Below are 57314 nucleotides of genomic sequence, written 5' to 3'. Positions count from 1 at the left end.
TGCGCGGCGGTGAGGTGCTATCCGGTATCGATACTGCATTCGCGCGCCGTGGCACCAGCGACTTTCATAATCTAGCCCGCGGCCCTGGGAATCTCGGAAAAGCTCTGGGAGCAACGCTGGAAGATAACCACCTGCCAGTGCAGCTTTCTGGCCGCGACTCTGCACCGGAATGGGTGCGCGGCCCGCGCATTGGTATTTCCAAAAACCAGGAAGCGGCCCTGCGGTTTTGGATTCCCTTTGATAAGACTGTCTCCGGACGCCGCGGCTATCCCAAAAAATAATTAATAGCGGCCGCCATAGCGCTCGTCTGCTTCGATGGCTTTGATGATGCGCTCATTAATTTGGGTCATTTGATGGATCTGCGCACGGGTCAGGTTATCGATAACGGATCGGCGAGCCTGCTTGGCGTGACCTGGGGCGGTTTCTACTACCTTGTCCCAGCCACTATCGGTAAGGTGCGCCATCGTCGTCCTCCCATCATTGGGACAAGGACGCCGCACGACCCACCCCTGGCGCTCTAGGCGGGTGACAACTTGGCTCAGGCGGGACAGAGAGCCATTTGCGGTAATCGCAAGATCCCGCATGCGCATCTCATGGTTCTCGGCCTCTGATAGCCGCGAGAGCACCGTATATTCAAAGAAGCTTAGCTTGGCATCATCGCGCAGCTGCGCGTCCAGAATATTGGTGAGCCGGACATTCACGCTCATCAGGGACATGAATGCTGCTAGTTCATCCTCTTCCAGCCAAAAGTCGTCCCGCTCGGTCATGAGGATTATTTTAGCAACCGGACTTCAATTCTAAAATAATCCCTAAATAGCCGGAGTCCCATCCCGGTTATCCGAGCCTGACCTGATCCGCCTAGTGGCTGGTGGGTGCCAAACGTGCTGGGTCCAATTCAATCCGGCGCAGCAACTGCGCGTTGAATGCCACCACGATGGTCGATAGCGACATCAATACCGCGCCGGCCGCCGGGGAGAGCACGACACCGATGGGTGCGAGTACGCCTGCCGCCAAGGGCACGGCAATAATGTTGTAACCAGATGCCCAAATAAGGTTTTGGATCATCTTGCGGTAGCTAGCGCGCGACAAGCTGATCATTGAAAGCACCGACCGTGGGTCATCGCTGGCGAGCACCACCTCGGCGGATTCCATGGCGACATCGGTGCCGGCGCCGATCGCGATGCCGACTTCCGCGCGGGCCAAAGCTGGGGCATCGTTGACGCCATCGCCAACCATGGCCACGGCCAGGCCGCGCTTCTGTAATTCGGTGACCTTGGAGTCCTTGTCCTGCGGCAGGACTTCGGCAAAAACCTCGTCAATACCCAATTCTTCGCCAACGGCCTCGGCGACCTGCGTGGCATCGCCAGTGATCATCGCGACCTTGACGCCCTGCTCTTGGAGGGCGTGTACGGCCGCGCGGGATTCGGGGCGGATCTTATCTTCGACCGCCAGGGCGCCAATGATCTGACCATCGCGCACGACGTGTAGGACACCTGCACCGCGCTGGGACCACTCTTCAACCTGCGCATCGAATACCCCAGGGGTGGCAAGCTCTAGCTCGCGCAGCATATTCGGTCCACCGACGAGGACCTCTGCCCCATCGACGGTGGCCTTGATTCCCCGGCCGGCAGCAGCACTAAAATCGGTGCTGTGCAGCTGCTCCTGATATGCTTCCGCGTGGTCTTCGGCTGCCTTGACGATGGCGCGGGCCAACGGGTGTTCACTATCGGCTTCGGCCGCGGCGGCCACTGCTAGCAGCTGCCCTTCACTGATGTCCTCAACGGTTGCGACACCGGTGACCGCGTGCGCACCTTCGGTCAGGGTGCCCGTCTTATCGAAGAGGACAGCGTCGATAGTGCGCATGCGCTCCAACGCCATACGTTCCTTGATGAGTACCCCAGACTGTGCGGCCTGCTCGGTAGAGATCGCAATGACCAGTGGGATAGCCAAACCGAGGGCGTGGGGACAAGCGATGACGAGCACGGTCACGGTGCGCACCACGGCGTCGCTTGGGCTCCCGATAATGGACCAGACCACCGCGGTAATAAGGGCTGCGCTCAGCGCGAACCAGAAGAGCCACGCTGCGGCGCGATCGGCGAGGGCTTGGGCACGGGAGGAGGATTCCTGCGCCTCAGCGACCATGCTTTGGATACCACCCAGGGCCGTATCCCCTCCGATGGCTTCTACCTGGACGCGGACGGTGTTATCGGTGGCCACCGTACCGGCGACCACGCGCTCACCTTTATCGCGGAAAACGGGGCGGGATTCACCGGTGATCATGGATTCATCGAATTCGGCTGAGCCTTCAACAATGGTGCCATCGGCAGGCGCCCGGGCCCCAGCGCGAACCAGTACTATGTCATCCACCGCCAGCTCAGAGACTGGCACGGTGTGGGTCTGGCCATCAATGATCTTCTCGGCCTCGTCAGGCAAAAGTTCTGCTAAGGCGTCCAAAGCGGAGGAGGCCGCGCCGAGTGCACGCATCTCCAACCAGTGGCCCAGCAGCATAATGACGACCAAGAGGGCCAGCTCCCACCAGAAATCTAGGTCGAATCCTCCAATCCCCAAGGTGGTGACCCATGAGGCGACGAACGCCACGGTAATGGCCATGGCGATGAGCAACATCATCCCGGGCTGGCGGGATTTCAGTTCCGACCAGCCGCCTTGCAGGAACGGCGTGCCGCCATAGATGAAGATGATGGTGCCAAGCACCGGGGGAATCCAGGATGAACCAGTGAATTCGGGTACGCCGTAGCCGAGCAATTCTGCGACCATAGGGCTGAAGATGACGACCGGTACCGATAGCAGCAGCGACCACCAGAAGCGGCTGCGGAACATCGCCGCGTGATCGCCGTGTCCGTGCCCATGGCCGTGGCCATGACCTTGATGGTCACCGTGAGAGTGCCCTTCGTGGCCGCCATGATCTGTGTGTTGCGTATGATCCGCTCCCGCGGCCTGGTGAGCACCGGAATGCTCACTGTGTTGGTGGGAAGTACTCATGAAGTTCCTTTCTTCTCCTCCCTGCACCAAGAGGAGTTCTAGCGTCGGTGGAACACAGTGATGGTTACTCTCCCCACCATATACCCCGGGGAGGTATATTTACAGAACGGAAGGAGCCATTCTCGTATAAGAGGCGAAGTGGAGCTGCCGAGATGGCCACCCAGCTTAAACGGGCCTAGCCCCCGGAAAGTGGACACGGCGCGGTCAGCCCGACCCCATCAGCTCGGTTATTCTTCAACGTCATTGCAGATGAACTCGACAGAGAAACGGTCCCGGCATTTAGCGATAAACCGGATCATAACGGAGGCTTTGGGCCCAGTTCTGGGAAGTTTCCTGCACGATGGGCCTCCTGCGCCCATTGCCAGGCTGTGTGCCATGAAACGCCGAGCTTCGGGGCTACTGCCTAACATGCTCTTCCAGCAAGATGCGATCTTCCACAAGTGGGACACTTCAGGTTTCACCTACCGTTTTCGCCTACTCAAAGTGGAAGAAAGAGGCAAAGAAACGACATATGGGGCACTCCATTTTAGTTGGAGTGCCCCATGTTGGCTTTAAAGAGGAACTTTAGTCCTCATCACCCGAAAACTTCTTTCTCATTGTCCAATCTATCCAGAACCAAATGCAGAACAAGATGAGACCGATCACCGTTCTAGGGACGACATCTAAGTCAAAAACGATTCCGAGAAATAGTCCCAGAAGGACCAATGAAGCAAAAAATACAGCCCACGATACTCGTGAATTATATTTTTTGGATTTTAGCTTCTGCATTCATGCCCTCCAACTGGATGCGGACGATCTCCCATGTATGGTGCAATCTTAAGCTGATAGCAGGTGTTGTGGTCGTATTCAGCGAATGCCTTTGCTGTTTTAACAATATCAAGCGCGTTGATGCCTGCTATCGGACAAACTCCCCCAAAAACCAGTTTGATAGGCGTGGGGAGCTTCGAGAGGGTACAAGAAGCAAAAAGTCCGGCTTCCTTAGGGAAGCCGGACTGATGCTGTGGAGCATAGGAGAATCGAACTCCTGACCTTCTGCTTGCAAAGCAGATGCTCTACCAATTGAGCTAATGCCCCATTGTTCCGTGGTGGGCCTAGCTGGAATCGAACCAGCGACCTCATCGTTATCAGCGATGCGCTCTAACCGACTGAGCTATAGGCCCTTTAGCGGAACGAGATGTAACTTTACATACCACCCCGGAAAGAACACAAATCGGCAGCTCAAAGAGGTTTTTAAAGGCGCTCTTCGTGGGCCTAATGAGTACGCTACTTCGCGCTTAAAACTAGAAAAATGCCGGCAACGTGTGCTGCCGGCATTGTCTCCCACTCACAGTGGTCTAGATGTCATCCAAGCTGACCTTTAGCCCGCCGAAGACATCCACGATGGCGTTATAGATGACGGCCATCAGCGGTGCGAGCAAGGTGAACAGGACGGCGAAAATAACGCCAATCAGCGCGCTGGCTGCGATCACCACGCCAAAGGTGACCTCAAAGCCGCCGCCGACGCCACCAACGAGGCTATTGACTGACTCCCATATGCCCACCTGGTGCAAACCGATGTACAGCAGGCACACGGCCAGCAACCACGCGATGAGTCCGACGAGTGACAGGGCCAGACCAACGCGAAACGCCGAGGTCGGCGAGATGTGGTGGATGGTTACGTCTCGTCGTTCCATGCCCTACTCCTCATCCTTGGAGGCATCGCTTACCTTGTGGTGCTCTTGCTGGACCTCATCGACGGTCTTTTCTCCCTTGGCCACAGCCTGCGCGTCTTCCTCACCATCTTCTTCAACATTGCGGTCGATGGCAAGCAATTCGACGTCATCGGCAAGGTCAACCAGGCGCACGCCCATCGTGGCGCGCGAGGATGGACGAATCTGGTTTACTTCGGTGCGAATAACCCCACCGGCGGAGGTAATGGCGAAGATTTCATCGTCCTTGTCAATGGAAATGGCACCAATGAGCTTGCCGCGCTTCGGGGTGTACTTGAAAGTCATGACACCCAAGCCACCGCGGCCCTGCGGGGTGTATTCCTCAATGGCGGTGCGCTTGCCATAGCCACCCGAGGTAGCAACGAGTAGGAACTCGCCGTCGTGGACGACGGACATCGCCAGCAGCTGGTCATCGCCGCGGAAGCGCATGCCCTTCACGCCGGCGGTAGCGCGGCCCATGGGGCGCAGCTGGTCGTCATCGGCAGTAAAGCGAATGGCTTGGCCCTGCTCAGAGGTCAGCAGGATGTCATCGCCCTCAGAAACGAGCTGGGCGCCGATGAGCGCATCGCCCTCGTTGAGGTTGATGGCGATAAGGCCTGCGGAACGAGCGGACTCGTAATCGGTCAGGCGCGACTTCTTCACGCGGCCCTGTTGGGTGGCCAGAACCAGGTATGGCGCATCCTCGTAGGACTGGATCTGAATGACCTGGGCGATCTTTTCCTCCGGCTGGAATTCCAGCAGGTTGGCCACGTGCTGACCGCGGGCGGCGCGGCCGCTCTCTGGCAGCTCGTAGGCCTTCAGGCGGTAGACGCGGCCAAAGTTGGTAAAGAACAGGATCCAGTCGTGCGTGGAGCAGACGAAGAAGTTCTTCACAATGTCATCTTGCTTGAGCTCCGCACCGCGCACGCCCTTGCCACCGCGCTTTTGTGACTTATAGGTATCGACCTTGGTGCGCTTGGCATAACCGGTGGCGGTGATGGTGACCACGACGTTTTCGCGGGCAATGAGGTCTTCATCGGTGACCTCGCCGGAGGCAGGCAGGATCTCGGTGCGGCGCTCGTCGCCGTACTTTTCGACGATCGCCTCCAGCTCATCGTGGACGATCTGGCGCTGGCGTTCCTCGTGGGCGAGGATGTGCTTGAGGTCTGCGATCTCTTCTTCGATTTCTGCCAATTCATCGACGATCTTTTGGCGCTCCAGGGCAGCCAGGCGGCGCAGCTGCATCGCCAGGATGGCATCGGCCTGGATATCGTCGACATCGAGAAGCTCCTTCAAGCCCTCGCGCGCCTCATCAACGGTGGGCGAACGGCGGATCAGGGCGATGACCTCATCCAACATATCCAGCGCCTTGACCAAGCCGCGCAAGATGTGCGCGCGCTTTTCGGCCTCATCCAGGCGGTACTGGGTGCGGCGAACGATGACCTCGATCTGGTGCGCAACATAATTGCTCAGCATCTGATCCAGGCGCAGGGTGCGCGGCACGCCATCGACAATGGAGAGCATATTCGCACCGAAGGAGGTCTGCAGCTGGGAGTGCTTGTATAGGTTATTGAGCACCACGCGGGCGACGGCATCGCGCTTCAGGGTCACAACAATGCGCATGCCCACGCGGTCAGAAGACTCATCTTCGATCTTGGAAATACCGGCGATCTTGCCGTTGGCCACGGACTCCGCGATATTGGAGATGAGGTTATCGGGGTTGACCTGGAACGGCAGCTCCGTGATCACGATGGTCTGCCGGGAACCGGACTCCTCGATGGAGGTGACACCGCGCATGCGGATGGAGCCGCGGCCGGTGGTATATGCATCCTTGATGCCCTGATCACCCACGATGAGGCCGGCGGTGGGGAAATCCGGGCCCTTCACGCGTTCCATGCAGGCCGCGAGCGCGGCATCCTCGTCTGCGTCTGGGTTTTCCAGCAGCCAGTAGATGGCCGAGGCCAACTCATTGAGGTTATGCGGCGGGATATTGGTGGCCATGCCCACGGCAATGCCGCCGGAACCATTCATCAAAAGGTTAGGTACGCGGGACGGCAGGACGTCCGGCTCGCTGGTCTTGCCATCGTAGTTGGGCGAGAAATCCACGGTATTTTCGCGGATATCGCGGACCATTTCCATGGCCAACGGGGTGAGCTTGCACTCGGTATAACGCATTGCGGCAGGGCCGTCGTTACCGCGGGAACCGAAGTTACCCTGGCCATCGACAAGCGGGTAGCGCATATTCCAGGACTGCGCCAAGCGCACCAAGGTGTCATAGATGGCCGAGTCACCGTGCGGGTGGAATTGACCCATGGTGTCAGAGACCGGGCGGGCAGACTTCACGTAGCCGCGCTCGGGGCGGTAGCCCGAATCGAACATGGCGTAGAGAATGCGGCGGTGCACCGGTTTTAGGCCATCGCGCACCTCAGGCAGCGCGCGGCCCACAATGACGGACATGGCGTAGTCGATATAGCTCGACTCCATCTCCTCATTAATGTCAATGGGAAAAATCCGATCAAAAAGATCGTCGTTATTGTCACTCATAAGGCCAAATTCTACCTTCTCCGGCCCTTATCGGCCTTATTTGCCGCGCCGGTGGTATCACTGTGGTATCACTGGAGCATGGCAATGACATTGCGGCTTACCGCAGAACAAGATCACGCGCTTACACTCTTGGCCTCCGCGCAAGGCACCTCCAAGCACGAGGCGGTGGTGCGTGCCATCGTGGCGGCAGCCTCGCGCACGCTTGCCGATGCCCACGTGCAAGCCACCGCCCGCGATCTCCTCCCCGGCCGCGCAGAACTAGAGGCCGAAATCCGCAGGGCACGGAAGACTCAGTCATGAGCCCCGAACAGCTGTACCTAGTGGCCCAAGAATTTTGCGCCCGCTTTAATCTCCGCATCATCAATTACTCCGCCTTGGTGGCCGCCGCGGCTGCCAGCACCGCGCGCCTAGAGGGTATCGCCATCCACGGCGATGAGCAGCAGGCAGCTCGAGCCATGGCGGAGGTTTTAGAAAAGGTGCCAGCGTTAAACGATGGAAATCAGACCTTTGCGCAGTACTGCGCCCGCGTCTATATGGCCACTAAATTCGCGTAAAGTATGGCACCATGGATCACCTTTCTACCTTGATGCATGGGTCCACCCGCACCGAGTTCATCGCCGACTGCGGGGATCTCGTTGAAAAAGTCGCCTCCTCCCAATCCGGCATTTCCGGCATGGCCATTAAAGGCGGATTGGCTGCCGCCAAAAAAGCCGATGCCAATGTCGTCCCCAAGGCGCTGGAGCGGATCTTGCCGGATGTCCTCGATGCCCTGGATCCACGGTGGCAGGACTTTGCGGAAAGCGGGAAGGAGGATTTCGGCGCCTTCCTCGAACCGCACCAGGAAGATGTCAGCGATGAGATTATGAACATCGCAGATAAGCACGTGGAAAAGGTGAACTCCGCCGCACTGCGCAAGCCCTATAATTCCCTGCGTGGTAAGGCCACCAAGATTTTAAGCCCAGAAGTTCCTGCATTCGGCCGCATAGTACAAAAGCACATGTAAATAAATAATTTCCACCGGTTTTCCTGCGGTTGAAGGTTATCTGGCCTGCGGAGTATAAGTGTGGAAGTGACTTATTCCCCGCATCATAAATCGTCGACATCAGAAGCAAACCGCACCGATTACCCCGCCGGCCAAGATCCCGCCCGCTGGCGGGTTCTTATTATTGTGCTGGTCACGGTGTTCATGTCACTAATTAGTGTGTCCATCGTGAACGTGGCACTGCCGTCGATTCAGTCTGGGCTTGGTGCCACGGATTCGGATGTGCAATGGGTGCTGTCTGGTTATGCGCTTACCTTCGGCGTGGTCCTCGTGGCCGCCGGGCGCGCCGGCGATCTCGTGGGGCGCGGGGGCATCTTCCTGCTCGGCATCGCCGTCTACACCATTAGCGCCGCCGTGGCGGGTTTCGCGCCGAATGCGCATTCTCTGAACATCGCCCGTTTTGTGCAGGGCGTTGGCGCCGGATTACTCAACCCCCAAGGCGTGGGAATGATTCAGCAATACTTCCGCGGGGAAGAACGCGGCCGGGCCTTTGGATACTTTGGTGCCACCGTGGGAATCGCCGTGGCCATCGGCCCGGTCTTGGGCGGCTTCCTCATTAAGCTCGGCGGCCCTGACCACGGGTGGCGGCTGACCATGCTGGTCAATGCCCCGATCGGCCTGCTGGCCATCATCTTGGGCCTCATGTGGTTCCCACGCCCGCTGTTTTCCCGCGTCCGCGACGCCGCGGGCAATAAGCTGGGCATCTTCAAGGCACTGGCCACCCTGGATCCCATCGGCGCGCTCATCCTCGGCGCCGCGGTCTGGTGCATCCTCTTCCCCTTCATGGACTCCACCGGGTCCTCTGCCGTGTGGTGGCTGCTTCTCGCGGGTGCCGTGCTCATTGGCGTGTGGGTGCTGTGGGAGCGCCACCACAAGGCCACCGGCCACCCGCCGATGGTGGATCTCAATATCTTTGCCACCTCGAGCTTCCGCAATGGCACCATCATCGCCACGTTGTGGTTTATGGGTATTACCAGCATCTGGGTGCTCGTTGCGTTGTACTTCCAAAACGGCCTGGGCTACTCCGCCCTGGCAGCCGGCTCGGTGGGCATTCCGTCCGCGCTCCTCAACTCCATTACCGCTACCATCGCGGGCCGCAAGATCTCGCGCTACGGGCGCATGGTGGTCATCATCGGCATGCTGACCACAATCTTTGGCCTCATCGCCACGGTGGCATTCGTCTGGGGAACCACGCACTGGGGAATGAGCGAATGGTGGCTCATCCTCTCCTTGGCATTCATCGGGCTTGGCCAAGGTGCCGTGGTCTCCCCTAACCAAACCCTGACCTTGGCGCAGGTACCAGACAACTACGCCGGTTCCTCCGGCGCAGTCCTACAAACCGGACAGCGCATCGGAACCGCCATCGGCCTGGCGGTCATTACCGCCATCGTCTTTGCCGTGCTCCAAAGCACCTCCGGTGACTGGCCCGTATCCATCATGACCGGCTTCGGCGTCATCATCGCCGTTTGCCTGGTGTCCTTGAGCTTTGGGTTTGCTGATCAGCACTCTTCCCGCAGCTAAATTTCCTCACCCCATAGTTAGAGCCCACCGTGGAATTATTCACGGTGGGCTCTATTGCTCTAGCCACTGCACACACAGGGCTAGGCCAGCGATTTAGATATCCAGGAAGCGGACATCCTTCGCGCGGCGGGTAATGAAGGAGCGGCGGGCGGCCACGTCATCTCCCATGAGGATGGAAAACAGCTCATCAGCGCGCTGTGCGTCTTCCAGGTCCACGCGGCGCAACAGGCGCGTGGAGGGATCCAGGGTGGTCTCCCAGAGCTCGGAGGCGTTCATCTCGCCCAAGCCCTTGTAGCGCTGGATGCCGTCATCCTTGTTGATCTTGCGGTTTTGCTCCAGGCCTTCCGCCAGCAGCTTATCGCGCTCATCATCAGAGAAGGCGTAGCCAGGCGTGCCCTTGGACCACTTCAGCTTGTAGAGCGGCGGGTTAGCCAAGTACACGTGGCCATCCTCAACCAGCTGTGGCATAAAGCGGAAGAGCAGGGTCAACAGCAGCGTGGCGATGTGCTGGCCGTCCACATCGGCATCCGCCATCAGCACGATCTTGTCGTACCGCAGCTTCTTGATATCGAATTCCTCGTGGATGCCGGTACCCAACGCGGTGATGATGGCCTGGACCTCAGCGTTCTTTAGGACCTTATCCATGCGGGCCTTCTCCACGTTCAGGATCTTGCCGCGCAGGGGCAAGATGGCCTGGAACATGGAGTCACGGCCGGCCTTCGCGGAACCGCCCGCAGAGTCACCCTCCACGATATAAAGCTCCGAACTCCGCGGATCCTTAGAGCGGCAATCCGCGAGCTTGCCGGGCAGTCCGCCCAAATCGGTGGCGGACTTGCGGCGCACCATCTCGCGCGCCTTGCGCGCTGCCATGCGGGCATGCGCCGAGGAGACGGCCTTATTGATAATGGCCTTTGCCTCTGCCGGGTTGGCATCAAACCAGTCGTTGACGTACTCGTTAACCGAGCGCTGCACAAAGCCCTTGATCTCGGAGTTGCCCAGCTTGGTCTTGGTCTGGCCCTCGAACTGTGGATCTCCCACCTTGACCGAAATGACGGCGGCCAAGCCTTCGCGGCAGTCATCACCGGAAAGGTTGCCGTCCTTGTCCTTAATGAGCTTGTGCTCCTTGGCATAGCGGTTCATCAAGGAGGTCAGAGCTGCGCGGAAGCCCTCTTCGTGCGTGCCGCCCTCGTGGGTATTGATGGTATTGGCAAAGGTGTGCACGGACTGCTTATAGCCCTGATTCCACTGCAAGGCCACCTCAACCTCGTGGTCCTCGCCTTTTGCCTCGAAGGACACGATGGTGGGGTGAATAGCGTTTTTGGACTTATTGAGGAATTTTACGTAGTCCGTCAGGCCCTCTGGGTAGTGGAAGGTAATCTTCTTGCGGCGCTTCTTATCGGCCTTGGTGACGTTCTTGGAGTCGTCTTCCTCGTTGAAGGTATCGCCGGCATCAGGAACATCATCAAAGGACGTCTCATCCGCGCTCGCCTCACCGGATTCCGCATCCGCGATTTCCTCGAGCTCGATCTGCTCTTGGGTCACGCGTTCATCAATAAGCTCGATGGTCAGGCCCTTGTTCAGGAAGGCCATCTCCTGCAGGCGGCGCGCAATGGTGTCGTAATCGAACTCGGTGGTTTCAAAGATCTCCGGGTCCGCCCAGAAGCGAATCTTGGTACCGGTACCGCGAGCGTTGCCGCCTTCTACAAGGTCATCCGGGATGGCGTTCTGGAAGTTTTGGTACCAGTGCTTGCCCTCACGCTTGATCTCCGCCTCCACGCGGGTGGACAGGGCGTTGACCACGGAAATGCCGACGCCGTGCAAGCCGCCGGAAACGGCATAAGAATCGGAGTCGAATTTACCGCCGGCGTGCAGCTGCGTCATGACCACCTGGACGGTCGGCGCACCGGAGGCGTGCATCTCCACCGGGATGCCGCGGCCATTATCGATGACCTCGACGCCGCCGTCTTCCAAAAGCTTGACGGTGACTTTGTCCGCGAAGCCTGCCATGGCCTCATCGACGGAGTTATCGACGATCTCCCAGATAAGGTGGTGCAAACCGCGCGATCCGGTAGAACCGATGTACATACCGGGGCGCTTGCGGACGGCCTCTAGACCTTCCAGGATCGTAATTGATCCAGCATCATATGCGTGTTCTTCAGCCACGGATTCGTGCTCTCCTTTTGGCTATAGCTAATTCTAAGACTTTCACTATTCTACACGCATACCCCCTACTGAATGACACCCCACACCGGCCAGAGGTAGCTATGTGGCGCGCTCTGTGGTTATTTATCTTTTAAAGGGCAGAGCTAACCTGCGCCTATCAGCCACTTATCAGCCGTAGGTATCTTGCGATCCCTGCGGTTTCACCCACTGCCGCCCCTCGTAATTGCGCTGCTGCCGCGGGCCATGGATCCGCAGCTCAGCGATGACATCGGGACCAAGCCGGTCCGCAATTTTGCGCAGGATTTCCCGCTGCAGGTAGCGCAATTCCGTGGCCCAGGTGGAATTATCGCAGGAAATGTAGACGATCTTGTCCTTGATTTTTTGCGGCTGCGTATGGGCGGCGATGCGCTCGCCCACCAGGTTTTCCCAATTTCCCATCACCCAGCCGTGCGCTAATTCATGCTCCCAGCCGCGATGGGAAATCTCCTTTTTAATCTGTGCGCCCAGGCTCGGCACATCGATCTTTCGCCGCGGCCTCCTGCCATCGGCGCCGGTAGGCCTGCCTACCTGGTAGCCGCGATAGTTCTGCTGTTGGGCATCCGCCAAGGAGGGCACCGGCATCTTCGGCACTGGGCGCGTAAGCTTTGGCGGGTTCTTCGAGGTAGAGCGCACCAACCGGAAGTATTGGGTGACGGGATCCGTGCGCTGCGTGCCGGTTTCCACTTCTTCCTCACTCATGCCTCTTCCTCGCTAGTCTCTCCTGCGGTGGCTTCCGTGTGCAGGGTGGAAATGCGCCCCTGGTCCGTATCTTCCACTCCTACCCGGTAACGCACGATGGGTTCCAGGTTGTCCGGTAAGTCCTCATCCACCGCGGCGGTAATTAGCACCTGTTCCGCCGTGGCGGCCAAGTGAACCAGCTGGGTGCGGCGTTTGGCATCGAGCTCGGCAAAGACATCATCCAAGATGAGGACCGGATCGGATCCCCCCTCCTCGCGCAAGAGCTCAAACTCCGCCAAGCGCAGGGCGATGGCATAAGACCAGGTTTCGCCGTGGCTGGCAAAACCCTTGGCCGGCTGATCCCCCAGGTGGAGCACGAGATCATCGCGGTGCGGGCCCACCAAAGAGATTCCGCGCTCGATCTCGCGCTGCCGGGCATTAGCCAGCTCGGTCAGCATCACGGCCTCCAGCACCTCGCGGTCAGAGGTATCAATGGTGGATTTATACTCCACGTGCGCAGGCCGCGACTCCGGTGCGAGGCCGGCATAGGCGGCGGGAATGTGGTCCAAGAGGGCATCGACAAGCGCAAGGCGCGCCGCAATGACCTGTGCGCCTAAGCGCGCGAGCTGGGCATCCCACGTATCCAGCGTCGATAGCGCCGAGGCGCCATCGCTATCGCCATAGCCGCGCCGCAAGCTTGCCGATGCCGACTTCAACAACGCATTGCGCTGCTTTAATACCTTGTCATAATCCGCCTTAACCCCAGCTAGGCGCGGGGTGCGCGAGGCGATGATGCTATCGAGATACGCGCGGCGCCCCGCGGGCTCACCGCGCACCAAGGCCAAATCCTCAGGGGAAAACAGCACCGTTTTCACCACGCCGAGCAACTCGCGCGGGCTGCGCAGCCTCGTGCGGTTAATCTGCGCCTGGTTTGCGGCATGGGGTTTTATCAGCAGGTGGGTGGTTAATTCGCGCCCCTGGTTCACGGCAGTAAGGGACACCCGCGCGCTCTGCGCGCCCTGGCGCACCAGCGGCGAATCATGGGAGACGCGGTGGGAAGACAGGTGGGCGGTATAGCCCACGGCTTCCACGATATTGGTCTTGCCAAAGCCATTGCGGCCCAAAAACAGAGTGATCCCCGGGCCCAGCTCAAGCTTTAGTTCGGGCCATGAGCGAAAATCCCGAACATCGAGATCCCGTATAAACATTAACCTGGCAGGCGAACCGGCATTAAGAGGTAGGTGAAGTTGGTCTGCGGCGTGGGGAAATTGCCATCCTCATCGGCTTCCGGCAGCTCTTCTGGCTCCGGGATCATGATGGCGGGGCGGGAAGGCTCCGTGAATCCGAAGACCACGCGGTCGGTGTTGATGACCGCTAGGCCGTCCTTCAGATAGCCCGGGTTGAAGGCGATCAAGAATTCATCGCGGCCGTGGAATGCGCACGGAAGGGTCTCGGTGGCATTACCGGCATCGGCGCCGGCGGACAGGGTGACCTGGCCATCGGCAAATTCCATGCGGATCTGCGCATTGCGATCCGTCAACAAGGAAACGCGGCGAATGGCTTCTTGCAGCGGCGCCACCTCAACCGAGGCAATATTCGTGTGCGACTTGGGAAGCAAAGGCTGGACGTTTGGGAAATCCGCATCCAGCATGCGCGTGGTGGTTTCGCGGTTATCCGCGTGCAGGCCAAAGAGGCCATCGGCGCCGATATTATCGCCGGAGCCCACCGCGATCTCGATGGGAATATTCAAGTGTGGATCCAGGCTGCGGCCGGTATCTTGCAAGGTCTTTGCCGGGACCAGGAGCTTAGCCTCAACGTCCTCAGCAGCCGGTTCCCACTCTAGGGTGCGCATGGCCAAGCGGAAGCGGTCCGTAGCCGTCATCTCAATATCTTTGCCGTGGATATCCATGTGTACGCCAGTGAGCATGGGCAGGGTGTCATCCTTGCCGGCGGCGGATGCCACCTGCTGGATGGCCTCTGCGAAGAGCTGCGGTTGGATCGTGCCGGTGACCTCAGGCAATACCGGCAATTGCGGGTAATCATCGAGCGGGATGAGTGGTAGCTCGAAGCGGGAGGAACCACAGGCAACCAAAGCCTTGGAATCTACCTGGGAGATCTCAACTTCCTTATTGGGCAAGGTAGCCACGATATCGGAAAGCAACTTACCGGCAACGGCGATCTGGCCGGGCTCATCCACCATGCCGGCGATGCGCACCCGGGTAGAAACCTCGTAATCAAAGCCGGTGAACTCTAAGCCGTTGTCATCAGCGGTGATAAGCATCGCGCGCAGCACTGGCTGGGTGACCTTGGAAGGCAGGCTGCGGGCAACCCACGCTACGGCGTTGGCAAGGTCATCTTTGGCAACGCGAAATGACACGGCTTCATCCATGGTGCGAAGAGCTCCTCTTTGGCGGGGTAGGGATGTGTAACTTTCAAAAGCTGGCTTCCAACTTACCGCATCCGGTGAACCTTGTAATTTTCCCTCCGCCCGTGCGAGCCAGCGCCGCGTGCTCGGCCCCGGGCACAATTCCACACATCCCCTTTCTACTTACAAGATCAGAGAAATAATTTAGTAGTAGTAATAAGCGCTGTGGGATCTGTGATCAACGGGGTAAATGACAAGTTCAGCGCGGCGATCCGGGGTGTGCCAATTCTTGTGATCTTGCTGTGATCAACCGGCTCGGAATGTGGATAAATTGGCGGGTCATCGTTTTATCCACAGCCTGTACTAGTTTTCCACGGATCTGCACACAGCACTGATCACAGGGGCGTCTGTGCTGGATAGGGCCTGTGGAATTTAAAACTGTGAGCAAAATCTACAAATTACATCCATGAAATTACACAGGTGTGGATAACTCTGTGGATAGCTGTTTATGCGGTCTTTGCAGGGACATAGGCGCTGGTAGGCGGCGGTGGAAGGTGGAGGGCATCGGCAAGCGCACCGCCTGCTTACAAAAATGGCGCCTTCCTGTTATTTAAGGAAGGCGCCACTGGGTGGTTTGTTTGATCTAGGCGCGACCGCGATTCTTGATGCGCTGGGTCAGGGACTGGATCTCGTCGTAGGTATTGCGCTTTTCCGTCATTTCTTTGCGGATCTTGCGATCGGCATAGATCACCGTGGTGTGGTCCTTGCCGCCGAATTGCTCGCCAATCTTGGGCAGCGATAGCTCGGTCAATTCGCGGCAGAGGTACATGGCCAGCTGGCGGGCATGGGCTACCGCGCGCTTCTTGCCGGCACCGCGCAGGGTTTCCACATCAATATCGAAGTATTCTGCGGTGACCTCCATGATGGAGGCCGCGGTAATTTGCCGGTCAGCAGAATCCGGCGCGAGATCGCGCAACGCAATTTCTGCCATTTCCACGTTGATCGGCTCATTGACCAGGGACGAGTAGGCGGATACGCGAATGAGCGCGCCCTCGAGTTCGCGGATGGAAGACTCGAAGCGCGAGGCGATGAGCTCCAGGACGGAGCGATCCACCTCAGTGCCATCGGCGGCGGCCTTCTTCATCAAAATGGCGATGCGGGTTTCCAGGTCAGGCGGTTGAATATCTGTAATCAACCCACCCTCAAAGCGGGTGCGCAGGCGGTCTTCCAGCGTGGTGAGCTGTTTTGGCGGGCGGTCCGAGGACAAAATGATCTGTTTATTGGCCTGGTGCAGCGCATTGAAGGTGTGGAAGAACTCCTCCTGCGTGGATTCCTTGCCCTCTAAGAACTGGATGTCATCCACCATCAAGATATCGAGGTTGCGGTAGCGCCGCTTGAAGGATTCCTGGCGGTCATCGCGCAAGGAATTAATATAATCATTCGTAAATTCTTCCGAGGACACGTACTTCACGCGCAGCCCCGGGTGCAGCACCTGTGCGTAGTTGCCGGCGGCATGCAAAAGGTGCGTTTTGCCCAGTCCAGAACCACCCCAAATAAATAGCGGGTTATAGGCGCGGGCGGGATTTTCCGCCACCGCCACCGCCGCGCCATTGGCAAAACGATTCGATGAACCGATGACGAAGCTTTCAAAAGTGTGCTTCGGGTTCAGCGAGGTCTCCCGGTTGGGATCGTGCGCCGGGGCCTCCCGCGGAATGCGCGCGGCATTCGCAGATCCGCCGAACTCTGGTTGCTGGCGGTTATCGTCCTGCTGGCTGGTGTAGTGCTCCGCCAATTCATCCAGGCTTGCCGGGGCATGGCTGGACCGCCAATTAGGCGGGGTCTGACCTGCGGTGGGGTTGTTATTTCCGCGGGCTGCCGCCGCATCCGTTTGCTGGGGGCGGGAGACGTAATTGTGCGCGGAGGAAGAATCGGTCTGCGCCGGTGGCATGTGCTGTGCCGGCGGGTTGGGTTGGGAGGAAGGGGCCTGCGTGCTTGCCGATGCCCCTCCTGGTGCCGGCTGCGAATTCGATGGGTCAGCGGGTGGTTGCGGCTCCTGCGGGGTGGCCAGGGTGACGGCGAAGGAACACGGGCGGCCGAGGTGGCGGGTAAGGGCCTTGGAGATGTATCCGCCGAGCTCATTTTCTACAACTTCTTTGGCGTTGACATTTTCCGCTGCGACAAGCGTGTAGCCTTCCACCATCATGATCGGGCGAACCAGCTGCAGGTAGAGCCGTTGCGTATGCGAAAAGCTCGGGACCTCAGAGTTGGGCTGCTCGGATTGCGCGAGCAGATCATCGACGATCGCGCGCCAGACAGCTTCTAGGTTCGCTTGTGGTTCAGTCACAACGGGCTACCTTCAATAATTCTCTCGGGGACGGGTGGACAGTAAATAACAAATTCCACGGTGGATTCCACCGCGGTTTTCACAGTGGTTTTATCGAGTTACCTCGATCTCCACAGAGTTATCCACAGGTGTGGAAGAAATAGTTATTCACAGCTTAGTGCATGGCTGTGGATAACTTGTGATAGGCCACTTTATGGTCGTGTACTGCGGAAACAGCAAAACTCTCAAGTGGTTATTTAGAGTTATCCACAACGGTGCACGTGCTGTGGAATTCGATTCCTTAGTTCTACCGCCGCAAAGGTGGGTGTGTCTAACGGAAGATTTATACTTAAAATGCAGGCGGCTATAGACCATTGCGGCGCGAAGGATTAGCCGCAGCATGAGCGCCAAAACTGGCCTTCTAGCTGCAGGAAAAAACACTTATGTAATTTCGGGTGTACCCGAGTGTCGATTTGTTTCCAGCGGTTTAAATCACGTAATCTGGCATGGTCTATTGCAACAGAGAGTTGCGCGTGAACAGGACAGCGTCACTTCGCATTGGCTGGGCTACCAGAGCTCGCCGAGCGTTTGGATAACAGTGACGCGTCAGGTTCATGGAATCCATTCATCAGTGGATGTGCTGCCGTTTTGTGGCGGCAGTATGTCCACGTACAACTTCAAGGAGAATTGACGTGGCAAAGGGTAAGCGCACGTTCCAGCCGAACAACCGTCGCCGTGCACGTAAGCACGGTTTCCGCACTCGCATGAGCACCCGCTCCGGTCGTGCAATTGTGGCCGCTCGCCGCAAGAAGGGCCGCGCAAAGCTGTCCGCATAAGTCATGCTGCCAGCCCACCACAAGCTCACATCGCCGCCGCAATTTCGGCGGACGATGAAGGGCAGTCGCCGGCAGGGCACTCGCACCGTCGTCGTGCATGCGCGCGATACCATGAGTGCGGATTCCAATGGCACCATGGGCAATCCGGCCGACATCGCGGCCACCGGGCCGCGATTCGGCCTCATTGTTTCTAAAGCCGTCGGGAATGCAGTGGTACGCCACCGCACCTCCCGGCGGCTTCGCCATGTGTGCATGACACTTATCCCCAAGCTCCCAGCGGGCGTGGATGTCGTGATTCGTGCGCTACCTGCAAGCGCGACTGCTACCAGTGAGCAATTAGAAAAAGATATTACTAAGGCGCTGCGCAAGCAATGGGATATTTAAATACCCGTGGGGAAGAAATTCCTGCAGCCTCTGGACTGGCCGCACCGTTGGTTAAAGCGGTTCGTTTCTACCAAAAACATGTCTCGGGCCTTAAGATGGTATCAACCTGTCGGTTCGAACCGACATGCAGTGCTTATGCCTTAGAGGCGTTGTCCAGACACGGCGCGTTTAAAGGTACGGCGATGGCAATGGCTAGGGTGTGCAAATGTGGGCCCTGGCATCCGGGCGGATTCGATCCAGTCCCGGTACCGGTCACCAACAACAACTGAGGATTAAACACTCGTGCTTAATTTCATTTACTGGCCAATTTCGGCCGTTTTATGGTTCTGGCACTGGCTGCTATCCCTCGTAATGGATCCCGCCTGGGGCATTACGTGGATTTTGGCCATCGTGCTGCTGACCTGGACGCTGAAGGCGCTCATGGTCAAGCCCACCGTGAGCCAGATCCGATCTTCACGCAAGATGCAGGAAATCCAGCCCAAGGTGCAGGAAATCCGCGCGAAGTACGGCAACGATCAGGCTCGAGCCGCGCAGGAAATGCAGAAGGTCTATAAGGAATCTGGCGTTCGCCCGATGGCCGGCTGCCTTCCGGTCTTGGTTCAGATTCCAATGTTCATTGGTCTTTTCCACGTGCTGCGCTCGTTCGACCGCACGGTTGCTGTAGCCGGCGGCATTGGACACCCCAGCGGCGAACCGATGTCCATTGAGGCCAACGCCAATACCGCGAACTACATCTTTAAACCGGAGCTCGTCCAGCAGTTCTTGGATGCCAAGATCTTTGGCGTTCCGCTGGTGACGAACCTGCGGCTGAACTCGCCCTTGGTGGAAGGCGTTACCACCACCACCCAGGCGGCGTTCATTATTGTGCCGATGATTGCCGTCATTGTGGTGCTGATGCACTTCAACGCGCGCATGAGCTTGAACCGCCAAGAAAAGCGCCGCGCCCAGGGTAAGACCTCGGCCCCGCAGGGTCAGAATGCGGAAATGATGCAACAGCAGATGGCCATGATGTCCAAGATGATGCTGTGGGTCATGCCCGCAATGCTGATCTTCTCCGGCTTCATCTGGCCCATCGGTTTGCTGTTCTACATGCTGTCCAACACCGTGTGGACCTTCTTCCAGACCCGCATCATCTACGGCAAGATGGACCGCGAAGAAGAAGAGGAAGAGGCCGCTAAGATTGAGGCCAAGCGCACTACCGCTCCAAAGCCTGGCGCTCGCAAGAAAGATAACCGCACCAAGAAACAGCGGAAGAACGACAACTAAACAGCTACTGAGGAGATTCTCATAGTGTCCGAGATGGACCCGTCTGCAGTATTTGGCTCTCGCCTGCCGCTCGCGCAGGAATACCACGATTCGCTCGCTACAGACGGGTCCACTCGTGGTTTTATCGGCCCGCGCGAGGTACCGCGGCTGTGGGAGCGCCACATCTTAAATTGCGCCGTCATTGAACAAGTCATTCCGGAAGGCGCCACGGTTATCGATGTCGGCTCTGGTGCCGGGCTGCCCGGCATCCCGCTGGCGATTGCTCGCCCCGATCTGCATATCACGCTCATTGAGCCGCTCTTAAAGCGCTATAACTACCTCAACGAGGTGACCGAAAAGCTGGGGTTAGATAACGTCACCGTGTTGCGAGGGCGCGCCGAAGAAGGCCCCATTAAAAAGGCAGTGGCCGGCGCGGATGTGGTGACCTCCCGTGCAGTAGCTCCCCTGGGAAAGCTGGCAAAGTGGTCTCTTCCCTTGGTGCGCAAAGGTGGGGAAATGATCGCGCTGAAAGGTTCTTCTGTGCACGAAGAGTTGGAGCGCGATGCCGCGGATATTAAGAAGGCCGGCGGCGGAAAGGCCGAGGTCACGACCGTTCACGGAACCACGATTATCCGTGTCCCGCGCGTGAACTAAAGTAGACGGCATGACTAATCCGCGCCTTATCACCATTGCTAACCAGAAGGGCGGCGTAGGTAAAACCACCTCCGCCGCCAACTTGGCCGCAGCCCTTGCTACTGAAGGCAAGAAGGTATTGGTCATTGACCTTGACCCCCAGGGAAACGCATCCACCGCCATGGGCGCGGAACATAGCTCAGGAACCGATTCCAGCTATGAATTGCTTTTGGGCGATTGCACTGCGGAAAAGGCCATGCAGGCTTCCCCACACAATTCCAACCTTTATTGCATCCCCGCGACTATCGATCTTGCCGGCGCGGAAATTGAGATGGTGTCTCTCGTGCGCCGCGAGTTTCGGCTTTACGATGCCCTGCATAACGGTTTCCTAGAAGAACACGGCTTTGAATACGTCTTTATTGATTGCCCGCCATCTTTGGGTTTGCTGACGATCAATGCTATGACGTGTGCGGAGGAAGTCATCATTCCTATCCAGTGCGAGTACTACGCACTGGAGGGCGTGGGCCAATTACTGGGCAATATCACGATGATCCGCGAGCACCTCAATGAAGATCTGCATATCTCTGCGGTGCTCCTTACCATGTATGATGCACGTACACGTTTGGCCGAGGATGTGGCCGATAACGTCCGCGAGCAATTTGGCGCCGTTGTCATGGGCAACGTCATCCCGCGTTCAGTGCGCGTCTCAGAGGCGCCTGGTTACGGGACGACGGTGATTGATTACGCCCCTTCATCCACCGGCGCACGGGCGTATCTCGCCGCGGCTCGCGAGCTCAACAGGCGCGGTGATTATCGCCCGCATCCCACCACGGGAGCGATTGGCGTGAGCCCCGAAATTTATGCGGAATTGGAAGGATAGGATTTCATGGCAGAACAAAAGCAAGGTGGCCTAGGCAAAGGCCTAGCCGCTCTCATCCCGTCCGGCCCCGACGCACCCACCCGCAAGCCACGGCTGGGTGATTCCGCCGCAGATATTATCTTGGGAAACTCCACGGGAAGTAGCGAGCGCAAGGCACGCGGAGAGAAGCGCGTAAAGGGCGCTCCCACCATTCAACAAGGCTCTGGGTCCAAGTCCTCCAAAAAGCGGCAAGCTACGCCGGCAGCAATCGGGGCGACTTACCGCGAGATTTCCGTGGGGGACATCGTCCCCAACCCCAAGCAGCCGCGCACCGTTTTTGACGAGGATGAGCTCAGCGAGCTGGTTCACTCCATCCGCGAGTTCGGCCTCCTGCAGCCGGTCGTCGTCCGCCCCTCCGAGGAGGGCGGATTTGAGCTCATCATGGGTGAGCGCCGTTGGCGCGCCTCCTCCAAGGCTGGTTTGGCCACCATCCCTGCCATCGTGCGCGATACCAAAGATGACAATCTGCTGCGCGATGCCCTGCTGGAAAACATCCACCGCGTCCAGCTCAACCCTTTGGAAGAGGCACACGCCTATCAGCAGCTATTGGAAGAGTTCGGCGTTACTCAGAACGAACTAGCGGACCGCATTGGCCGCTCCCGCCCGCAGGTGACCAACATGCTCCGCCTGCTGCGGTTGCCGGTGGATGTGCAAAAACGAGTCGCCGCAGGCACCCTCTCGGCTGGTCACGCCCGCGCTATCTTGGGCCTCGATGACAAGGAAGCGATGGACTACATTGCGGACCGGGTTATTTCGGAGGGCTTGTCCGTGCGCGCCACCGAGGAAGCCGTAACACTATATAAGCGCGATGGGAAGCCTGCGGAGAATAAGAAGAAGTCCCAGGTACCACAGCCGCAGTTTTTCACCGACTCAGCCGAGCGCCTCTCGGATCGTTTTGATACCAAGGTCACCGTGACCATGGGCAAGCGCAAGGGCAAGATGGTCGTAGAATTCGGTGACCAAGAAGACTTCGAGCGCATCATGGCGCTGATGGAGCGGGATAAATAACTGGCTCCTGTGGCAAGTTCCCTAGGTGCCTGCCACATCCGCAAAGTTAGTGCCCTCGCTCTTCAGAGCGAGGGCACTATTTTTTAGAAAAGATGAAGTGACCCTTGGCTTGTTCTTCCTCGTGTTCGGCACCAAGCGGAATGCCCTTGCGCTCGCGCAGGAGCAGGGCTGCAATAAATCCGACGATGCTTGCGGAGACAAGATATACGGATACAGCAAAGGTCGTGCCCGTTGCTTCTACTAACGCGGCGGCGATCATCGGGGCGAAGGCACCGCCGAGGACGGAGCCGATGGCATAGGTAATCGATACGCCCGAGGCACGGATGGATGCGGGGAAAAGCTCGGTATACATGGCAGATTGCGCACCGTAGGTTAACCCGAGGCCTACCGTCAGGAAGATGAGGGCGGCATAAAGCAATCCCAGGGATGCTGTATTTACCAGTGGGAAAAGGGCCGCTGCACCGATTGCTTGAATAACAAATCCGATGAGATACGTCGTGCGGCGCCCGATGTAGTCCGATAACCAGCCAGCGAAAAGCGTAAAGATGAGCCACGTGAAGGCGGATAGCGTGACGGCATTGAGGACATCACCACGCGCGAGCGAGACCGGGCTCTCGGGGTTTGTGGCGTAATTTTGGATATAGCCACCGGTGGTCATATAGCCCACTGTGCCGTTACCTGCAAAGACTAGGGCCGCGACGAGGACAAGCGGGAAATACCGCTTGAACAAGATACCAATGGGGTTTGCCGCCTCGCGTTTCTTATTAGCCGAGATTTCCTGAAAGACCGGTGACTCATCCACGCCGATGCGGATGGCGTAGCCAATGATGACTAGAACGAAGGAAAGCAAGAAGGGCACGCGCCAACCCCATTCAAGGAAGGCATCCCCTGGCGCGACAATATTCATGATGGACAGCACGCCAGAGGACATCAGCAGGCCGATGGGGACTCCGATTTGTGGCCCAGCGCCGAAGAGGCCGCGCTTTTCGTTGGGCGCGTGTTCAACTGCAAGAAGCACCGCGGAACCCCACTCTCCCCCGGCAGAAATGCCTTGAATGATGCGGAGGAAAATCAACAGGATGGGAGCCCATACTCCCGCCGTATCGTAGGTAGGCAGGAGGCCAATCAGCGTGGTGGCCCCACCCATGGCAAAAAGGGTGACCATGAGGACGAGGCGGCGACCAAGGCGGTCCCCAAAATGGCCCGCTAGGAAGGCACCGAGGGGCCGAAAGAGGAAGGATAGGCCCACGGAGGCGAAGGAGACGATGCTGGCTACCCCACCTTCTAAGGGGCCGAACATCACTTGGTTAAATACCAAGCCGGCAACCGCGGCATAGAGAAAGTAGTCGTACCATTCAATCGCGGTTCCGATTGTGGTGGCAGCTACTACGCGGCGCGTTTCTTTTCTGGAAATTGGGGCGGAGGTTGAGCTGCCCATTATAGGAATCCATTCAATTGGTAGATATCAATAGCTTGGACTGATACTAATCGAATGAATTCTATTGGTACAAGATAACGCAGTTAATCTTGCGCGGCGGCCAGCGATTAGGTCCGCTCTGTGCGCTCCAGCCCGTACAGGCTAAGCCTGCTCCGCTTGGAGAAGCTCGGAGAATTTGTAGGTACCGGTGATGGCGGTGTCTTGCTCCATGAGGTACATGCGCTTGACGGCGATAACGATTGCTTCTGCAATATCGTCACGGCGCTTCGGGTTGGTCAGGATTTTAACGTCCTCAGGGTTGGTGAGGTAACCCAAAAAGATCTGAACAACCGGCATCTGCGTCAGGCGCAAAAGATCCCAGGTGCGGCCGTGGTTGGAACAGTCCTGTAGATCGGTGCGGGCCACGATTTCACGCTGGATGAAGCCGGATAGGGTTTCACCAATGAGTGAAGAGTTTCCGGATTCGGAACCAAAGTAGAACGTGGCTACGCCGTGGGCTTTCTCATTGGGATAAGAATCGCACGCCAAAGAGATGACTATATCGGCATCAAAGGCATTGGCCAGCTCGGCACGGGATTGCACGTCCGCATCATCGGTGCGGGGGCGCGAAATAATGGTTTCCATGCCGGCGGCGATCATGCGGCCTTCGATGCGTTGGGTGAGATCCCAGAGGATTTCTTGCTCAGAAATATCACCAAAACGGCCCTTGACCGTGAAGCCGGAGTCCCGGCCACTTAGTGCAGGGTCAATGACCACGCGCTTGCCCGCCAACTTTGGCCCAGCATTGCGCACACGCTCGCGCTCTAAAATATTGTGCGCCGAACCGCCAGTGATGCGGCGGCCGAGCAAGCTGAGCGCGCGAATGGTAGCTGGTCCACACACGCCGTCTTCCTGCAGCCCACAATTGTGCTGGTATTCGGTTAAGGCAGCGTGGGTATTGCGGCCAAAATGACCATCGACGCGGTCTTGATAAAAACCGAGCTCTTGCAGTTGTTGCTGCAATTGCGAAATGTCATCGCCCACCAATGGATTGGTGGGTTCATAGCTCAATACGCGGCTGCCCAGGGTATAAGAGGCTTGGCGCAATTCGCGCAGGGTGAGATCGTCGATCTCTCCCGTTGGGAGGATGCCGCGCGATTGCTGGAATGCCTTGAGCACATCAGCGAGATCGGCATCAAAGGTCTTATCAGTCTCGGAGTACTTCTGCTTTTTCCAGGCAGAGAGTTCGCCCGTGAAATCTGATAAGAGGCCAAGGCGAGCCAAGGTGGCGCGAGCTTCAGCTACGCGCACACTTGAATCACCAACCCGAAGAACGCGATTCACGCCTTTCACCCCTTCCACGGCCTAGGACTTTTGGCCGCATGGCAGATTTCCTACTCGGTAACTTTAGTAACAAGAGTAACAGCTATAGCTGCTTTTTCACTTGCGCCACGATGTCGTCTTTAGAGCGCAGCCCGACGAACTCGTCGACCTTCTCGCCATTGTTGAAAATCAGTACATTTGGGATGGACATGATTTGGAACATGGCACCAAGGTTTCGTTCTTCATCGACGTTGACCTGGGCGATGGTGACTTCACCGTCGAGCTCATCCGCGACCTCTTCCAAGATCGGAGACAGCTTCTTGCATGGCCCGCACCATTCCGCCCAGAAGTCCACGACGACGGGTTTGTCCGCCTCGATGACATCAGAACGGAATGTTTCAGTGGTTACCTTTTTGACGTTGCTCATACTGGATCTAACGGTTTGCAGCCAAGAATTGTTCCGCATCCATGGCAGCGCGGCAGCCAGAACCTGCGGCGGTGATGGCCTGCTGATAATGATCATCTACCAAGTCACCGCAAGCGAAAACGCCAGGCAGAGAGGTCTTAGTAGAGGGCTGGTCAACCTCGACGTAACCGTTGTCATTGAGCTTGATCTGGCCGTTGAGGAAGGACGAACGCGGATCGTGGCCAATGGCAACGAACATGGCGGTCACGTCCAAGGTGGAGGTTTCCCCAGTTTCAACGTCCTTGAGCTCTAGGCCGCCGACCTTGCCGTCATCTTCAAGCACGCGCTCGACAACCTTATTGGTTTCCCACTTAATCTGCTCGTTCTCCTGGGCGCGGTCCAACATGATCTTGGAGGCGCGGAAGTTTTCGGAGCGGTTCACAATGGTGACAGACTCCGCAAACTTGGTCAGGAAGGTAGCTTCCTCCATGGCGGAATCGCCGCCGCCGATGACGGCGATATTGTGGCCCTTGAAGAAGAAGCCATCGCACGTAGCGCAGGTAGAAACACCGCGGCCGGAGAGCTCTTCTTCGCCGGGGATGCCAAGGTGGCGCGGTGCGGCGCCGGTGGCGAGGATTACCGTGCGGGCTTCAAAAACCTCGTCGCCCACGTGGAGCTTTTTAATATTGCCCTCCAACTCGACGGAGTCGACGACTTCCATGCGCAGATCCGCGCCAAATCGGATTGACTGTGCTCGCATTTCTTCCATGAGCTCTGGACCCATGATGCCTTTTTGGAAGCCTGGGTAGTTCTCTACCTCGGTGGTATTCATTAATTCGCCACCGTATTCAAAGCCCTCGAAGACAATGGGGCTGAGTTCAGCACGAGCGGCATAAAGCGCGGCGGTATAACCGGCAGGTCCGGAACCTACGATGGCAACATCGTGGACGGTCATTGCTAACTCCCTAAAATCACAGTGTCATTTTGCGTAACGTCAAGAGTCTACCCGCCTGATTGCGAATCGTTCATATTGCAAAGGCGCACCGCAGCGAAATTGATGCAAGAATGATGCGATATCGAGATGTTAACCGATGGCTTCGCGCAAGGCCTTTCGTGCGCGTGCCCGGCGAGATTTAATGGTGCCAGGCTTTACGCCTTGGGCGGTGGCGACCTCGTTGACGCGAAACCCGGCGACATCGGTAAGCATGAGTGCTTCGCGCTGGTCTTGCCTTAAAAGCTCCATGGCCTCGCGGACGACGAGCTGCTCGGCAAGGTTTTCGGATGGGTTATGCGCCAGCAGTGGATTGCGATCATCGGCAAAATCATCGCTATCGAGCGAGGCGTTTTCCCTATTAGCCCGGTGATTTAAATAGTCGTAGCCGGTGTTTTTCACCAGGCGGTGCAGCCACGTGCTTAAGGCCGATTCCCGCCGGTAGTTATGGAGATTGCAGCTAGCGCGCAAAAAGGCTTCTTGCACGACATCCTGGGCGTCATACTCATTTCTTGTATAACGCCGCGCCACGGTGGTCAGCCGCTTGCGGTGGCGTTCCACGATGGCGGAAAAGGCTTTATTATCCCCCTCGATAAAAGCATCAACTAATTCTTCGTCGCTGTGGTCAGGACTTAATGGCATCTGTAGATTCCCCCCGGATCAACAAGTGTTAAAGCAATTGTGACCCGAAGGGAACTCCGGCGCGAGCCGGCAGCGGTACAGTCTATTGACCGCCTACTGTTGGGCGCGCACGCGAAGGGTGCGGCGCAGATGATCGCGGCACTCTAAGAGCACGCGGCGCAGCGCACCCGGCAGATCCTTGTGCAGGAGATCCGTGGTGGCGGACTCCGCCATGGAAGATTCCGGGTAGAGGCCGCGGATCAGCCGGTTGGCTATCTCAATCGGGTGGTTATCCCAGATTTCTTCGACGCGGCGGAAGAACTCATCGGCGAATTCTTCCTGCAGCTCCGCCGAGCGCGGGGCGTTGAAGCCGGCCAGCAGGGCATCGACCTCAGCATTGGAATACTCCCCGGGCGTCAGCGCGCTATCGAAGGCGGCCCGCTTGGTCTCCGGCGTGGGGAAGGCGTGGCTAGCGCCCAAGAATTCGGCGGCGCCGGTCAGCGTATTATCGCGCTGCTTTTCTGCCTCGAGCTCATCCAGTTTGACGGCGTCGCGGGCGGCCAGGGCGCGCAGGATGGACCAGCGGATCTGCGGATCGAGGCGCAGGCCCTCCACCGTGCCAGCAAGCAGGTCACGCAGGCGATCGGTGCCGGAGGCCTTAGGCGTTGCGGCGAGTGCGGCAATGGCGGTGCGGGCCAGAATGAGCTGCGCATCGGAGCCCGGATCCGCGGCGGCGAGCTGTTCCCACAGCGCATCGGCGAATTTGGCGCGCACCTGTTCGCGGCGGTCTTCGGCCACGTAGTGCTGGATGGCAAAGTGGGCATTGCCGTAAGCGGTGGTCAGCAGCGTGGCATTGGTCTCTGCGGGCGCGTGCTTGGCGACGACCCCCACGTACTCCTCCGCATTCCACTCCCCGTCCCTGGTGAGGTTCCACAGCGAGGTCCAGATGACCGCGCGGCTAAGTCCATCCTGGACCTCGGACAGGTGATCGCGGATGGTGGCAAGCGAAACGTCGTCGAAGCGGACCTTGGCGTAGGTGTGGTCGGCATCGTTAAGCAGCAGCAATGCCGGGGCCTTCTCCCCCGCCGCCTCATCCACGATGGTGCGGTGGCCACCGGCGGGAAGGTCGATGTCGAATTCGCGGTACTTGTGCAAGGAGGCATCAAAAAGCGCCACGCTCAGGCGGTGTGGCCGGGTCGTATCCTCGGCCTCGGCGCTCACCGCAAGCTCGGTGATCTTGTCACTCTCCGTGTGCAGCTCCGGGGTGAGGGTGTCCGGTCCCCAGGTGCGCAGCCATGCCTTTGACCAAGAATCGAGGTCGCGGTCAGTGTGCTTTTTCAGGGCCGTGAGCAGGTCATCGAAGGTGGCCGCGGCGAAGGCATGCTCCTGGAAATAATCCCGCGCGCCTGCGTAAAAATTATCGCGGCCGACGTAGTGCACGAGCTGTTTGAGCACGGCCGCGCCCTTGGCATAGGTAATGCCATCGAAATTCTGGCGAGCGGCATCGACGTCTGGGATATCGGCCTTGATGGGGTGCGTGGTGGGAAGCTGATCCTGCAGGTAGGCCCAGTTCTTGCGCTGGCCAGCAAAGTTGACCCACGCCTCTTCGTAGGAGGTGGCGTGTACGGAGGCATCGGCGCCCATGAACTCGGCAAAGGACTCCTTGAGCCAGAGATCGTCCCACCACTGCGGGGTGACAAGATCACCGAACCACATGTGGGACATCTCGTGCAGGATAGTATTTGCGCGAGCGGCCTTCTGGCTGCGCGTGGCCTTAGAGCGGAAGATATAGCTTTCCGTAAAGGTCACCAGGCCAGGGTTCTCCATCGCACCGAGGTTATATTCGGGCACGAAGATGGAATCGTACTTGCCCCAAGGGTAAGCAAAGCCGAAGTTCTCGTGGAAATAATCCATGCCCTGCGCGGTAAGCTCTAGGATTTCCTCGTCTAAGTATTCAAACATGGAGGCGCGGGCAAAGGCGCGCAGCTGCGCGGAGTGCTCGCCATCCGGCGAGGTCCATGTGCGTTCCTGATACTTATATGGCCCCGCGGCAAAAGAGGTGAGGTATGTAGAAAGCGGCGGGGTGGGCACAAAGCGGACCGTGGCATTGTCCCCGTGTTCCTCGCGCTCTGCCTCTGGCTGATTGGAGAGGATCTGCCAGTCCTTTGGCGCGGTCATGGCGACGTGGAACGACGCCTTGAGGTCGGGCTGCTCAAAGCAGGGGAAGATGCGACGGGCATCGGAAGGCTCGAGGTGCGAGTACAGATAGGTCGCGTCATCGGCCTGGTCGTGCATGCGGTGCAAACCCTGGCCCGTGCGCGAGTAGCGCGAGATGCCGCTGACCTCAATCGTCAGCTCCTCCCCCACCGGTAGCCCGTGGAGGTGGATAATGCTGCCATCAAAGTCGACGTCCTGCGCCTGACCGTTAACCGTTACCTGCTCTACCGATTCTCCCAGGTAGTCCAGGAAAAGCTCGGGCTCGGTGGTGGTGAGCTCGATGCGGCTCGTCGCGCCAAACGTGGGGCTTTCCTTCACCTGAGATAAGTCCAGGTGCAGGTGGTATGCCCGCAGGTCTACTGCTGCGGCGCGCTCTTGGAGTAGCTCGTGCTGGGTTTTATCGCGTTGTGTCGTCATAGTTAGAAACTATAGTTACCGCAGAAGCTGGGCTCAGGAAGATGTGCTCCTGAATCTCCGAGGAGCATTTCAACCGGCGACAATCCACCGAGTATTACTGCCTCTTTGTGGGCCCGATGGATCGATCGTGGCTTGTCCCATTTTTTTCAAATGGCGCAGGATATCAGTTATCATCTTTCTGTCGACACCTAGTTCCTCGGCCGTCTCCCGTGCGGAGAGTACTTCGCCTGCTTCAAGCTGTGCCAAAATCCAATCTTGCACTGAGGCCGATGAAATTGCTCCTTGTTTATTCAATCCCATGAGTTTCCTCGCGTCACCAGACAGGATCCATTCCCCGGCGTTCCGAAGCCTTTCCAGGTATCCAATAGACGAATACCACTGGAGAATATCTTGGGCTTCTTGCTCGGTGACCTGCATTAGAACGGCTGTGGATCGGTTGAGCAAAATCTTGTGATCCATGAGTTGGCGTGCGATAAGTAACCCATTGATACTTTCGAACGCCTTGTCCGGGTAATGGTCGTTTAATTTAGCTAACGCATAGACAAAGTCCTTGTCTACCTCACCAGAAGATAGGCTTACTTCGACAAAATTCTCCGCTGTATGCAAAGCCGGGGTATGGCGTCCACTAGCTAACATCGCTGCCCACATGCGGTCGAAACCCCGTGAAGATTCCTCTGCAAGGTCCAGCATTCTTAAGGCAGCCATGAGTCGCGGATTGCGGGGAATCGATTGAGTAGTTAAGATTCGCTTTTCTGTGACTCCCACTGGCAACGGTCCTGGTGACCAGACAGTAAGCGCTGTCGGTGATTGGTCAATGACTACTGCACTACTAGCATCCCAATCCCTGTGTGCGAGAGCGTTAGAAATGACCTCGTCCACTGCGGTCTCAGGAAAGGCTGGGATAGAAATCTCTTGCCCGTTTGGGAAAGTCACGCGTGCAACTTCTGTTCGTGCTGCGGTTGCTACGAGCTCTTTTAGCCTCAGGTAGGCGGTGATCAAAGGTGCAGATATTTCCGTGGCCTGGGGATCTCCTCCAGGTACCTCACGGGCCAAGTGCCTGATGGTAGTTCGACTGTTGGCTGGAGTAATGAACAGGATTTCTGCGGCGTAGGTTAACTGACCATCGCGGGTGAGAAGACCGAGCTCGGAAAGTAGTTCATTGGTCGTGTGGGGTACTCGATCTAAGGAACCTGAAGCCGATCGTGCTTTTTTGAGGAGCCGGCGCGCTTGATCGATGGCTGTAGCATCCAAATCTTCGAAAGAATATCGGGACTCAGCTGCAGAAAAGTCCGGATTTGCGCGCTGAAAGGCGATGGAGCGCCGCTCTTCTTCAGAAAGTGGCACGCACGAGGTGCCTCTGCGAATGTTGGCCTGCCCTTTCGGGCGTTGGTAAAGTGTCAACCCCTTGGGAATTCGCAGACAAATAAGCCGCTGACCGCAATAGTTAAGTTCAGTTCCTTCTACTCTGATTCCAGGTTGAGTACCATTAAATATTTTCTGCTCAATCCATTCGATGCTGCGTGAGGTTCCGGTAAAAGCTGCGGCACCTGCCCTTTTATCTGAAACGCCCAAGACGATATGGCAAACCCCGGCGTTCGCGTTGGAAAAGCATATGGTTTCATCAATGAGGAATTCAGTAAGTGAAGCATCTGGGTTTCGATTCTGTGGATGTGTTGCGGGATCTTCTTTGAAGTCCAAAACCTGACTCTCTTGGCTATCGGCGGTAGCACCTTCCTCGATAGCTTTGAGAGCTGCGTAAACGGCCTGCAATTCTGCCTCAGACATAAATGAATGTTAGCACAAGTTGTTTCAAACAACTTGTGCACAACTCCTCGAAGCTTAATTATTCGATTACAACAGATGTGCTGGTCAGAAGAGTAGCAAGTTGTTTGAAGTTGTTTACCTTAAAATCGCGCGGCGATTCCAGGGTCTTAAACGAGGGACCTAGGAATTTCTTTAAAAACCCAGCCTAACTTCGATATTCTGGGCAAACTGCTACTTCCGGCGGGGGTGCTAACTCGCGAATACTTGGGGGCTTCGCGAAACCCAGAAGTTGTTTGAAATAACTATACACAACTCTCAACTAATATAATTCGGTCGCTTCTTCATACCTGCAGCTCAAGGTATAAATTCAAGTTGTTTGAAGTTGTTGTGGAGTTGTTTTGTGCTGGCCGAGTATTTGCCCAGACAAGGCACCAAACCTGAAAGATTTGCCTGGGGAATACGACTAAAGCCCGCAGCCGAGTGGGTACGCGGCGCGGGCTTTAGCTGTTGGTAACCAGGGGGCTGTGAGAGCCCAAGATTTTCAAAGAAGTGCGATTACTGCTTGATGGCAGAAACCTCGAGCTCGATCTTGATGTCTTCAGAAACGAGGACGCCGCCGGTCTTGAGCGGAGCGTTGAAGTCGATGCCGAAGTCCTTGCGGTTGATCTTGGTCTGTGCCTCGAAGCCCAGGCGGAAGTTGCCGAATGGGTCCTCAGCGGTAGCGACCTCTTCAACCTTGAGGTCGACGGACTTGGTGGTGCCCTTGATGGTGAGGTCACCGGTGACGGTGCCGTTGCCGTCTTCGTCAACGTTGACGTTGGTGGTGGTGAAGGAAAGCTCTGGGTGCTCCTCCACGTTGAAGAAGTCTTCGTTCTTTACGTGGCCATCGCGGTCCTCGTTGCCGGTGGAGATGGAGTCAGCCTTGATGGTGGCCTCTGCGGTGGAGTCGGCGATGTTCTCGGCGACGTTGATGGTGCCTTCGAATTCACCGAAGTTGCCGCGCACCTTGGTGACCATGGCGTGCTTGGTAACGAAGCCGATAACGGTGTGCTCTTTGTCGATGGTGTAGGTACCTGCTGCGAGGGACATAATTGATTCTCCTAACGTTGTTGTTGATGTAACACCAACTACGATACTCGACTACGCACTTTAGTCAAGCCTTGAAGTAAAATTTCTTTTTCCAACCCGCTGAACTCGGTATTAAGGATGGCCCACAAGCTGGACCTCCCCCAGTGTAACCTCTTTTGACTTAGGCAGATCCGTGATGACTATGAGCGCGGCATCGAATTTCTGAGGCGTTTCCTTCAACTCTAAATCCTCGTTTGCGTGCTTGAACTTGCCCTCCGCCAATTTGGGAAGGGAACTCAGCTGCGGGTGCTTGGGATCGAAATCGTCTTTATTAACGCCATAGATTTCGTAGTGCGCGCCATTGGACCTGGTGTGGGTCACGGTCATGACAGAAAGGTGGGCCGGGTTATCCAGGGTGACCAAGGCGCCGGAACCGGATTCCTTCGTGGACCAGGTGGTGATCGTCTTGCCATCGATAAGCTGCTCATTATCCTCGCCATCTGGCACCGTGATGGCGGATGATTCCTTGAGGTGCACCGGCGGGGTATCCGGGATCATCGTGGAGCCCTGCACGGTTTCGGTAACCGAACTGGTCTTTTCTACATCGCTGAGCAGGGACATCACCCACGTCGTCAGCGCCGCCATGCCTACGACGAAGATGGTGGCGAAAATGCCGATGACCACGACGCCGGAGCCCGAGTAACCGCGGCCGCCAAAGCCGGGTTCTTGCTTCGGATCCTCTTCCTGCGTGGGCTCATCTTCAACGACCACGGGGAGGGCCTCGGTCTTTTCTTCTTGCTCTTCTGGGGCGAATTCGCGCAGGCGCTTGGCGATGCCCGCCGAGGTCAGCCCCTCCGCCTCCTGCAGCTCTTCCAGCTTCTCTTCGCGGGTCTCTGCATCCGCGGCATCAAAGGCCAGCCGTGCCTCTTCGAGGCGCTCTGCGGCCTCATCGGCGGTGAGGTTGGCGTCATCGGAAATATCGCGCAGCTTCTTCGGCGATGGTTCGGTGGATTCGACCAGCATGCTTAGCGCGGAGCTGAGGGCCTCGCGGTCGCTTTCTGCAGACGTCCCATCCAGCACCGCGGGGAAGGCAACCTTGACGATGCCGGAGGTGGATACGCGGAAGCGGTCGCGGTGCTCCACGCCGAGGATGAGGCCGGCGTCGTGGGCCGTGGCGGCATCGGCAAACAGCGGCGCGGTAGCGCGGGCAACGGAGTTGGGGTCGAGGTTATCTGCCTCTGCCACCTGCTTGAGGGAGGTGCCCTCAAACCAATCCGCCACCACCAGGCAGCCGGTGCGGTAGGACAAAATCTCGATATTATCCGCCATGGTCTCCAGGTTGAGCTCGGCCAAACGCCGCGTATTGCGGGAGATTTCGGCGGAGCGGCGGGCAGAGACCGTGGGCGTCGATGGCGCGATGGGCGCCTGGGTATTGGTATCGACGAACGTCAGCGCCACGAGGCGGCCGGTGGCTTGTTCGCGGGCCTGCCAGAACCGGGCGCCGGATACAGCGCCGTGATCCTGCAGAAGGCGGAAGCGACCGTCCGATACGGGGGCGCCGGGGACCAAGCGCGGGCCGCGGACGATACCGGCGGACATCGGTGGCGGGACCAAGGTGGCGTTGAAGGAATCCTGCGTATAGACCGGCTGGATTTCCTGCAGGTCTGGTTCCTCGACCTCGATGGCCTTGGAATTGTCCACCGTGATGAACCGGGACATTCCTGGGATGCGCTGGAGGGCGCGCGCCAGGTTCTGCACCTCGGGCAGGGAGGACTTGGACAGGACGAGCCCGGTGATAATCACAAAGACGATGCCCAGCACGACAACCTTGACCAGCGAGACGATCGAAGGCAGCTGCTCCGGCAAGAACAATTGCACGAGCCAGTACAGTGCCCAGGACACAATGAGTCCTACCGCGCCGGCGCCGGAGGACCAGAGGACCGTCTGGGTCACGGCCTTGCCGCCCAGGCTGCCCAGCTTGCGTTTGAGCAGGAAGCCGCCGATGACCGCACCGGAGACAAAGCCAAAACCGTTGGCGGTACCGAGGAGGATAACCACCCGGTCCGGGTTGCTGGTCATCAACGGCGCCAGCAAGGTCAGCACGACCTTGGTCAGCGTGATGCCGGCAATGATGAAGGTGGGCGTCCACGCCTCTTCCCTAGCGTAGAAAACGCGCAGGTGCAGCAGCACCAGCGCATAGGGGATCAAGGTAAAGGCGGAAAAACTGATGGTGAGGCCGAGCTGCTCGGCGCTATCCGCGCCGTAGGCGCCGTACTGGAATAGCGCGCGGGCGATGGGCACGCCGAAGCCCGTCATGAAAATGACGATGGGGATTAGCGCGATGAAGGTCAGTTTGGTACCCAAGGTGAGGTCGCGCACCACGGCATCGACATCGCCATCGGCGGCATTGCGCGAAAGCCGCGGCATGATGGCGGTCAACAAGGTCACGCCGATAACGCCGTACGGCACCTGCAGCATCAGCCACGCGTTCTGGTACACCAGCGGCGCACCGGCATCGGCATACGCCGCCACGCGGGAGGTGATGACGTAACCCAGCTGGGAGATGGCCACGTAGGTAATAATGGCCAGCGCCATGCCGCCGAATTGTTTGATGCGGGCATCGAGGCCCCACTTTGGGCGCAGGTTGATGCCGGCCTTCTTCAGATACGGCACAAGGATCAAGCACTGCACGATCACTGCAGTGGTGGTGCCCAGACCCAGCAGCATGATGTGTGGATCCGCCACCGGCGTAGGTTCGTGCGGGTCGAGGCGGCCTGGCAAAAAGCGATAAGCCAGCAGGACGCTGATGGAGATGATGTTATTGACCACCGGTGCCCAGGCGCCAGGGCCGAAGATATTCTTGGTATTTAAGACCGCCTGGAAGAGGGCGAAGAGGCCGTAGAACAGGATCTGCGGCAAGAGCAAGAAGGCCAATGATGTTGCCTGCACGGCATTGGCCTTGGAATCTTCAGGCAGCATCATCCTCGTTAATAATGGCGCGAAGATAACGGAGAGGATGGTAACGATACCCAGGATGGAAAACGCCAGGGTAAAAAGTCTTCGGACGAAGGTTTCGCCGCGGTCCGAGTCTTCCTTCTCCGCGCGCACCAAGACCGGAACCACCAGTGAGGTCAGCACCGCGCCCAGCACGATTTCGGTGACCAGGTTGGGGATCTGGTTGGCGCTGCTGAAGGCCGTACCCACCGTGGCACCAAGGGTGGCGCCGATCAGCATCTGCCGCAGGAAGCCGGTGATGCGCGAGAGCAGCGTGGCGATGGCCATCGTTCCCGTCGCGCGGATGACGTCCTGATTGGAGGCCTCGATCTCCGCATTGCGGCCAGTCAGCGCGGACTTATCTTCCTCAGGGGGAACAGTCGTGTTCTGCACTGAGGGCTTGGGCCGCTTTTCTGGTACCGGTGCGGGTGGAGAAGCGCGCACGATGCGGCCGCGCGCGCCGGCGGTAACCGGGACACGGTTCTCTTCCGCATTGGGGGCGGTATCCGTGGGGTCTACCGCGCCCGCAGGTGCCTTCTCCGCGTGGTGGGCCTGGCGGCCATCTTTTTCGGTCATAGAGGATACAACTTCAACTTTTACTTTTCAGCCTTGTGATTTTTGCGTCGGTGACGGCCAAGCCGAAAGAGCGTAGCCAAAACCAGCGCGAGAGCGCCGGCTATGCCGGCAGCGTATAAGGTTACGATACCGGCACGTGTCTGCACGGAGATAGTGATGGGCTGCGAAATGGTTTGATCTTTAGGAGTGGCCAGCCACAGCCCAATGTCCGTGCGATCCGCATCCTTCGGCATATCAGCGGTCATGGATACAGTAATAGAGCCCTTAGCTGGAATACGGACGCTTTTGGGCGTGTTGAGCCGCGCGCCATCGGGGGCATCGTATTGCAGCTTCGCCTCCACCGGCAATGGCAGGCCATTTTCGGCCACGATGAGCAGCGGCGATGACTCAGATACGCGGGTATAAACATTGCCCGGCGGGATGAGGGAGACGGAATCGCGCAGATCCCGCAGCGTATTGGAGTGCATCTCCATGGTGCGGGAAAAGGACTGGCGCGCTGCGGCGTGGGTGCTCAAGCTATCGCGATTATTTAGCGATAAGGAATTGAGGAGATCGCGGCGCAGCGGCAGCACGAATTCAGAGCGCGTCATGGTGATATCTGGGTCATCGACCACAATATTCATCAGCTCATCGGTATAGCGCGCCTGTTGCTCAACGCGGGCCAATTCGGGTTCCGAAAATACCGCCGGATCGATAAAGGGACTACCGGTAGGAGCGTTGGGATCGCCCTGCTGCAATTCCACCGCGCTGATCCCGCGGGGGCGGGAGTGGCCGGATTTAAGCAAGTCTTCCGCGGCGGCGAGTGCATGCTCGGCCGCGCTTGGGTCTAAGTAGTTGGGAAGCTTGGCTACGGTATCTTCCCCGCCCGCGAGGCTAAGCGCCGCCCCGCCCGTGATGGCGCGAGATAAAGCAGAATCTTTGGAGTAGTCATAACGCAGCTCTGGGTTGGAATAACCAACCGTCTGTGGCTTGGAGCCGGTTTGGGATAGCAGGGCGCCGAGGGAGGCATCAAAAGTCGCGGCCTCGCCGGACCAGTTTGAATTATCCGCAACCAGGGATGGAACCGGCAATTTTTGGTCAATATAGCCGGAACCTACCGCCAAGATATTGCTGGCCGGGGCCTTGCCCAGGACGCGTTCGATGGTCTGGTTGCCGCGCTGCAAACCCTCAAAGACAAGGGCGGGATTATTAGCCCTTGCTACCGCAGAGGCATTCGCATTGGCCCAGGGCATGGCGATGAAGCAATCCAACTCGCGCAGGCGCTCCAGCCACCGCTCGGCATCATTTTTCGCATCGCCTGGCTCCCCCTTGTCATCGTTACTGCCCCGCGACCAAGAATCGCGCAGGCGCTTGGGGCGATCGCCTTGGGCGGGGCGGGTGGAATTGACCGTATAGCCTTGCGACATGCGGTTGACGGTATCGAGCAGCGCGGGATCGATGGCCACACAGCCCGCCCCCTGCAGGTCATGATCCTCGTAGGTAGAAACCAACCTATCGAGGCGGCCGCCTTCGCGCAGTTCTTGCCCTAACTCATCGGAGGACAAGATGAGCTCTTCTCCCCCAAGCCCGCCGGGGACGATGTCTAGGTTGGCGCTGATGGGATAGACCACCGTGAGATCGTGGGGTTGGGAATCCTCGACTTCGTCGTGTCCTTCTTCCGGTGCCTCGGTATCTTTGGCATCCGTGGGGCCCTCGTCAGAGAATTGGGCCACAAAGCGCTCCTCCGCCAGGCTCACCGCATCGCCCTCGAGAGTGCCGGTCAGGGTAAAGAGCAGCGGATAAGCGCCCGGTTCATTGATTGCCAAGGTGCGCTCGGCATCTAAGCCACTGGGCACGGTAAAGCTTATTTCCCGGGTTTCACCTGGTTGCAGCGGTGCGGTGGTCATGCCCGAGCCATAATAAGGAAAATTACCGGTGGCCATTTCCGTCCGCGCTTCTGCCGCATCAGCAACGCTATCGCCGCGGCGGCTAGTTACCTGCAGATCTTCCAAGGGCTGATCGGTGGGGTTATGCACGCGGAACCGCAGCCGCATGTCAGTGCCTACGGTAAAGGGCTGGGCATCGATAAGATCCAGATCGGCGCGCTCCGGCCCGCGCGCTCCCAACCAGGCTTGGATATCCATCTGCTCGTCCGGAACAGAGTCCATTTGGGCCGCCGCGTTTGGTAGGAACAATCCCCAACCGGTAAGTACCGCGCAACCGCCGGCCGCAGCGAGTGATTTCAGGCGCTGGTGCATTAGCGTGGGGTCGCTTTCCCTGCGTCGGCTTCCTTTCGTGCAAGATCGGGGAGGAGATCGTGCGCGATGCGCGCGAGCTTGCGTTCGTCCGCGTACGCCAAGTGCTCGATGAGTTCAGAAACGGGGATCCAGGACACCTCGGTAACCTCTGGATCCTCATCGTTCATGATGCCGTCCACAAAGCGCAGTAGGTGGTGGTGCACCGTCTTGTGGATGCGGACGCCATCAGAAACGAACCAATAATCGATCACGCCGAGGTCAGCGAAAACCTCGCCGGAAATACCGGTTTCTTCCCATACCTCGCGCTCCGCGGTGACCTCCTTGGCCTCGCCATTTTCCACGTGCCCCTTGGGCATGGACCACAATAAACGCCCGCGACGGTCTAGGCGCCCGATAAGAGCCACGTAGACGCGGGACAGGTCCGCTTTACCGTTGCCGTCGACGCACTCGGCCAGCCCAGAGATTACGAGCCCGCCCGCAGAGGTCTCATCGCGGGTCTCCATGACGGTGGAGGCGCCGTGATTATTGCCGCCGCGTTGCTGCCTGCGCTGCTGGGTGTTGCGGCGCGTGCGGTTATCCGGCCGCCGCCGGCGCCGGCGCCGGTTACGGCTACGGCCGCCTCCTTTGGAGGGGCCTTGCGCGGAGCCTTGTTCTTGGTTAGTCATCCCTGCCAATCGTAGTAGACTCTCACCCGTGAATTTTCAGGACACTCAGTTAATCGGCGTTCTTGCGCGCGCGGAGTCTACCGTGAACTCGCTCAGTGGCTTATTGAGCGGGCTGGTAGACAAATTCAGCGCGCGCGGGCATGCCCTCTACCTCGTGGGCGGCTCGGTGCGCGATGCCCTCCTCGGCCGCTTGGGCAATGATCTGGACTTCACCACCCCAGCGCGCCCGGAGGTGGTCAAGGAAATCCTGGATGAGTGGGCCGAAACGGTGTGGGATACCGGCATCGCCTATGGCACTGTGTCCGCCGTGTACAAAGGCCAGCAGATAGAAATCACCACCTTCCGCTCCGATTCCTATGATGGGCAATCGCGCAACCCCGAGGTCATCTACGGCGATAGCCTGGAGGGCGATCTGGTGCGGCGCGATTTCAAGGTCAACGCGATGGCCATTGAGCTGCTTGCCGATGCCACCTTTGAGTTCCACGATCCCCTTGGCGGCCTTCACGATGTGGCCAATAAGGTGCTCGATACCCCGGATAAACCGGAAATCTCCTTCCACGATGATCCGCTGCGGATGCTGCGCGCCGCACGCTTCGCGTCCCAATTGGAGTTTCACGTGGCAGACCGCGTGGTAGCCGCCATGCGCGATATGGCGGCAGAGATTCAGCGCATCACGGTAGAGCGCGTCCAAGTGGAGCTGGATAAGCTCATGTGCGGCAAAGCCCCGTGGGATGGCATCGACCTGCTGGTCAATACCGGGATTGCGGATTACATCTTCCCAGAGATCCCCGCCCTGCGCATGACCACGGACGAGCACGCCCAGCACAAGGATGTTTACGCGCACTCGCTGAAGGTGCTGCGCCAAGCCATGGATCAAGAAGAAGACGGCCCGGACCTGGTTTTGCGGTGGGCGGCGTTGCTGCATGACATCGGCAAGCCCGATACCTTCGATAACACCGACGGCAAGGTTTCTTTCCACCACCACGAGGTGGTGGGCGCCAAGCTGACGCGCAAGCGCCTGCGGAAGCTGAAATACCCCAAGGCCACGACGGAAGATATTGGCCAGTTGGTCTACCTGCACATGCGTTTCCACGGTTTCGGGGAAAATCAATGGACCGATTCTGCCGTGCGGCGCTACGTCAACGATGCCGGTGACCTCCTCCCCCGCCTGCACAAGCTGGTGCGCGCCGATTGCACTACCCGCAATGCCAAGAAGGCGCGGCGTTTGCAGCGCACCTATGACCAATTGGAGGAGCGAATCGAGGAGATTGGCCGTAAGGAAGACCTCGCGCGGGTGCGCCCGGATCTCGATGGCAACGAGATCATGGAGATCCTAGGCCTCTCCCCTGGCCCCGAAGTGGGACAGGCGTGGTCCTATTTGAAGGAAATGCGCCTGGAGTACGGCCCCCTCGAGCGGGAAGAAGCTATTGCGAAGTTGCGCCAGTGGTGGGAGTCTAAACAGTGATGTTTGCCGATAGATTATTTAATGCCCTCGAGCGCAACGATCCCGCCCCTGGGCAATTACTCGTGTCCGCACCAGGGATGTTGTCCCCGGAATTCGCCCGCTCCGTCATCTTATTGGTCGAGCACAATGACATGATGACCTTTGGTGTGGACCTAACCAAGCGCTCAGAGGTGGCCATTTTTAATGTGCTTCCAGAATGGATGCCCATCGTCGCTAAACCGCAGGCGCTGTATATCGGTGGTCCGCTCAACCAGCAATCCGTCGTGGGCCTAGCGCAGAGCAAGCAAGGCGTGGACCCGGATAAAGAAGAACAGCTCAGCCGCCTCGCACCGCGCCTAGCGCACGTAGATCTGCGCTCTAACCCGGAAGATATCGAGCCGCTGGTTACCGGCATGCGAATGTTTGCCGGTTATGCCGAGTGGGGTCCCGGGCAGCTGGAGGAAGAAATCGAGGCCGGCGAATGGTTTGTGGCACCCGCCCTAGCGCAGGACGTGGTGGCCCCAGGCCCGGCCGATTTATGGGCCGATGTCATGAAACGCCAGCCTATGCCTCTGCCGCTGTATTCCACCTATCCCGTGAATGTGGATGATAATTAATTCCTAGGCGGCGGAAAGTGATCGGTTACACTAACCCGTATGCGCGAGGAAATCCACAAGGGCATTAAAGACACGTGGGCGGCGGCGCTCGGGTTAATTCCATTGGGCTTGGCTTTTGGCCTCCTGATGGTGCAATCCGGTTTTAGCTGGTGGTGGACTTCCATATTTTCCATCGTTATCTACGCCGGCTCTATGGAGTTTCTCGCCATCTCCATGGTTACCGGCGGTGTCTCCGCGCTGTCCTCGCTCCTTACCGGGTTTATGGTGAATTTCCGCCATATCTTCTATGGACTAACATTCCCCCGCAAACGGATTAATTCCCCCGTGGGCAAGGCCTATTCCACCTATGCCCTCACGGATGAAACGTATGCCATCGTCTCGGCGCTGCCGCGCGAGGAGCGGCCTACCGGCACCCGCATTTTGAGCATACAAATCTTTTGCCAAATTCTGTGGGTAGGCGGCGGCATCGTTGGCGCGCTCGCCGGCCAGGTAATCCCCTCCTCCGTTGAGGGAATGGAATTCGCCCTCGTCGCCCTATTCGTCGTCCTAGCGATGGACTCCTTCCGCAATAATCAGGATCTTTCCCTGCCGCTATCGGCCGCGGCCTTAGGCATCCTCGCCGCATTCATTACCCCGGGGCAGCTGCTAATGGTCTCCCTGAGCGCGTATTTCTTGTTGCTCATCATTCGCTACCTGTCTCCGCGCGTGGATAACGCGCTTACCTGGCGGCTGCAGCCCCTTCCTTCCACGACCGTGAAGGAGGATAATTAAATGCCGGACGGAGTCAGTTTAGGCGCGATTGCTGCAGTGCTCATCCCTGTAGGCATCGTGACCGTCTTATTGCGGGAGCTTCCCTTCTCCGCAAAGAAGTGGATGAAGGATAGCGAGTTCTTTTCGCTGCTGGGCTTGATGATGCCCGTAGGCGTCATGACCATCTTGGTGGTCTATGCCGTTGCCGGACAGGCGGATGGCGCCGGCGGCCTGTGGCCGGTGCTCCTGGGCGTGCTAGTTACCGTCGGACTACACAAGTGGAAGCGCGATTCCGGATTATCCATCTTCGGCGGTACCGCGTTCTACATGATACTGGTGAACCTGGTGCTGTAGGCCGCGCCTAGCTAATTCCAAACTTGGTGGTGGCTTCCGTCCACAGCGCTTCAAATTGTTCTTGGTCCATGTACTGGGCGCTAATATCCGGGAACTCACCGTAGGTATCGGGGTGCGGAACCACTTCTTGCGGCTTGTCCACGTTTCCCGTGGAACTATTTGGGGTCGCTACCCCGACGACGGAGTCCGCAGGATCCAAAGCGATCATGCGGTGCATGCGGCAGCGCTGGGCATCGTGTTCTTCTAGTTCTGCGAGGTGGACCGCGGAGCCCACTCCCGGGACGGAGAGTTCGGTGCGCACATAAAGGTAATTAGCCATGGGAACCTAGTGTAGTTGCTCTTCGTCCCGTTGCGCGTACCGGGAGGCCAACACAGAACAGATCATTAGCTGCACCTGGTGGTAAATCATCAGCGGGAGAATCAATAGACCGAGCGATGTCGGTCCTGAGGCAAACATGACTGAGGCCATGGGAAGGCCGGTGGCCAAGGACTTCTTGGAGCCACAGAATTGGATCGCAATGGTATCGGCGCGAGAAAAACCCAGTTTTCCGGAGATGAACTGTGTTAGCCAAAGCATGAAGATGACGAATGCCGCGGCGAAAACGATGAGGAAGACAATCTCCCAGGCAGAAATGGAGGACCAGATTCCATCCACCACACCCTTGGAAAAAGCCGAATAGACCACCATGGCAATGGACCCGCGGTCCACCACCTTTGTAGCTTTGCTCTGGGCGAAGTCCGCTATCCAGCGTCGAGTTAGTTGGCCTAACACAAATGGCGCTAGAAGCAAAAGGGAGATCTCCCCAAAGACGGAGGTATCGATTTGCAGGCCGGAACCGGTACCCATGAGCAGCATGACTAGGACTGGCGTGATGAAGACGCCGGCCAAGTTGGAGGTTGAGGCGGAGACAATGGCCCCGGATACGTTTCCCTTGGCAATGGAGGTAAATGCCACTGAGGACTGCACGGTGGACGGGACCAGCGTGAGGAATAGGATCCCCATGTACATATCGTCCGTAATGAACCCAGTGAGGGGCCGCAGTGCCAAGCCAATGAGAGGATAAATGACGAAGGTGAACGCGAGAATGGTGAGGTGAAGCCGCCAGTGCTTAAGCCCATTTAGAGCTTCTTGGGTGGATAGCCGCGCGCCGTAGAGAAAAAACAACAGCGCGATCGCCACATTCGTCAGGCTGCCAAAGACGTTAGCGAAGGTGCCGCGGGCCGGTGCAATGATCGCGATTGCGACGGCCGTAAGGATGAGGACGATGAGCGGATCCGGCTTTTTAAGTCTGTGCAGCATGACCCAAAGTGTAAACCGTCTCGCTTGGTTCCACGAAAGGTAGTGCGGATAATTTTCTTCTGCGTACTCCCATTGAGTCTCATGGTTTCACGTGAAACGATGGGCGTAGAGGGTGAAGCGTCCGCGGGGATTTACGCAGTAGTGACCTTTGTACCCTCTTGGCTTACCGCAACTTCTTTGAGTGGGTCGCGGCCAGGTCCTTCAATGACCGAACCGTCTTTCAGGTTATAGGACGTATGATGCGCCGTGCAGGTAGCAGTCATACCGTCGATTTCTGTAATGGGGTTTTGTTGGTGCGGGCAGGTTTGGGAGTAGGCCTTAAACTCCCCCTCTTGCGGCTGTGTGAAGATAACCCCATCGACGATGACCCCAGAGCCTACGGGAATGTCTGTTGCCGCGATCTCCGCGGATGGTTCTGAGCCACAGGCCGCGAGGTATGCACCTGCGAAAGTCGTGGCGGATCCGAGCAAGAACATGCGGCGTGAACAGATAGTCATAGCCTCTACTCTATCCTGAATGGTTCAAGGCCGGAACATGATTTCGGCGACGGTTAGTAACACGTGTCTGGTCATCATAACGTGGAAGTATTAGGTGTAGGTTTCACGTGAAACATGTCATTAGGAAAGGTTGCCGTTCCAGGTGGCGATGGAACCAGACTCGGAGGGTGTGAGTTCATAAGTGCCGGAGTCGAGCCCTAAGTCATTAACCATGGGGTGCGGACCCTCCCCTCCTACGGCTTGTGATTCCGGATCGATGCGGTGGGAGTCGGCGACATAAGAACCGATGCTAAAAGTGGAAACGGCGATTGCGGCGAGAGCTGTTGTTTTCTTCATGCCTCCCATTGTCTACGCTTGCGTGCGCTAGGTGTAGCGGCTGAGTAGCACTGTGCGGAACCTTTATGCGAGCTCTATGAATTTCCACAGGAAATGTATTTAGTGGAATGGAACCACTATAGCTAACGCCCAATGTAGAGGGTATCCTCGAATGGTAGTTTGTTTTAGTTGTGACGAAACGACTGTGACTACTTGTTAGAGTAATAACGTCACTGTGTCATAAAAAATCTCCCTCGCCTGTCTCTGAGTGTGGCGATTGCCGAACAGGGACGGGAGGGAGAAAAGTAACGCGAAAGCTAAGTATTTAATTATCAGAGTGCCGGGCGGCCTGGCGGAGGGCTCCCAGATCAACCTCCGGTTGGGTGACGGAGTTAGTGGAGGTCTCTTCCCCACCGCAGCCGCCGGAGCCACAGTTGCAGCTATCGCCACAACCCTCGTCATCGGCATGCGCTTGCTCATAAAGAAATGCTGCGCGCGATCCAAGGTTCGAACCGACGGAAAGCGCGAGGATCGCGATGACGAAAGTGGTGACTGGAATAAGCCACATCCAGCCCTCCGCGCGAAAGGCTACGACCCCACCGAAAAGTAGCGAGACTCCGCCTAGGGCCCAGAAGGGGCCTGCAACGGCGTGCGCATTATCCCACGCTTCACGTGATTTTCGGATCTCTTGTAAGCGCAAGCCGATGTATTTATTGCCGGGCAACCGCTTGGTGGCGGCGAGTGCGCCCACTGCGATAAGGAAAACGGCAAGGATTAAAAATATGATTCCCACTGCGACCATATACATAGTTTAATCCTGCAACGCGATATTGGAAATTAAGCTACGGGGCTTGTGTCTTAAATATAAGGCGGCTCGGGTAAAATTCAATTTGGATCGATCGATAGATATTCGCTCGATTTTGCACCTGCACCACGTTGTCTCTCCTTCCGTCGAACCACACACAAGTGAGTCCCCGGACTGGGAACACCTAACCTGATTGTGATTGCATGAATCTCAAGAAAATAGCGGACTCTCTCCTTTTCCGCATCGTTCTCGCCATCGTGCTTGGCATTGTCGTCAGCTTCTTTGCGCCCGAATGGTTCGGTCGAGCCTTTGCGACCTTTAACGGGCTATTTGGTAACTTCCTCAACTTCTTCATTCCTGTGCTGATTTTCGCCCTTGTCGCCCCGGCAATCGCCGGTCTTGGCAAGGGCGCAGGAAAATGGTTGGGGGTTACGGCGGCTATCGCCTACGGTTCCACCATTCTCTCGGGGTTGATTGCCTACGGCCTGGCACAGTGGCTCTATCCTTCGATGCTGGCGGGCCAAACCCTAGTGACCAACGTTTCCGACGTGGATGAGGGCTCGCTTTCCCCTTATTTCGAGGTGGAGATGGCACCACCGTTTGAGGTGATGACGGCGCTATTGCTTTCCTTCTGCATTGGTGTCGCCATGACGACGGTGAAGTCCGATACGCTCTACACCGTCACCAAAGAACTGGAAAATGTGGTGGTTAAGGTCATTTGGGGATTCGTTATTCCCATCTTGCCGTTCTACATTTTCGGCATGTTCCTTGGCCTGGGTATGAATGGCAATATTGGTGACGTCCTTTCTGCCTTTGCGAAGGTACTGATCCTGGCAGTGGTCATGACGCTGGTGTACCTCGTGCTCCAGTATGTGGTTGCCGGTGCAATCGCAGGAAAGAATCCCTTTAAGGCTCTGCGGAATATGCTGCCGGCATACTTCACTGCATTGGGTACGTCATCTTCTGCTGCGACCATTCCGGTGTCTTTGGAATCCAGCTTGCGCAACGGCATTTCGAAGCCGGTCGCGAGCTTTGTGATCCCGCTGTGCGCGACAATTCACCTGTCCGGGTCCATGATGAAGCTGACGCTTTATGCCTTCGCCATCGTCTTTATGGCGAATATGGATATCAGCACTGGCACCGGCCTTGGCTTTATCTTCCTGCTGGGAATCATGATGATCGCCGCACCAGGCGTGCCGGGTGGTGCCGTTATGGTGGCCGTTGGTCTCTTAGCGGATATGATGGGCTTCGATGACGGAATGGTGGCGCTGATGATCGCGGCCTATATTGCGATTGACTCCGTCGGCACCGCAGCGAACGTCACCGGCGATGGAGCCATTGCGATGGTCGTCGATAAGTTCGCCCGCGACAAGGTCGATACCCTGAACGACGAAGAGGCAGAGACCGTAGCCTAGTTTCCCGTGAAACATTTGCGCCCCCTGGCTTCCCCACCTAACAAGTATGGGAGGAAGCCAGGGGGCTTTTTGGCGCTACCGTCCGGTAGGCTCTATCCCTTGGTCGCTTCCTTCATCGCCGAGATGAAATCGGTCAGCTCAGCGTGCAACGCATCTGCGTCATCGATCGTCCCGACGGCGCCGGTTTCATGTGAAACATGCCGGTCGATGATCTTGGTGATCGCGGATCCGGTAATGGCGCCCGCGGCATTTGCGGCGATGGCATCGGCGACGTGCTTCGGCGAAGAAATACCGAACCCGAGCAAGACCGGTGCACCATTGAAGCGTTGAATGCTGGCGACCACCTCGTCGAGGCCGGTGGTCTCAGATTCTTTCTCGGTTCCCGTCACGCCATCGCGTGAGATTGCGTAAATATATCCCTGCGAATGCTGGGCGACGCCAGCAAGCGTGCGTTCTGCAGCCCGCGCGGGTGCGATGAAGATGGGGTCGATACCGGCTTCCTTTGCTGCGGCGATGAATGGGGCGCCTTCGCGCACGGGGACATCGGGAAGCAAAATGCTATCGGCGCCAGCGTCCGCGAACTCCGCATAGAATTGCTTCACCCCGCGGGCGAAGGCGACGTTGCCGTAGATCAACATGCCGATGGGCAAATCGGGGAACTCGGTGCGAATCGTCCGCACCTGATCCAAGGCACTATCAAGGGTCGCTCCCCCATCAAGGGCGCGGATGTGCGAAGCCTGGATGGTGGGACCATCCGCCACTGGGTCAGAGAAGGGGACGCCGAGCTCCAAGGCGTCCGCCCCGGCGGCGACTGCGGTGCGGATAATATCCAGGCTTGCCTCAGGCGTCGGATCACCTAGCATGATGAAAGGGACAAACGCTCCCTCATTCTTCTCACGCAACGCGGCAAAAAGCTTATCGTAACGGCTGCCCATGATTAGTTCTCCTTGAGTTGCAGTTCGGGGTGGGATTCCAAGGTGTGGCGGACATGGTCGATGTCCTTATCGCCGCGGCCGGAAAGTGATACGAGGATGGTGATGTCCTCGTCCTTGCGCTTCAGGGCGTAGGCCAAGGCGTGGGAGGATTCAAGGGCGGGAATGATGCCTTCCCTCTTGGACAAGAGCTGGAAGGCCTCTAGGGCCTCGGCGTCTGTAATTCCCACGTATTTCGATCGACCGGTGGCGTGGAGGTGCGCGTGCTGCGGCCCCACGCCGGGGTAATCCAAGCCGGCGGAAATGGAATAGGATTCTTCCACCTGCCCCTCAGAATTGCGCATGAGGTAACTGCGCGCGCCGTGGAGGATGCCCACGGTGCCGTTGTTGATGGTGGCACCGTGTTCGCCGGAATCGAGGCCAGCACCGCCTGGTTCGGCGCCGACCAATTCCACCGCGTCTTCGTCAATGAAGTCTGCGAACATGCCGATGGCGTTGGAACCGCCGCCCACGCAGGCGACAACGAGATCGGGTAGGCCGCCCGTCTTCTCGATTAGCTGCGCCTTGGCTTCGGTAGAAATGACGCGGTGGAATTCGCGCACGATGGTGGGAAATGGGTGCGGGCCGGCCGCGGTGCCGAGCAGGTAATGCGACTCATGGAAAGTAGCGGTCCAATCGCGCAGTGCCTCGTTGACGGCATCCTTCAGGGTTCCGGACCCGGTATCAACGGGGATGACCTTTGCGCCCATGAGCTCCATGCGGAAGACGTTGGGTTGTTGGCGCTGGACGTCCTTAGCACCCATGTAGACCACGCACTTGAGGTCGAGCAGCGCACATGCCAATGCCGTTGCCGTACCGTGCTGTCCCGCGCCGGTCTCGGCGATGATTCGCTTCTTGCCCATGCGCTTAGCCAGGAGGGCTTGTCCGAGCACTTGGTTGGTCTTATGCGCCCCGCCGTGGACGAGGTCCTCGCGCTTTAGGAAGATCCGCGCCTTCCCGCCGAGCTTCTTTACTTCGGTGACGGGGGTCGGGCGGCCTAGGTAATCGCGCAGCAATCCGGCGAGCTCTTCGCGGAAGCTGGGATCATTCTGGGCATCGACAAAAGCCTGCTCCAATTGATCCAATGCGGGGATGAGGGATTCCGGGACGTATTGGCCGCCGAATTCCCCAAAGTATGCGGGAAGGAGTGTTTCACGTGAATCGGGCATAATTAATCTCTCTTTTCAGGTTGGTTGAATAATCGGATTGTGCGGAAGGCTTGAGAAATTAGGGCGGCGTCTTTGTTCCCGGGGCGCGTTTCTAATCCTGAGTTCAGGTCGAGCCCCGCAGTTCCCACCTTGAGTGCCTCTTCCAAGTTTGTGAGATTGAGGCCGCCGGCCAACAGGCTATGGGCTTTGATTTCGTCCGGGATTTCCGTCCAATCAAAGCTGCGTCCGGTCCCTCCCCTACCCGAGTCGAGCACAAGGCGGTCAACCTGTCCGGCAAGTTGTCGCGCCATCTCTACCCACTGAGGGTTGGTCATGTCGATGGCCCGCCAGACAAACCCCGCGTCGGCGTTCGCGAGTTCCGCGCGGGCGCTTTCGATCAGTGATAGCTCCCCTTCCACGCTGCCTTGGAAAGGGGCGTGCAACTGGATTCCGGATAGCCCGCGGGTCGCCGCCACGGACCGCAACTCTGCGGGGTCGTCGCTGCGGCTGACTGCTACGAAATCCAAGCCGTGCTCGGCGGCGATGATTTTCTCGGCGGTTTCACGTGAAACATTGCGCGGGGAATCCGGGACAAAGATGAGACCTCCGTAGCGGGCACCGGCGGCACGGGCGGCTTGGGCCGTGGAGGAGGCGGTGAGCCCGCACACCTTATTCGCGCCGAAGAGAAGATCCCGGGCGGCGCGGTCGATGTCCGCGTGAGAGGTGAGTTGGGAGCCGACGAGGAAGGCATTGGCGTGGGCGCCCAAACGCCGGACGGTGTGGTTATCGCGGATACCGGATTCGGAGACGACGACCTTATCGTCAGGCACGTACCCGGCGAGTTGCTCGGTGCGGGAGGGGTCGATGCTCAAGTCATGGAGGTTGCGGTTATTAATGCCGATGATCTCCACCCCGAAGGACAGCGCGCGGTCCACCTCCTCCTTGGTGATGGCTTCAGTCAGTACATCTAGTCCTAATTTATCCGCCAAGGACTTCAGCTGTGCAAAGGTTTCATCATCCACGATGGACATCATCAGCAAAATCGCATCCGCGCCGTAGTAGCGCGCGGCATAGACCTGAACTGGATCGACGATGAAGTCCTTGCACAAAACCGGCAGGTGCGTGGACTGGGCTACGGTCTGGAGGTGATGGTAATCCCCGCCGAACCGCTCCGGCTCACACAGCACGGAAATGGCATTCGCGTAGCGGGAATAGACGCGCGCGATATCGCCGGGGCGGTAATCCTCGCGAATCATTCCGAGTGATGGCGATGCAGACTTGCACTCCATGATGAAGCGATTGGTGCCATTGAGCGCCGCAAAAAGCGAACGCCGAGACGGCTCAAGCTTGTCCACATCTACGTAGGCGATGCGCTCGCGAATGCCGGCAAGGTGAGTGCGGCGCTGAGCCACAATCCCCTCGAGCACCGTCGGCAGTTTCTGTTCTGTCATTTCTTATCCCTCGTGTGGCCTTCTTAGTATTCGGCTTCCTCGTGGGTGCGCAGCCAGCGGTCCACGTCCCCGCTATCGATGAGCCCCTTGGCGTGGGCGACGCCCTCTGCAATCGAGGCCGTGGTGCCACCCAGATAAAACATTGCCCCAGCCGATGCCGCGACCGCATCATAGTGCGCCGGCTTACCCGAGCCATTAAATATGGCGCGCACGTGCGCGGCATTATCTTGGCCGTCGCCGCCGGCGAGCTCACTGAGCTCATGCTTGGCGATGCCCAACTCCTCCGGCGTTAGCTCATAGTGTGAAATCTCGCCGTCCTTTAGCTCCCAAACCTGCGTGGTGCCGTGGGTAGCGATCTCATCGGTACCGGCGCCGTGGACGACGAGCGCCCGCCTGCGCCCCAGCTCCCGGAAGACTTCCGCGATCATGGGGCCCTGGGCGGGGTTGGCGATGCCCATGATCTGTAGCTCGGGGCGGCCCGGGGAGAGCAAGGGACCCAAGGTATTGAAGATGGTGGAGACCCCGAGCGCCTTGCGCACCGGTTGCACGTGGGCCACCGCTGGGTTGTAGGCCGGAGCGAAGAGGAAGGTGAAGTTGGAGGCCTCGAATTGGCGGACGGCGCGGTCCACGTCGAGGTCCAGCGGAATATTTAGCGCCTCGAGCACATCGGCGGAACCGGACTTGGAGGAAACGGACCGGTTGCCGTGTTTAACCATCCTTACTCCCCCAGCGGCGGCAACCAAGGAGGCCGCTGTAGTGATATTGATGGTATTCGCGCCATCGCCACCGGTTCCCGCGGAGTCCATGAGGCCCTCACCAGTAATGGGAAAGGGGTGTCCAACTTTCAAGAATGCCTTGGCGGCACCCGTGATATCCGCGAGGGTCTCGCCGCGGGTGCGGATATGGGTGAGCAACGCGGAGATCTGAATATCGTCATAATCACCCACGGCGACCGGGGTGAAGACCTCGGTGGCCTCCTCCACGGTGGGCGCGGGATTATCCAAGAAGGCTTGCAGTGTTTTCAATGGGCTTTGATTCGGCATTAGTGCTTCGGCTCCATAGTGGGATGGGTAGATAGTCGGTGGATGCAACGGTCTAGCATGTCTGGGCCACGGGGCGAGAGGATTGACTCGGGGTGGAATTGCATCCCTAGTGCCATCCCATCGTCCGTTTCTGCCGCCATGGCGATGGTCCCGATCTCTGCCTCCGTCTCCGCGAGCACCCGCATGCCGGCTGGCATGCGCGTGCACCCCAAGGAGTGATACCGGGCCACGGGGACCTGGGTGCCGGGGACGCAGGGCTGGGCGGGATCGGCATCGGTGGCTAGGCCGGCGAAGACTGGGTGGGCGGTGCCGGCATCGGTAAGCGTCATAGGTATGGACTTGCCGTGCACGGGGCCGCACGGCCCTACCCCGCCACCGTGGTATTCCAGTAGCGCCTGGAAGCCCAAGCAGACGCCGAGGATGGGGATGGTGCCCAAGGTGGCACCGATAAGCTCCATCATGCAACCAGCATCGCGCGGGTGGCCGGGGCCTGGGGAAAGGACAATAATATCGGGCTCGGCCGCCAGCACCTCCGCGACGGAGACGCTGTTGCGGTAGACGGTGGTGCGGTAACCGGCGAGGGCATCGACGAGGTTATAGACAAAGGAATCGTGGTTATCGAGCAAGACCACGTGCGGCGAATTCATCGCTGTACCTCCAGGGTGGCGTTGTGCGCGAGGGCAATGGCGTGGAGAACGGCATAGGCCTTGTGCAGGGTTTCATCGGCTTCGGATTGCGGGATGGAATCGTGCACCACCCCGGCACCGGCCTGGACAGCGGCCGTACCGCGGTGGACGAAGGCGGAGCGAATGACAATGCAGGTATCCATGGCGCCGTCGCCGCGAAGGTACCCCACTGCGCCGCCGTAGGAGCCACGGCGCTTGTGTTCGGCCTGGCGGATGAGCTCGCTGGCGCGCAACTTGGGTGCGCCGGTCAATGTTCCCATGTTCATGCAGGCGCGGTAGGCATCGAGGGCATCGAAGTCCTCGTGCAACCTGGCGGTCACGCGGGAGACCAAGTGCATAACTCGTGAATAGCGGTCTACTTGGAGCAGGTCTGCCACCCGCCGGGTGCCGGGTTCTGCTACGCGGGCGAGATCATTGCGCGCGAGATCTACCAGCATGGTGTGCTCGGCTAGTTCCTTGGTATCCGTGCGCATTTCTAGCTCATTGCGGATATCCAATTCATCGTTGATCGTGCCGTCCGGGTTGAGCCCGCGGGGCCTAGTTCCGGCAATGGGATAGAGCTCCACCTGCCGCGTCGCGGGGTCAAACTTCAGATTGGATTCCGGTGATGCGCCGAAAAGCTCATAATCTTCTCCCCGGAGATAGAACATATACGGCGAAGGATTGGTCTCTCGGAGCTGGCGATAGGCCGCGAAGGCATCGGGGCAGTCCACCGTGAAGGTGCGGGCTGGGACGACTTGGTAAATATCGCCAGAGTCAATATTGCCCTTGAGCCGCGTTACCTGCTCGCAAAACGCGGCATCGTTAATATCCGCGGTCGCCCTCAAGGTCTCCGCAGGCTGGCCAAGCGCCGGATCCTCTATCGCGTCGATGGGCGTGGTGGCCAAGGCGTCGAGCCTGTCTTCCAAGCGGGCTCGGTCGATATCCCAGCCCTCTACCCGCGCCGTCTGCGTTAGGTGGTCCACCGCAAGGACCGTTTGGGCGACGAGGAATTCATAATCGGGAAACCTATTGGGCCCCTCGCCTACCTCAGGCAGGTTTTCAAAAGTGGCCAAATAGTCATAGGCAAAGCCGCCGGCGACGAATGGCAACAGAGGCGAGGAATAGGAATGATCGCGCTGCAGCGCGCGGAGGATATCGGCCGTCGATTCATCTAGGAGCCGTTGCCGTTCATCGGACTCGCTGGAGGGCGAGAACTCAAAGACAATTTCCGTGGTTTCACGTGAAACAATCCGGTTTGTAAAACTCGAATGCAGCATGGTGATGAGCTGTTCCCCCGCTGGGCTGAGTGCGAGGACGCGAACTCGCTGGCCGGTGCAGGTCACTCTCGCCGCGGCATCGAGCACGGCCAGGCACGTGAGGTTTTTCTTGGTTTCAATATCTGCGCTTTCCAATAAGAAGGAATCGCTCGATCGCGCCAAGCTATGAAATAGCGCTGAGGCATCCCGGCAATAGGCAATATCGCGGGTGGCGGTGTATGTCATTGCAGTGCCCTTTCAGGAGTAACTGAGGAACAGAGTGCGAGGGACCCGGGGTATCCGCGAGCAAAGGCACTGAAAACGCCGAAAGGCCCGCAGAAAGCGAGCCTAAAATGGGGTGCGAAGAAAGGCCCGCGAGTTACGCGCGCCACCACCAACGAGTAGTCATTTTCTTCATGGGCACTAGCCTAGCCTAAATTTCTATAGCGTGGAAGAAACAAGTGAAAAATATTCAATCGGTATCTAATGAGTGGTCTTCGCGCCCGTTAAGGGTAATGTGGTGCAGGTCAATATCTTCAAGAAAGGTGACGATAAGTGAGTATTAATATCGACGAGGTAATTGCAAAGGTCCCCACCCAATTGCTTATTGGTGGTGAGTGGCGCGATTCCACCTCCGGCGAGACTTTTGACGTTGAAAACCCAGCGACGGGCGAAACGCTGGCGACGCTATCTTCCGCAAACTCGGACGATGCGATTGCTGCCCTCGACGCTGCCTGTGCCGTGCAGGATGACTGGGCGCGCACCACGCCGCGCGAGCGCGCGGAGATTCTGCGTCGAGCATTCGATCTAGTACAGGAGCGGGCGGATGAATTCGCAGCACTGATGACGCTAGAGATGGGCAAGCCTTTCGCGGAAGCTAAGGGTGAGGTCACTTATGGCGGCGAGTTCCTGCGTTGGTTCAGTGAGGAAACGGTGCGCGATTATGGTCGCGCCGCAACCGTTCCCGAAGGCACGCTACGGATGATCACTCGCCGCAAGCCGGTGGGTCCCTGCCTTCTGATCACCCCGTGGAACTTCCCGTTGGCCATGGCTACTCGCAAGGTGGCTCCGGCGGTGGCAGCGGGTTGCACGATGGTGCTCAAGCCGGCCAAGCTGACTCCCCTGACTGCGCAGTACTTTGCGCAAACCATGATCGATGCTGGGCTTCCAAAGGGCGTTCTCAACGTTGTCGCCGGTAAGTCTGCATCTGCAATTTCGGAGCCATTGCTTGCCGATGACCGCTTGCGCAAGCTTTCCTTCACTGGTTCTACCCCAGTAGGCCGGACTCTTTTGAAGGGCGCGGCCGATAACGTGCTGCGTACCTCCATGGAACTGGGCGGCAATGCCCCATTCATTGTCTTTGAGGACGCAGATATTGACCAAGCGGTCCAGGGTGCGATGGGCGCCAAGATGCGCAATATCGGCGAGGCCTGCACCGCAGCTAACCGCTTCTTGGTCCATGAGTCTGTTGCTGAGGAGTTTTCCGAGAAACTCGTTGCGGAGTTTGAGAAGCTCAATTTGGGCAATGGTATGGACGAAGGTATTACCTGCGGACCTCTCGTCGAGTCCAAGGCTTTGGAGAGCATTGCGGCATTGGTGGACGATGCTGCAGAAAAGGGCGCTACCATCGCCACCGGCGGTAAGCGCGGGGACGGTGCCGGCTACTTCTACGAGCCTACGGTGATCACCAATGTTTCACGTGAAACACGCGTCGCCCAGGAAGAGATCTTCGGTCCAGTCGCCCCGATTATCACCTTCAGTACCGAGGAAGAGGCGCTCGAGATCGCCAACGATACCGAGTACGGTTTGGCATCTTACGTCTTTACCGAGAACTCCGACCGCCTGTGGCGCATCGCTGATGGCCTAGAGTTTGGCCTGATGGGCTTCAACGCCGGCGTTATCTCTAATGCCGCTGCCCCCTTCGGCGGCGTGAAGCAATCCGGAATGGGCCGCGAGGGTGGCGCGGAAGGTATCGAGGAATACACCTCCGTGCAGTACCTGGGCATCCGCGACCCTTATGCCAATGCTTAGGCCTTCAACCGGCGACGCAATCACTGTTTAGCGCGCTTATAATCGTGTTTGATTAAACATTTAAGTGCGTGCGGCGTATACTCACTCCCTGCATAATTGTGATTGCTTTCCTTCTCCCCGCACGCGGCCCTTCTGGGGCCGTGCGCGGTTGGGAGGATTTTTTATTTTTTATTTGGAGTGAGTCTTGTCAACAACGAATTCAGCGGCAGCTCAGCCGCCATTGATTACACCCACGTTCCTTTTGGCGTGGGTGGCTAATTTTGGCCAGTTCCTTGTCTTCTACCTAACGGTGACGACCATGGCCCTGTATGCCGTCGAAAGCTTCGGGGCGTCCGATACCGTCAGTGGTTTTGCCTCCAGCGCCTTTGTTTTGGGCGCGACTTTCATGCGCATCGTCTCCGGCTGGTTGGTGGACCGCGTGGGGCAAAAGCGCGCCGCGCTGACCTCGCTAGCCTTCGTCAGCATCGTGACGGTGGGCTATTTCGTGGCCCATAACGTGGCCATCCTCATCCTCGTGCGCCTGCTTCACGGCGCAGGCTATGCCTTGACCTCTACGGCGCTGATGGCCGTCGCCCAGTCCGTCATCCCCCAGCAGCGCCGCGCGGAAGGCACCGGCTACTTCGCCCTCGGCACGACCCTGGCTACCGCCTTCGGCCCGGCAGTGGGCTTGTTCTTAGCCAATAATATTGGCTATAACACCCTCTTTGCGGTCGCCCTGGGTTCCAATATCGTCTCCCTCGTGCTGGCGCTCGTGCTGCGCTACCCGGCGGAGCTCGATGAGGAAAAGCCGGCCTTCAAGCTGCGCAACGCGGTGCACCCCAACGTGTTGCCGATCGGCTTTTTCATGCTCCTGGTGGGCATCGCCTACTCCGGCGTGGTCACCTATCTCAATGCCTATGCGCGCGAAGAGGACCTGGCCACCGGCGCCGGCCTCTTTTTCATCGGCTACGCCGTAGTCATGCTCATCATGCGCTTCTTCTTGGGCCGCATCCAGGACCACAAGGGCGATAACTCGGTCATGTACCTGGGCCTGGTGTCCTTCGCCATCGCCCTTATTATCATGGGCTTTCCCAGCAATGACGTGATGCTCGTGGTCGCGGGTGCGTTTACGGGCATGGGATACGGCACGCTAAGCCCCGCCTGCCAGGCCATTTCTGTACGCTCTGTATCGGCCGCCCAGATAGGCGCGGGCATTTCCACGATGTTCCTCTTGATGGACTTCGGCATCGGCCTCGCCCCCTTCGGGCTTGGCCCCATCGTGAGCGCCACCGGCTTCGATACGATGTACCTCATCCTCGCCGGCCTCATCGCCGTAGCGGCGGTGTACTACTACATGGTCCACGGGCGCTACCCCAAGGCGAAGGGTTAAACGACAAAACGTGTTGTTTTTCGGCGTGTCGAGTTAAACGACATTTTGTGTTGGTGGGGGTAGGGGTTTAGCGTATGTGGCCTTTACGTATTCCCATAGAGTGGTTGTAGGCAGTGTCGATGGCGCTGTCGAAAGTTGCTGGTCGGCCATCTTCATGGCCGCTGGTGGCTTGTGTTTCCTGGTCGGCTAGGGTGTGTGCTTTGGCGAGTGCGTCCTGGCCCCAGTTGTGCTGCCTGGCGATCTCTACGGGGTTGGGGTTGCCCGCAAATCGTGGACACGTAGTTAAGCTGCTTAGGGGTTAAGCAGCGGCCTTCTTATTACCATTTTGATCAGCGAGCTGGGCTTCGAAATCGACGGGGCTTACCATCCCGATGGACGAGTGGCGACGGCGCCGGTTGTAGACAATCTCAATCCAGCGAGCCACCGCCTTCCGGGCTTCGTTGCGGGTTCGCCATTCCTTCCGATCGTAAAATTCGGTCTTCAATGTCGACCAGAACGACTCGGCCATCGCATTGTCAAAGCAGACACCAGTACGGCCGACCGATTGTGCAATCCCTAGTTCTTGACAGACCTGCCACAGCTGTTCGCTGGTGAACTGGGTACCACGATCGGCGTGGAAGACCACGCCGTCGGGTACTTCACCACGCAGGGTGTAAGCCATGCGCAGTGCACGTTCAACTAGGTAAGAATCCTGCACACTATCCATGGACCAGCCTAGGACTCGGCGGGAGTGTCCATCGCGGATAACGCATAGGTACAGCCAGCCCTCATTCGTGCGTAGATAGGTAATATCCGA

The 57314-nt window shown here is 58.2% G+C and carries 52 protein-coding genes, 2 tRNA genes and 2 pseudogenes (1 of these 56 running past the window's edge); 21 read left to right on the top strand and 35 right to left on the bottom strand.

Going from position 1 to position 57314, the window contains the following annotated elements; genetic code table 11:
* A protein-coding gene (locus tag ABRP87_RS05065) for a DNA-3-methyladenine glycosylase (RefSeq protein ID WP_349867946.1) crosses the window boundary here: on the top strand, positions 1-281 show its 3' portion. 268 nt of this gene lie to the left of the window's left edge; 281 of the gene's 549 nt are visible here — the last part of the coding sequence; the start codon falls outside the window, past its left edge; it ends in the stop codon at positions 279-281.
* Here ABRP87_RS05065 and ABRP87_RS05060 read toward each other — a convergent pair whose 3' ends face one another.
* Both ABRP87_RS05060 and ABRP87_RS05055 read right to left on the bottom strand, forming a co-directional pair.
* Positions 282-767: a MarR family winged helix-turn-helix transcriptional regulator gene (locus ABRP87_RS05060; RefSeq protein ID WP_005276035.1), complete on the bottom strand. Its 486-nt coding sequence runs from the start codon at positions 765-767 to the stop codon at positions 282-284. It lies immediately after the preceding gene.
* Positions 768-858: 91 nt separating this feature from the next.
* Entirely contained in the window at positions 859-2838 is a 1980-nt protein-coding gene (locus ABRP87_RS05055; protein ID WP_349867945.1) for a heavy metal translocating P-type ATPase, read from the bottom strand.
* A gap of 6 nt (positions 2839-2844) precedes the next feature.
* Between ABRP87_RS05055 and ABRP87_RS05050 the strand changes: the two genes are divergently transcribed.
* Positions 2845-3042 (top strand): hypothetical protein, encoded by a 198-nt coding sequence (locus ABRP87_RS05050; protein WP_349867944.1) that lies wholly within the window; start codon positions 2845-2847, stop codon positions 3040-3042.
* Positions 3043-4001: 959 nt separating this feature from the next.
* Here ABRP87_RS05050 and ABRP87_RS05045 read toward each other — a convergent pair.
* The 4 genes from ABRP87_RS05045 to gyrA all read right to left on the bottom strand — a co-directional run bounded on the left by ABRP87_RS05045 (position 4002) and on the right by gyrA (position 7232).
* A tRNA-Ala gene (locus ABRP87_RS05045) sits at positions 4002-4074 on the bottom strand.
* A 9-nt stretch (positions 4075-4083) separates the two neighbouring features.
* Positions 4084-4160: transfer RNA gene (locus ABRP87_RS05040), tRNA-Ile, on the bottom strand.
* A 174-nt stretch (positions 4161-4334) separates the two neighbouring features.
* Entirely contained in the window at positions 4335-4673 is a 339-nt protein-coding gene (locus ABRP87_RS05035) for a DUF3566 domain-containing protein (RefSeq protein ID WP_005280482.1), read from the bottom strand.
* A 3-nt stretch (positions 4674-4676) separates the two neighbouring features.
* Positions 4677-7232, bottom strand: a complete 2556-nt coding sequence (gene gyrA / locus ABRP87_RS05030) for a DNA gyrase subunit A (RefSeq protein WP_005280481.1) — start codon at positions 7230-7232, stop codon at positions 4677-4679.
* A gap of 78 nt (positions 7233-7310) precedes the next feature.
* Between gyrA and ABRP87_RS05025 the strand changes: the two genes are divergently transcribed.
* From ABRP87_RS05025 to ABRP87_RS05010, 4 genes are read left to right on the top strand one after another with little or no spacing between them, the layout of a single operon-like run.
* The gene (locus ABRP87_RS05025; RefSeq protein ID WP_349867943.1) at positions 7311-7532 is read left to right on the top strand and encodes a CopG family transcriptional regulator; all 222 of its coding nucleotides are present in this window, start codon (positions 7311-7313) and stop codon (positions 7530-7532) included.
* Positions 7529-7786 carry a cell filamentation protein Fic gene (locus ABRP87_RS05020; RefSeq protein WP_349867942.1) on the top strand — a complete coding sequence of 86 codons (258 nt, stop codon included), beginning with the start codon at positions 7529-7531 and terminating at the stop codon, positions 7784-7786. The genes ABRP87_RS05025 and ABRP87_RS05020 overlap by 4 nt, the downstream gene beginning before the upstream one ends.
* A gap of 11 nt (positions 7787-7797) precedes the next feature.
* Complete coding sequence (locus tag ABRP87_RS05015; RefSeq protein WP_349867941.1) at positions 7798-8235, top strand: DUF6918 family protein; 438 nt, start codon at positions 7798-7800, stop codon at positions 8233-8235.
* Positions 8236-8295: 60 nt separating this feature from the next.
* Positions 8296-9795, top strand: a complete 1500-nt coding sequence (locus ABRP87_RS05010; RefSeq protein ID WP_349867940.1) for an MFS transporter — start codon at positions 8296-8298, stop codon at positions 9793-9795.
* A gap of 93 nt (positions 9796-9888) precedes the next feature.
* Here ABRP87_RS05010 and gyrB read toward each other — a convergent pair whose 3' ends face one another.
* From gyrB to dnaA, 5 genes are all read right to left on the bottom strand, one after another.
* A complete protein-coding gene (gene gyrB, locus ABRP87_RS05005; protein WP_349836850.1) occupies positions 9889-11958 on the bottom strand; it encodes a DNA topoisomerase (ATP-hydrolyzing) subunit B in 2070 nt (689 codons plus the stop codon).
* Between the two features lie 168 nt (positions 11959-12126).
* Positions 12127-12696: a DciA family protein gene (locus ABRP87_RS05000; protein ID WP_349867939.1), complete on the bottom strand. Its 570-nt coding sequence runs from the start codon at positions 12694-12696 to the stop codon at positions 12127-12129.
* Positions 12693-13883: a DNA replication/repair protein RecF gene (recF, locus tag ABRP87_RS04995; RefSeq protein WP_349867938.1), complete on the bottom strand. Its 1191-nt coding sequence runs from the start codon at positions 13881-13883 to the stop codon at positions 12693-12695. Before recF ends, ABRP87_RS05000 begins: the two co-directional genes overlap by 4 nt.
* Entirely contained in the window at positions 13883-15064 is a 1182-nt protein-coding gene (gene dnaN / locus ABRP87_RS04990; protein ID WP_349867937.1) for a DNA polymerase III subunit beta, read from the bottom strand. Before dnaN ends, recF begins: the two co-directional genes overlap by 1 nt.
* Before the next feature lie 619 nt (positions 15065-15683).
* A complete protein-coding gene (dnaA, locus tag ABRP87_RS04985) occupies positions 15684-17384 on the bottom strand; it encodes a chromosomal replication initiator protein DnaA (RefSeq protein WP_239269563.1) in 1701 nt (566 codons plus the stop codon).
* 379 nt (positions 17385-17763) lie between these two features.
* Here dnaA and ABRP87_RS04980 point away from each other — a divergent pair, with 379 nt between their 5' ends.
* From ABRP87_RS04980 to ABRP87_RS04945, 8 genes are read left to right on the top strand one after another with little or no spacing between them, the layout of a single operon-like run.
* Positions 17764-18054, top strand: a complete 291-nt coding sequence (locus ABRP87_RS04980; protein WP_349867936.1) for a hypothetical protein — start codon at positions 17764-17766, stop codon at positions 18052-18054.
* Between the two features lies 1 nt (position 18055).
* The gene (rpmH, locus tag ABRP87_RS04975; RefSeq protein ID WP_005275994.1) at positions 18056-18199 is read left to right on the top strand and encodes a 50S ribosomal protein L34; all 144 of its coding nucleotides are present in this window, start codon (positions 18056-18058) and stop codon (positions 18197-18199) included.
* Positions 18200-18202: 3 nt separating this feature from the next.
* Positions 18203-18583: a ribonuclease P protein component gene (rnpA, locus tag ABRP87_RS04970; RefSeq protein WP_239269564.1), complete on the top strand. Its 381-nt coding sequence runs from the start codon at positions 18203-18205 to the stop codon at positions 18581-18583.
* Positions 18571-18852 carry a membrane protein insertion efficiency factor YidD gene (yidD, locus tag ABRP87_RS04965; RefSeq protein WP_239269565.1) on the top strand — a complete coding sequence of 94 codons (282 nt, stop codon included), beginning with the start codon at positions 18571-18573 and terminating at the stop codon, positions 18850-18852. Before rnpA ends, yidD begins: the two co-directional genes overlap by 13 nt.
* Positions 18853-18865: 13 nt before the next feature.
* Positions 18866-19849 (top strand): membrane protein insertase YidC, encoded by a 984-nt coding sequence (yidC, locus tag ABRP87_RS04960; protein ID WP_023024601.1) that lies wholly within the window; start codon positions 18866-18868, stop codon positions 19847-19849.
* Between the two features lie 33 nt (positions 19850-19882).
* A complete protein-coding gene (gene rsmG / locus ABRP87_RS04955) occupies positions 19883-20482 on the top strand; it encodes a 16S rRNA (guanine(527)-N(7))-methyltransferase RsmG (protein WP_034659477.1) in 600 nt (199 codons plus the stop codon).
* Between the two features lie 10 nt (positions 20483-20492).
* A complete protein-coding gene (locus ABRP87_RS04950; RefSeq protein WP_023024597.1) occupies positions 20493-21341 on the top strand; it encodes a ParA family protein in 849 nt (282 codons plus the stop codon).
* A gap of 6 nt (positions 21342-21347) precedes the next feature.
* Positions 21348-22388, top strand: coding sequence for a ParB/RepB/Spo0J family partition protein (locus tag ABRP87_RS04945; RefSeq protein ID WP_349867935.1), 1041 nt, complete (start codon positions 21348-21350; stop codon positions 22386-22388).
* 76 nt (positions 22389-22464) lie between these two features.
* Here the strand turns inward: ABRP87_RS04945 and ABRP87_RS04940 are convergent, their stop codons facing one another.
* The 11 genes and pseudogenes from ABRP87_RS04940 to ABRP87_RS04890 form a co-directional block, all read right to left on the bottom strand.
* On the bottom strand, positions 22465-23826 hold the full coding sequence (locus ABRP87_RS04940; RefSeq protein ID WP_349867934.1) for an MFS transporter: 1362 nt from the start codon (positions 23824-23826) through the stop codon (positions 22465-22467).
* A gap of 141 nt (positions 23827-23967) precedes the next feature.
* Positions 23968-25149, bottom strand: a complete 1182-nt coding sequence (locus ABRP87_RS04935) for an N-acetylmuramoyl-L-alanine amidase (RefSeq protein WP_349867933.1) — start codon at positions 25147-25149, stop codon at positions 23968-23970.
* Positions 25150-25231: 82 nt separating this feature from the next.
* Entirely contained in the window at positions 25232-25555 is a 324-nt protein-coding gene (gene trxA / locus ABRP87_RS04930) for a thioredoxin (RefSeq protein WP_005280453.1), read from the bottom strand.
* A 7-nt stretch (positions 25556-25562) separates the two neighbouring features.
* Positions 25563-26489, bottom strand: a complete 927-nt coding sequence (gene trxB, locus ABRP87_RS04925; RefSeq protein WP_349867932.1) for a thioredoxin-disulfide reductase — start codon at positions 26487-26489, stop codon at positions 25563-25565.
* Between the two features lie 129 nt (positions 26490-26618).
* Positions 26619-27167: an RNA polymerase sigma factor gene (locus ABRP87_RS04920; protein ID WP_349867931.1), complete on the bottom strand. Its 549-nt coding sequence runs from the start codon at positions 27165-27167 to the stop codon at positions 26619-26621.
* Positions 27168-27260: 93 nt separating this feature from the next.
* Complete coding sequence (pepN, locus tag ABRP87_RS04915) at positions 27261-29780, bottom strand: aminopeptidase N (RefSeq protein ID WP_349867930.1); 2520 nt, start codon at positions 29778-29780, stop codon at positions 27261-27263.
* A 69-nt stretch (positions 29781-29849) separates the two neighbouring features.
* Positions 29850-31565 (bottom strand): ATP-binding protein, encoded by a 1716-nt coding sequence (locus tag ABRP87_RS04910; protein ID WP_349867929.1) that lies wholly within the window; start codon positions 31563-31565, stop codon positions 29850-29852.
* Between the two features lie 534 nt (positions 31566-32099).
* On the bottom strand, positions 32100-32633 hold the full coding sequence (locus ABRP87_RS04905; protein WP_284611344.1) for a YceI family protein: 534 nt from the start codon (positions 32631-32633) through the stop codon (positions 32100-32102).
* Between the two features lie 111 nt (positions 32634-32744).
* Complete coding sequence (murJ, locus tag ABRP87_RS04900) at positions 32745-36182, bottom strand: murein biosynthesis integral membrane protein MurJ (RefSeq protein WP_349867928.1); 3438 nt, start codon at positions 36180-36182, stop codon at positions 32745-32747.
* A 20-nt stretch (positions 36183-36202) separates the two neighbouring features.
* Positions 36203-38419 carry a DUF6049 family protein gene (locus ABRP87_RS04895; protein WP_349867927.1) on the bottom strand — a complete coding sequence of 739 codons (2217 nt, stop codon included), beginning with the start codon at positions 38417-38419 and terminating at the stop codon, positions 36203-36205.
* Positions 38419-38919, bottom strand: a pseudogene (locus ABRP87_RS04890) (NUDIX hydrolase); the annotation flags it as partial. The pseudogene ABRP87_RS04890 and the gene ABRP87_RS04895, both read right to left, overlap by 1 nt.
* A gap of 193 nt (positions 38920-39112) precedes the next feature.
* Here ABRP87_RS04890 and ABRP87_RS04885 point away from each other — a divergent pair.
* Genes ABRP87_RS04885 through ABRP87_RS04870 form a run of 4 tightly spaced genes read left to right on the top strand, consistent with a single transcriptional unit; the run spans position 39113 to position 42249 of the window.
* Positions 39113-40549 (top strand): CCA tRNA nucleotidyltransferase, encoded by a 1437-nt coding sequence (locus tag ABRP87_RS04885; RefSeq protein WP_023029759.1) that lies wholly within the window; start codon positions 39113-39115, stop codon positions 40547-40549.
* Positions 40549-41145 carry a YqgE/AlgH family protein gene (locus tag ABRP87_RS04880; RefSeq protein WP_349863371.1) on the top strand — a complete coding sequence of 199 codons (597 nt, stop codon included), beginning with the start codon at positions 40549-40551 and terminating at the stop codon, positions 41143-41145. The genes ABRP87_RS04885 and ABRP87_RS04880 overlap by 1 nt, the downstream gene beginning before the upstream one ends.
* Positions 41146-41184: 39 nt before the next feature.
* A complete protein-coding gene (locus ABRP87_RS04875; protein ID WP_349867926.1) occupies positions 41185-41916 on the top strand; it encodes an AzlC family ABC transporter permease in 732 nt (243 codons plus the stop codon).
* Entirely contained in the window at positions 41917-42249 is a 333-nt protein-coding gene (locus ABRP87_RS04870; protein WP_349863367.1) for a branched-chain amino acid transporter permease, read from the top strand.
* 7 nt (positions 42250-42256) lie between these two features.
* Here ABRP87_RS04870 and ABRP87_RS04865 read toward each other — a convergent pair whose 3' ends face one another.
* The 5 genes from ABRP87_RS04865 to ABRP87_RS04845 form a co-directional block, all read right to left on the bottom strand.
* On the bottom strand, positions 42257-42568 hold the full coding sequence (locus ABRP87_RS04865) for a hypothetical protein (RefSeq protein WP_349863365.1): 312 nt from the start codon (positions 42566-42568) through the stop codon (positions 42257-42259).
* 6 nt (positions 42569-42574) lie between these two features.
* The gene (locus ABRP87_RS04860; protein ID WP_349867925.1) at positions 42575-43549 is read right to left on the bottom strand and encodes a bile acid:sodium symporter family protein; all 975 of its coding nucleotides are present in this window, start codon (positions 43547-43549) and stop codon (positions 42575-42577) included.
* Between the two features lie 131 nt (positions 43550-43680).
* Entirely contained in the window at positions 43681-44046 is a 366-nt protein-coding gene (locus tag ABRP87_RS04855) for a Rieske (2Fe-2S) protein (RefSeq protein WP_349867924.1), read from the bottom strand.
* Between the two features lie 120 nt (positions 44047-44166).
* Positions 44167-44382 carry a catechol 1,2-dioxygenase gene (locus tag ABRP87_RS04850; protein ID WP_349852938.1) on the bottom strand — a complete coding sequence of 72 codons (216 nt, stop codon included), beginning with the start codon at positions 44380-44382 and terminating at the stop codon, positions 44167-44169.
* A 304-nt stretch (positions 44383-44686) separates the two neighbouring features.
* The gene (locus tag ABRP87_RS04845) at positions 44687-45163 is read right to left on the bottom strand and encodes an SdpI family protein (RefSeq protein ID WP_349867923.1); all 477 of its coding nucleotides are present in this window, start codon (positions 45161-45163) and stop codon (positions 44687-44689) included.
* A 206-nt stretch (positions 45164-45369) separates the two neighbouring features.
* On the opposite strand from ABRP87_RS04845, the gene ABRP87_RS04840 reads away from it, so the two are divergent.
* The gene (locus ABRP87_RS04840) at positions 45370-46581 is read left to right on the top strand and encodes a dicarboxylate/amino acid:cation symporter (RefSeq protein ID WP_349867922.1); all 1212 of its coding nucleotides are present in this window, start codon (positions 45370-45372) and stop codon (positions 46579-46581) included.
* A 92-nt stretch (positions 46582-46673) separates the two neighbouring features.
* Here the strand turns inward: ABRP87_RS04840 and trpA are convergent, their stop codons facing one another.
* The 6 genes from trpA to ABRP87_RS04810 are packed head-to-tail and all read right to left on the bottom strand — an operon-like array spanning position 46674 to position 53364.
* Positions 46674-47516, bottom strand: coding sequence for a tryptophan synthase subunit alpha (gene trpA, locus ABRP87_RS04835; protein ID WP_349867921.1), 843 nt, complete (start codon positions 47514-47516; stop codon positions 46674-46676).
* A 2-nt stretch (positions 47517-47518) separates the two neighbouring features.
* Positions 47519-48721 (bottom strand): tryptophan synthase subunit beta, encoded by a 1203-nt coding sequence (gene trpB, locus ABRP87_RS04830; RefSeq protein WP_349867920.1) that lies wholly within the window; start codon positions 48719-48721, stop codon positions 47519-47521.
* Between the two features lie 2 nt (positions 48722-48723).
* Complete coding sequence (gene trpCF / locus ABRP87_RS04825) at positions 48724-50151, bottom strand: bifunctional indole-3-glycerol-phosphate synthase TrpC/phosphoribosylanthranilate isomerase TrpF (RefSeq protein ID WP_349867919.1); 1428 nt, start codon at positions 50149-50151, stop codon at positions 48724-48726.
* A gap of 23 nt (positions 50152-50174) precedes the next feature.
* The gene (gene trpD / locus ABRP87_RS04820; protein WP_349867918.1) at positions 50175-51194 is read right to left on the bottom strand and encodes an anthranilate phosphoribosyltransferase; all 1020 of its coding nucleotides are present in this window, start codon (positions 51192-51194) and stop codon (positions 50175-50177) included.
* Positions 51194-51841 (bottom strand): anthranilate synthase component II, encoded by a 648-nt coding sequence (locus ABRP87_RS04815; protein WP_349863343.1) that lies wholly within the window; start codon positions 51839-51841, stop codon positions 51194-51196. The genes trpD and ABRP87_RS04815 overlap by 1 nt, the downstream gene beginning before the upstream one ends.
* On the bottom strand, positions 51838-53364 hold the full coding sequence (locus tag ABRP87_RS04810; RefSeq protein WP_349867917.1) for an anthranilate synthase component 1: 1527 nt from the start codon (positions 53362-53364) through the stop codon (positions 51838-51840). The genes ABRP87_RS04815 and ABRP87_RS04810 overlap by 4 nt, the downstream gene beginning before the upstream one ends.
* A gap of 309 nt (positions 53365-53673) precedes the next feature.
* On the opposite strand from ABRP87_RS04810, the gene ABRP87_RS04805 reads away from it, so the two are divergent.
* Positions 53674-55149 carry an NAD-dependent succinate-semialdehyde dehydrogenase gene (locus ABRP87_RS04805; protein WP_349863338.1) on the top strand — a complete coding sequence of 492 codons (1476 nt, stop codon included), beginning with the start codon at positions 53674-53676 and terminating at the stop codon, positions 55147-55149.
* 184 nt (positions 55150-55333) lie between these two features.
* On the top strand, positions 55334-56518 hold the full coding sequence (locus ABRP87_RS04800) for an MFS transporter (RefSeq protein WP_349867916.1): 1185 nt from the start codon (positions 55334-55336) through the stop codon (positions 56516-56518).
* A gap of 67 nt (positions 56519-56585) precedes the next feature.
* Here the strand turns inward: ABRP87_RS04800 and ABRP87_RS04795 are convergent.
* Together ABRP87_RS04795 and ABRP87_RS04790 are read right to left on the bottom strand one after the other, a co-directional pair.
* Positions 56586-56771: pseudogene (locus ABRP87_RS04795) on the bottom strand (IS1249 family transposase); the annotation flags it as partial.
* A gap of 45 nt (positions 56772-56816) precedes the next feature.
* Positions 56817-57314: IS3 family transposase (locus tag ABRP87_RS04790; protein ID WP_349867915.1), on the bottom strand; the 498-nt coding region annotated here is incomplete at its 5' end.

This window comes from Corynebacterium sp. KPL2830, assembly GCF_040225635.1.
GTDB lineage: Bacteria > Actinomycetota > Actinomycetes > Mycobacteriales > Mycobacteriaceae > Corynebacterium.
The sequence above is the reverse complement of the archived record's forward strand: the minus strand, read 5'-3'. Positions and strand labels throughout refer to the sequence as shown.

Excerpts from the sequence above, each read along its gene's own strand:
- ABRP87_RS05060 (WP_005276035.1), bottom strand. The coding sequence starts at position 767 with ATGACCGAGCGGGACGACTTTTGGCTGGAAGAGGATGAACTAGCAGCA.
- ABRP87_RS05055 (WP_349867945.1), bottom strand. The coding sequence starts at position 2,838 with ATGTTCCGCAGCCGCTTCTGGTGGTCGCTGCTGCTATCGGTACCGGTC.
- ABRP87_RS05035 (WP_005280482.1), bottom strand. The coding sequence starts at position 4,673 with ATGGAACGACGAGACGTAACCATCCACCACATCTCGCCGACCTCGGCG.
- gyrA (WP_005280481.1), bottom strand. The coding sequence starts at position 7,232 with ATGAGTGACAATAACGACGATCTTTTTGATCGGATTTTTCCCATTGAC.
- ABRP87_RS05025 (WP_349867943.1), top strand. The coding sequence starts at position 7,311 with ATGGCAATGACATTGCGGCTTACCGCAGAACAAGATCACGCGCTTACA.
- ABRP87_RS05020 (WP_349867942.1), top strand. The coding sequence starts at position 7,529 with ATGAGCCCCGAACAGCTGTACCTAGTGGCCCAAGAATTTTGCGCCCGC.
- ABRP87_RS05015 (WP_349867941.1), top strand. The coding sequence starts at position 7,798 with ATGGATCACCTTTCTACCTTGATGCATGGGTCCACCCGCACCGAGTTC.
- ABRP87_RS05000 (WP_349867939.1), bottom strand. The coding sequence starts at position 12,696 with ATGAGTGAGGAAGAAGTGGAAACCGGCACGCAGCGCACGGATCCCGTC.
- recF (WP_349867938.1), bottom strand. The coding sequence starts at position 13,883 with ATGTTTATACGGGATCTCGATGTTCGGGATTTTCGCTCATGGCCCGAA.
- dnaN (WP_349867937.1), bottom strand. The coding sequence starts at position 15,064 with ATGGATGAAGCCGTGTCATTTCGCGTTGCCAAAGATGACCTTGCCAAC.
- ABRP87_RS04980 (WP_349867936.1), top strand. The coding sequence starts at position 17,764 with ATGAGCGCCAAAACTGGCCTTCTAGCTGCAGGAAAAAACACTTATGTA.
- rnpA (WP_239269564.1), top strand. The coding sequence starts at position 18,203 with ATGCTGCCAGCCCACCACAAGCTCACATCGCCGCCGCAATTTCGGCGG.
- yidD (WP_239269565.1), top strand. The coding sequence starts at position 18,571 with ATGGGATATTTAAATACCCGTGGGGAAGAAATTCCTGCAGCCTCTGGA.
- rsmG (WP_034659477.1), top strand. The coding sequence starts at position 19,883 with ATGGACCCGTCTGCAGTATTTGGCTCTCGCCTGCCGCTCGCGCAGGAA.
- ABRP87_RS04950 (WP_023024597.1), top strand. The coding sequence starts at position 20,493 with ATGACTAATCCGCGCCTTATCACCATTGCTAACCAGAAGGGCGGCGTA.
- ABRP87_RS04945 (WP_349867935.1), top strand. The coding sequence starts at position 21,348 with ATGGCAGAACAAAAGCAAGGTGGCCTAGGCAAAGGCCTAGCCGCTCTC.
- ABRP87_RS04940 (WP_349867934.1), bottom strand. The coding sequence starts at position 23,826 with ATGGGCAGCTCAACCTCCGCCCCAATTTCCAGAAAAGAAACGCGCCGC.
- trxA (WP_005280453.1), bottom strand. The coding sequence starts at position 25,555 with ATGAGCAACGTCAAAAAGGTAACCACTGAAACATTCCGTTCTGATGTC.
- trxB (WP_349867932.1), bottom strand. The coding sequence starts at position 26,489 with ATGACCGTCCACGATGTTGCCATCGTAGGTTCCGGACCTGCCGGTTAT.
- ABRP87_RS04920 (WP_349867931.1), bottom strand. The coding sequence starts at position 27,167 with ATGCCATTAAGTCCTGACCACAGCGACGAAGAATTAGTTGATGCTTTT.
- pepN (WP_349867930.1), bottom strand. The coding sequence starts at position 29,780 with ATGACGACACAACGCGATAAAACCCAGCACGAGCTACTCCAAGAGCGC.
- ABRP87_RS04910 (WP_349867929.1), bottom strand. The coding sequence starts at position 31,565 with ATGTCTGAGGCAGAATTGCAGGCCGTTTACGCAGCTCTCAAAGCTATC.
- ABRP87_RS04905 (WP_284611344.1), bottom strand. The coding sequence starts at position 32,633 with ATGTCCCTCGCAGCAGGTACCTACACCATCGACAAAGAGCACACCGTT.
- murJ (WP_349867928.1), bottom strand. The coding sequence starts at position 36,182 with ATGACCGAAAAAGATGGCCGCCAGGCCCACCACGCGGAGAAGGCACCT.
- ABRP87_RS04895 (WP_349867927.1), bottom strand. The coding sequence starts at position 38,419 with ATGCACCAGCGCCTGAAATCACTCGCTGCGGCCGGCGGTTGCGCGGTA.
- ABRP87_RS04880 (WP_349863371.1), top strand. The coding sequence starts at position 40,549 with ATGTTTGCCGATAGATTATTTAATGCCCTCGAGCGCAACGATCCCGCC.
- ABRP87_RS04875 (WP_349867926.1), top strand. The coding sequence starts at position 41,185 with ATGCGCGAGGAAATCCACAAGGGCATTAAAGACACGTGGGCGGCGGCG.
- ABRP87_RS04870 (WP_349863367.1), top strand. The coding sequence starts at position 41,917 with ATGCCGGACGGAGTCAGTTTAGGCGCGATTGCTGCAGTGCTCATCCCT.
- ABRP87_RS04865 (WP_349863365.1), bottom strand. The coding sequence starts at position 42,568 with ATGGCTAATTACCTTTATGTGCGCACCGAACTCTCCGTCCCGGGAGTG.
- ABRP87_RS04860 (WP_349867925.1), bottom strand. The coding sequence starts at position 43,549 with ATGCTGCACAGACTTAAAAAGCCGGATCCGCTCATCGTCCTCATCCTT.
- ABRP87_RS04855 (WP_349867924.1), bottom strand. The coding sequence starts at position 44,046 with ATGACTATCTGTTCACGCCGCATGTTCTTGCTCGGATCCGCCACGACT.
- ABRP87_RS04850 (WP_349852938.1), bottom strand. The coding sequence starts at position 44,382 with ATGAAGAAAACAACAGCTCTCGCCGCAATCGCCGTTTCCACTTTTAGC.
- ABRP87_RS04845 (WP_349867923.1), bottom strand. The coding sequence starts at position 45,163 with ATGGTCGCAGTGGGAATCATATTTTTAATCCTTGCCGTTTTCCTTATC.
- ABRP87_RS04840 (WP_349867922.1), top strand. The coding sequence starts at position 45,370 with ATGAATCTCAAGAAAATAGCGGACTCTCTCCTTTTCCGCATCGTTCTC.
- trpA (WP_349867921.1), bottom strand. The coding sequence starts at position 47,516 with ATGGGCAGCCGTTACGATAAGCTTTTTGCCGCGTTGCGTGAGAAGAAT.
- trpB (WP_349867920.1), bottom strand. The coding sequence starts at position 48,721 with ATGCCCGATTCACGTGAAACACTCCTTCCCGCATACTTTGGGGAATTC.
- trpCF (WP_349867919.1), bottom strand. The coding sequence starts at position 50,151 with ATGACAGAACAGAAACTGCCGACGGTGCTCGAGGGGATTGTGGCTCAG.
- trpD (WP_349867918.1), bottom strand. The coding sequence starts at position 51,194 with ATGCCGAATCAAAGCCCATTGAAAACACTGCAAGCCTTCTTGGATAAT.
- ABRP87_RS04815 (WP_349863343.1), bottom strand. The coding sequence starts at position 51,841 with ATGAATTCGCCGCACGTGGTCTTGCTCGATAACCACGATTCCTTTGTC.
- ABRP87_RS04810 (WP_349867917.1), bottom strand. The coding sequence starts at position 53,364 with ATGACATACACCGCCACCCGCGATATTGCCTATTGCCGGGATGCCTCA.